42 protein-coding genes, 1 tRNA gene and 1 pseudogene (2 of these 44 running past the window's edge) are annotated in these 57,671 nt (G+C 71.6%); 26 read left to right on the plus strand and 18 right to left on the minus strand.

The genetic code is table 11. The annotated features are described in order from the left end of the window. Positions 1–1,075, minus strand: the 5' portion of a protein-coding gene (locus tag ACFT2C_RS02660; protein ID WP_377205444.1) for a LacI family DNA-binding transcriptional regulator. The gene continues 53 nt to the left of window position 1, outside the view; the window shows 1,075 of its 1,128 coding nt (coding positions 1–1,075); it begins with the start codon at positions 1,073–1,075; the stop codon falls past the left edge of the window. Positions 1,076–1,241: 166 nt separating this feature from the next. On the opposite strand from ACFT2C_RS02660, the gene ACFT2C_RS02665 reads away from it, so the two are divergent. From ACFT2C_RS02665 to ACFT2C_RS02685, 5 genes are all read left to right on the plus strand, one after another. After that, entirely contained in the window at positions 1,242–3,455 is a 2,214-nt protein-coding gene (locus ACFT2C_RS02665) for a beta-galactosidase (RefSeq protein ID WP_377205445.1), read from the plus strand. After that, positions 3,452–4,405, plus strand: a complete 954-nt coding sequence (locus ACFT2C_RS02670; protein WP_377205446.1) for a carbohydrate ABC transporter permease — start codon at positions 3,452–3,454, stop codon at positions 4,403–4,405. The genes ACFT2C_RS02665 and ACFT2C_RS02670 overlap by 4 nt, the downstream gene beginning before the upstream one ends. Continuing rightward, entirely contained in the window at positions 4,405–5,349 is a 945-nt protein-coding gene (locus tag ACFT2C_RS02675) for a carbohydrate ABC transporter permease (protein ID WP_377205447.1), read from the plus strand. The genes ACFT2C_RS02670 and ACFT2C_RS02675 overlap by 1 nt, the downstream gene beginning before the upstream one ends. Before the next feature lie 136 nt (positions 5,350–5,485). Further along, the gene (locus tag ACFT2C_RS02680) at positions 5,486–6,838 is read left to right on the plus strand and encodes an ABC transporter substrate-binding protein (RefSeq protein WP_377205448.1); all 1,353 of its coding nucleotides are present in this window, start codon (positions 5,486–5,488) and stop codon (positions 6,836–6,838) included. Positions 6,839–6,960: 122 nt separating this feature from the next. After that, the gene (locus ACFT2C_RS02685; RefSeq protein ID WP_377205449.1) at positions 6,961–9,201 is read left to right on the plus strand and encodes an RICIN domain-containing protein; all 2,241 of its coding nucleotides are present in this window, start codon (positions 6,961–6,963) and stop codon (positions 9,199–9,201) included. Positions 9,202–9,297: 96 nt separating this feature from the next. Here ACFT2C_RS02685 and ACFT2C_RS02690 read toward each other — a convergent pair whose 3' ends face one another. The 5 genes from ACFT2C_RS02690 to ACFT2C_RS02710 form a co-directional block, all read right to left on the minus strand. Continuing rightward, complete coding sequence (locus ACFT2C_RS02690) at positions 9,298–11,376, minus strand: TIM-barrel domain-containing protein (protein ID WP_377205450.1); 2,079 nt, start codon at positions 11,374–11,376, stop codon at positions 9,298–9,300. A gap of 37 nt (positions 11,377–11,413) precedes the next feature. Further along, positions 11,414–12,397 carry a LacI family DNA-binding transcriptional regulator gene (locus ACFT2C_RS02695; RefSeq protein ID WP_377205451.1) on the minus strand — a complete coding sequence of 328 codons (984 nt, stop codon included), beginning with the start codon at positions 12,395–12,397 and terminating at the stop codon, positions 11,414–11,416. Between the two features lie 15 nt (positions 12,398–12,412). Further along, the gene (locus ACFT2C_RS02700) at positions 12,413–14,848 is read right to left on the minus strand and encodes a glycoside hydrolase N-terminal domain-containing protein (protein WP_377205452.1); all 2,436 of its coding nucleotides are present in this window, start codon (positions 14,846–14,848) and stop codon (positions 12,413–12,415) included. 91 nt (positions 14,849–14,939) lie between these two features. After that, positions 14,940–17,006, minus strand: a complete 2,067-nt coding sequence (locus ACFT2C_RS02705; protein WP_377205453.1) for a glycoside hydrolase family 36 protein — start codon at positions 17,004–17,006, stop codon at positions 14,940–14,942. 128 nt (positions 17,007–17,134) lie between these two features. Next, positions 17,135–19,042 carry a LamG-like jellyroll fold domain-containing protein gene (locus ACFT2C_RS02710; RefSeq protein WP_377205454.1) on the minus strand — a complete coding sequence of 636 codons (1,908 nt, stop codon included), beginning with the start codon at positions 19,040–19,042 and terminating at the stop codon, positions 17,135–17,137. A gap of 227 nt (positions 19,043–19,269) precedes the next feature. Between ACFT2C_RS02710 and ACFT2C_RS02715 the strand changes: the two genes are divergently transcribed. Beyond that, complete coding sequence (locus ACFT2C_RS02715) at positions 19,270–20,211, plus strand: patatin-like phospholipase family protein (RefSeq protein ID WP_377205455.1); 942 nt, start codon at positions 19,270–19,272, stop codon at positions 20,209–20,211. Between the two features lie 34 nt (positions 20,212–20,245). Here ACFT2C_RS02715 and ACFT2C_RS02720 read toward each other — a convergent pair whose 3' ends face one another. After that, positions 20,246–23,548 carry a family 78 glycoside hydrolase catalytic domain gene (locus ACFT2C_RS02720; protein ID WP_377205456.1) on the minus strand — a complete coding sequence of 1,101 codons (3,303 nt, stop codon included), beginning with the start codon at positions 23,546–23,548 and terminating at the stop codon, positions 20,246–20,248. Positions 23,549–24,268: 720 nt separating this feature from the next. Between ACFT2C_RS02720 and ACFT2C_RS02725 the strand changes: the two genes are divergently transcribed. The 3 genes from ACFT2C_RS02725 (at position 24,269) to ACFT2C_RS02735 (ending at position 27,871) form a co-directional block, all read left to right on the plus strand. Next, entirely contained in the window at positions 24,269–25,597 is a 1,329-nt protein-coding gene (locus ACFT2C_RS02725; RefSeq protein WP_377205457.1) for a hypothetical protein, read from the plus strand. A 62-nt stretch (positions 25,598–25,659) separates the two neighbouring features. Continuing rightward, entirely contained in the window at positions 25,660–27,252 is a 1,593-nt protein-coding gene (locus tag ACFT2C_RS02730) for an FAD-binding protein (protein ID WP_377205458.1), read from the plus strand. A 97-nt stretch (positions 27,253–27,349) separates the two neighbouring features. After that, positions 27,350–27,871, plus strand: coding sequence for a gamma carbonic anhydrase family protein (locus ACFT2C_RS02735; RefSeq protein ID WP_377205459.1), 522 nt, complete (start codon positions 27,350–27,352; stop codon positions 27,869–27,871). A gap of 41 nt (positions 27,872–27,912) precedes the next feature. On the opposite strand, the gene ACFT2C_RS02740 is transcribed toward ACFT2C_RS02735, so the two are convergent. Further along, a complete protein-coding gene (locus tag ACFT2C_RS02740) occupies positions 27,913–28,794 on the minus strand; it encodes a universal stress protein (protein WP_377205460.1) in 882 nt (293 codons plus the stop codon). Between ACFT2C_RS02740 and ACFT2C_RS02745 the strand changes: the two genes are divergently transcribed. Next, positions 28,793–30,646: a GAF domain-containing protein gene (locus ACFT2C_RS02745; RefSeq protein WP_377205461.1), complete on the plus strand. Its 1,854-nt coding sequence runs from the start codon at positions 28,793–28,795 to the stop codon at positions 30,644–30,646. The two genes, ACFT2C_RS02740 and ACFT2C_RS02745, sit on opposite strands and share 2 nt — an antisense overlap. 9 nt (positions 30,647–30,655) lie before the next feature. Here ACFT2C_RS02745 and ACFT2C_RS02750 read toward each other — a convergent pair whose 3' ends face one another. Beyond that, positions 30,656–31,327: a response regulator gene (locus ACFT2C_RS02750; RefSeq protein WP_377205462.1), complete on the minus strand. Its 672-nt coding sequence runs from the start codon at positions 31,325–31,327 to the stop codon at positions 30,656–30,658. A gap of 65 nt (positions 31,328–31,392) precedes the next feature. Continuing rightward, a complete protein-coding gene (locus ACFT2C_RS02755; RefSeq protein ID WP_377205463.1) occupies positions 31,393–31,959 on the minus strand; it encodes a hypothetical protein in 567 nt (188 codons plus the stop codon). Positions 31,960–32,185: 226 nt separating this feature from the next. Between ACFT2C_RS02755 and adhP the strand changes: the two genes are divergently transcribed. Further along, the gene (adhP, locus tag ACFT2C_RS02760; RefSeq protein ID WP_377205464.1) at positions 32,186–33,196 is read left to right on the plus strand and encodes an alcohol dehydrogenase AdhP; all 1,011 of its coding nucleotides are present in this window, start codon (positions 32,186–32,188) and stop codon (positions 33,194–33,196) included. 198 nt (positions 33,197–33,394) lie between these two features. Beyond that, complete coding sequence (locus ACFT2C_RS02765) at positions 33,395–34,219, plus strand: alpha/beta fold hydrolase (protein WP_377205465.1); 825 nt, start codon at positions 33,395–33,397, stop codon at positions 34,217–34,219. Here the strand turns inward: ACFT2C_RS02765 and ACFT2C_RS02770 are convergent. Continuing rightward, a complete protein-coding gene (locus tag ACFT2C_RS02770) occupies positions 34,206–35,201 on the minus strand; it encodes a hypothetical protein (RefSeq protein ID WP_377205466.1) in 996 nt (331 codons plus the stop codon). The two genes, ACFT2C_RS02765 and ACFT2C_RS02770, sit on opposite strands and share 14 nt — an antisense overlap. A 113-nt stretch (positions 35,202–35,314) precedes the next feature. Here ACFT2C_RS02770 and ACFT2C_RS02775 point away from each other — a divergent pair, with 113 nt between their 5' ends. Continuing rightward, a complete protein-coding gene (locus ACFT2C_RS02775) occupies positions 35,315–35,929 on the plus strand; it encodes a TetR/AcrR family transcriptional regulator C-terminal domain-containing protein (protein ID WP_377205467.1) in 615 nt (204 codons plus the stop codon). A 10-nt stretch (positions 35,930–35,939) separates the two neighbouring features. On the opposite strand, the gene ACFT2C_RS02780 is transcribed toward ACFT2C_RS02775, so the two are convergent. Both ACFT2C_RS02780 and ACFT2C_RS02785 read right to left on the minus strand, forming a co-directional pair. Beyond that, positions 35,940–36,665, minus strand: coding sequence for a hypothetical protein (locus ACFT2C_RS02780; RefSeq protein WP_377205468.1), 726 nt, complete (start codon positions 36,663–36,665; stop codon positions 35,940–35,942). A gap of 154 nt (positions 36,666–36,819) precedes the next feature. Then, positions 36,820–36,893: transfer RNA gene (locus ACFT2C_RS02785), tRNA-Pro, on the minus strand. A 197-nt stretch (positions 36,894–37,090) separates the two neighbouring features. On the opposite strand from ACFT2C_RS02785, the gene ACFT2C_RS02790 reads away from it, so the two are divergent. After that, positions 37,091–38,845, plus strand: coding sequence for an acyltransferase (locus tag ACFT2C_RS02790; protein WP_377205469.1), 1,755 nt, complete (start codon positions 37,091–37,093; stop codon positions 38,843–38,845). Between the two features lie 3 nt (positions 38,846–38,848). Here the strand turns inward: ACFT2C_RS02790 and ACFT2C_RS02795 are convergent, their stop codons facing one another. Then, entirely contained in the window at positions 38,849–39,859 is a 1,011-nt protein-coding gene (locus ACFT2C_RS02795; RefSeq protein WP_377205470.1) for a LacI family DNA-binding transcriptional regulator, read from the minus strand. Between the two features lie 136 nt (positions 39,860–39,995). On the opposite strand from ACFT2C_RS02795, the gene ACFT2C_RS02800 reads away from it, so the two are divergent. Then, a complete protein-coding gene (locus tag ACFT2C_RS02800; protein ID WP_377205471.1) occupies positions 39,996–40,703 on the plus strand; it encodes a ThuA domain-containing protein in 708 nt (235 codons plus the stop codon). After that, complete coding sequence (locus tag ACFT2C_RS02805) at positions 40,688–41,818, plus strand: Gfo/Idh/MocA family protein (RefSeq protein ID WP_377205472.1); 1,131 nt, start codon at positions 40,688–40,690, stop codon at positions 41,816–41,818. The genes ACFT2C_RS02800 and ACFT2C_RS02805 overlap by 16 nt, the downstream gene beginning before the upstream one ends. Before the next feature lie 53 nt (positions 41,819–41,871). Here ACFT2C_RS02805 and ACFT2C_RS02810 read toward each other — a convergent pair whose 3' ends face one another. Further along, complete coding sequence (locus tag ACFT2C_RS02810) at positions 41,872–42,555, minus strand: SDR family NAD(P)-dependent oxidoreductase (RefSeq protein ID WP_377205473.1); 684 nt, start codon at positions 42,553–42,555, stop codon at positions 41,872–41,874. A 102-nt stretch (positions 42,556–42,657) separates the two neighbouring features. Here ACFT2C_RS02810 and ACFT2C_RS02815 point away from each other — a divergent pair, with 102 nt between their 5' ends. Together ACFT2C_RS02815 and ACFT2C_RS02820 are read left to right on the plus strand one after the other, a co-directional pair. Next, a complete protein-coding gene (locus ACFT2C_RS02815; protein WP_377205474.1) occupies positions 42,658–43,503 on the plus strand; it encodes a helix-turn-helix transcriptional regulator in 846 nt (281 codons plus the stop codon). Between the two features lie 349 nt (positions 43,504–43,852). Then, positions 43,853–45,346 carry an HNH endonuclease gene (locus tag ACFT2C_RS02820; protein WP_377205527.1) on the plus strand — a complete coding sequence of 498 codons (1,494 nt, stop codon included), beginning with the start codon at positions 43,853–43,855 and terminating at the stop codon, positions 45,344–45,346. Positions 45,347–45,406: 60 nt separating this feature from the next. Here ACFT2C_RS02820 and ACFT2C_RS02825 read toward each other — a convergent pair whose 3' ends face one another. Further along, positions 45,407–46,564 carry an endonuclease gene (locus ACFT2C_RS02825; RefSeq protein ID WP_377205475.1) on the minus strand — a complete coding sequence of 386 codons (1,158 nt, stop codon included), beginning with the start codon at positions 46,562–46,564 and terminating at the stop codon, positions 45,407–45,409. Between the two features lie 123 nt (positions 46,565–46,687). On the opposite strand from ACFT2C_RS02825, the gene ACFT2C_RS02830 reads away from it, so the two are divergent. After that, on the plus strand, positions 46,688–47,626 hold the full coding sequence (locus tag ACFT2C_RS02830; RefSeq protein ID WP_377205476.1) for a Ppx/GppA family phosphatase: 939 nt from the start codon (positions 46,688–46,690) through the stop codon (positions 47,624–47,626). Positions 47,627–47,651: 25 nt separating this feature from the next. On the opposite strand, the gene ACFT2C_RS02835 is transcribed toward ACFT2C_RS02830, so the two are convergent. After that, positions 47,652–48,761: a transaldolase family protein gene (locus ACFT2C_RS02835; RefSeq protein WP_377205477.1), complete on the minus strand. Its 1,110-nt coding sequence runs from the start codon at positions 48,759–48,761 to the stop codon at positions 47,652–47,654. 166 nt (positions 48,762–48,927) lie between these two features. After that, entirely contained in the window at positions 48,928–49,665 is a 738-nt protein-coding gene (locus ACFT2C_RS02840; RefSeq protein WP_377205478.1) for a GntR family transcriptional regulator, read from the minus strand. 177 nt (positions 49,666–49,842) lie between these two features. Here ACFT2C_RS02840 and iolC point away from each other — a divergent pair. The 7 genes and pseudogenes from iolC to ACFT2C_RS02875 all read left to right on the plus strand — a co-directional run. Continuing rightward, positions 49,843–50,799: pseudogene (gene iolC / locus ACFT2C_RS02845) on the plus strand (5-dehydro-2-deoxygluconokinase); the annotation flags it as partial. 246 nt (positions 50,800–51,045) lie between these two features. Then, entirely contained in the window at positions 51,046–51,759 is a 714-nt protein-coding gene (locus tag ACFT2C_RS02850) for a deoxyribose-phosphate aldolase (protein ID WP_377205528.1), read from the plus strand. Beyond that, a complete protein-coding gene (gene iolB, locus ACFT2C_RS02855; RefSeq protein ID WP_377205479.1) occupies positions 51,756–52,688 on the plus strand; it encodes a 5-deoxy-glucuronate isomerase in 933 nt (310 codons plus the stop codon). Before ACFT2C_RS02850 ends, iolB begins: the two co-directional genes overlap by 4 nt. Continuing rightward, a complete protein-coding gene (iolD, locus tag ACFT2C_RS02860) occupies positions 52,685–54,613 on the plus strand; it encodes a 3D-(3,5/4)-trihydroxycyclohexane-1,2-dione acylhydrolase (decyclizing) (RefSeq protein WP_377205480.1) in 1,929 nt (642 codons plus the stop codon). Before iolB ends, iolD begins: the two co-directional genes overlap by 4 nt. Positions 54,614–54,648: 35 nt before the next feature. After that, positions 54,649–56,151 carry a CoA-acylating methylmalonate-semialdehyde dehydrogenase gene (locus ACFT2C_RS02865; RefSeq protein ID WP_377205481.1) on the plus strand — a complete coding sequence of 501 codons (1,503 nt, stop codon included), beginning with the start codon at positions 54,649–54,651 and terminating at the stop codon, positions 56,149–56,151. Positions 56,152–56,188: 37 nt separating this feature from the next. Further along, complete coding sequence (iolG, locus tag ACFT2C_RS02870) at positions 56,189–57,208, plus strand: inositol 2-dehydrogenase (protein WP_377205482.1); 1,020 nt, start codon at positions 56,189–56,191, stop codon at positions 57,206–57,208. Positions 57,209–57,239: 31 nt separating this feature from the next. Further along, positions 57,240–57,671 carry the 5' end (the start) of a TIM barrel protein gene (locus tag ACFT2C_RS02875; RefSeq protein ID WP_377205483.1) on the plus strand. The gene runs 495 nt beyond the window's last position, so 432 of the gene's 927 nt are visible here — the first part of the coding sequence; the start codon lies at positions 57,240–57,242; the stop codon falls past the right edge of the window.

Here is a 57,671-nt window from a genome sequence, read left to right on the forward strand (position 1 = left end):
CGTCGTCGTCCGCGGGCTCCTGCTGGGCGATCCGCGCCAGCAGGTGCTCGACGGCGCGGCGTCCCTGGGCGACGAAATCGACCCGGAGGGTTGTGAGCGGGGGAGAGAAGAAGGCTGCGTCGGGGATGTCGTCGATGCCGGTGACGCTGATGTCCTCGGGGACCCGCAGGTCCCGTTCTCTGAGGGCGAGCAGGGCGCCGAGCGCCATCTGGTCGTTGGCGGCGACGACGGCGGTGAAGCCGAGGCTCGACGGCAGCGCCGAGACCACCTCGTAGCCCGAGCGCGCGGACCAGTCGCCGTGCACGACGCCGTCCGACACCAGGCCGTGGGCCGCGACGGCGGTCTCGAAGGCGAGGGCACGGTTGCGCGCCGCCGACCAGGCGGTCGGGCCGGCGAGGTGCAGGAGGCGGTGGTGGCCGAGGTCCGCCAGGTGGTCGATGAGGGCGGGGAAGCCGACGCTGGTGAGCTGTGACGGGTGGTCGGTCGCGAACTCGTCCTGCTCGCCGGCGAGGAACGCGGGGACCCGGAAGTTGGCGGCGCCGAACGCCTGCGCCATGTGATCCGTCGAGGCGAGGGCCAGCACGCCCGCGAGGTCGTGCTGCGTGACCGTCTGCAGAGCCTGGTCGATCTCCTCGGGGTCGCCCATGTCGAGGCTCAGGATGTCGAGCACGTAGCCGGCGTCGCGGGCCGCCTGGGCCGCACCCTGGATGATCTTGCTCGGGCCGAACTGGTCGAGCTCGTGGGTCAGTGCGCCGATCCGCATCGACCGGCCGGTGGTCAGCGACCGGGCGGTCAGGTTCGGGCGGTACTCGAGGGCCGTGAGCGCCTCGGCGACGCGTTCGCGCGTCGCCGGCCGGATGCCCTCGTAACCCTGCAGGTACCGGTGCACGGTCTGGTGCGAGACCCGGGCCAGCGCCGCGACGTCGCGGATCGTGGCGGGCCGGCCGAGCTCCTGGGCCGACGCGGCGACGGACCCGGCGACGGCTTCGACATCCGGTGTGACCTCGGGCGACGCGTCTTCCCGGGGCGCGTCCTGCGCCTCACCGGTATCCAGCGGTGCGGTGCCGGGGGGCATGCGGTCTCCTTCGTGCGGTGAATCCGGGTCGTCCCCACGGTAGGGCGCCATCGGAGGCATTCAGCGTATGTGACCGGTAACAAGTTGGTCTCGGAGTATTGTGACCGGTCACATTCGGCGCTAGCGTCACTCGCGTTCCAGCGCACGACAACGGAGTAGCTGCCTCATGGACCCGAACGACCCTGACCTGAACGACGCCGGCCACGCCGACCCGCCCCGCCACGTGCTCTTCGGCGTGGCGTACTACCCGGAGTACCACCGCCCGGAGCAGGACCGCCTGCACGAGGACCTCGACCTGATGGTGGCGGCGGGCATCAATGTCATCCGCGTGGGGGAGTCGGTCTGGTCGACGTGGGAGCCCCGCGACGGCGAGCTCGACCTCGAGTGGCTCGCACCCGTGCTCGACGCGGCGGGGGACCGGGGGATCGACGTCATCCTCGGCACGCCCACCTACGCCGTGCCGCCGTGGTTGCAGACCGCGTACCCGGAGATCGCCGCCGAGCAGCGCACGGGTGAGCCGATCCCGTGGGGCGCCCGCCAGGAGGTCGACTACTCGCACCCCGCGTTCCGCTTCCACGCCGAGCGCGTGATCCGCGCGATCCTGGCCCGCTACGCCTCGCACCCCGCGGTGATCGGGTACCAGGTCGACAACGAGCCCGGGCTGGAGCTGATTCACAACCACGGCACGTTCACGCGGTTCGTGCGGCGGCTGAGGCAGCAGTACGGCGACGTCGAGACCCTCAACCGGGAGTGGGGGCTGACCTACTGGTCGCACCGCCTGGACGGCTGGGACGAGCTGTGGCGGCCCGACGGCAACACCTTTCCCCAGTACGACCTGGCCTGGCGCCGCTACCAGGCGGACGTCACCGAGGAGTTCATCGCCTGGCAGGCGGACATCGTGGGCGAGTACCGCCGTCCCGGGCAGTTCGTCACCACGTGCCTGCAGTACCCGCGCCGCGCGCTCGACGACGAGCGGCTCGGGCGCCACCTGGACGTCGCGGCCGGCAACCCGTACTACGGCATGCAGGACCACCTGGAGGCCGGCACCGAGCTCGCCCAGCCGAACTACTGGAACACCACCGGCGTGGCCGGGCTCCTGCGGCAGGCCGACCGCATGTACTCCTCGCGTCAGGCGCGCTACCTCGTCACCGAGACCAATGCGCAGGCCATCGACGCGTCGCACGCCAACCACCCGCCCTACCCGGGCCAGCTCCGGCAGGCCGCGTACGCGTTCATATCCCGCGGCGCGGCGATGATCGAGTACTGGCACTGGCACACGCTGCCGTACGGCGCCGAGACCTACTGGGGCGGCGTGCTGCCGCACAGCCTCCGGCCGGGCCGGGTCTACGCGGAGATCGCTCAGATCGGCACCGAGCTCGCCCACCTCGGCACCACCCTGGAGGGGTACGTGCCGGACGCCGACGTCGCAATCCTCTGGTCGAACCCCAGCCGCTTCGCGATGCAGTTCATGCCGCCGCTGGCCTCCAGCGGGAAGGGGGACGGGCAGGGCGACGACGAGTCCTACGAGCAGATCGTCGACGCCTTCTACCGCGGGGTGACCGGCGCCGGGCGGCAGGCGCGCATCCTGCACGTGCCCCAGGCGCACGACCTCGGCGCCGCGGAGCTGGCTCGCCGCTTCCCCGTCCTCGTCGCCGCCGGGTTGTACGTCACGGCCGACGACGACCTGACACTGCTGCGCGAGTACGCCGCCGCCGGTGGCCACCTGATCCTCGGGCCGCGCACCGCCTATGCCGACGAGGAGGCGCGCGCCCGCGTCGCCGTCGCGCCCGACGGCCTGCACGCCGCCGCCGGCGCCTGGTACGAGGAGTTCTCCAACCTCGACGCCGACGTCCAGGTCGTGGCCACGGACGGCAGCCCGCTCGTCCTCGACTCGGACGCCACCGCCCAGCGCTGGGCCGACGGCCTGATCCCCGACGGCGCCCAGGCCCTGGCCACGTACAAGCACCCGCGGTTCGGCGACTTCCCCGCGGTCGTCACCCATCCGTACGACGGCGGACGGGTCACCACCGTCGGCACGGTCCCGTCGCGCGCACTGGCGGCCGCCGTCGTGCGCTGGGCCGCTCCCCGGGGAGTCGGCGACCTGCTCGCCGGCGACCACGGGCCGGCCGTCACTGTCTCCTCCGGCACCCTGCCCGACGGGCGGCGCGCCTGGTTCGTCTTCAACTGGGGCTGGGGCGAGCAGAACCTCGTCCTCGCGGCCGACGTCCGGGACGCCGCCGCCGACACCACCCACGCCGCCGGCTCGCACCTCGCCCTCGGGCCGTGGGGCTGCCGAACGCTGATCACACCCGAGCACCCAGCACCCGAGAACACAGCACCCGAGAACACAGCACCCGAGAACAGCGAGGCCGGCCGATGACGACCACCACGCCCTACACCGCCCGCACCAGCGGGCCCAGCGCCCCGGGCGCGAGTGCGCGGGCCCCGATCACGATCCGCCGTCGGGCGAAGGACTGGCGCGGCTGGCTGTTCACCGGGCCGTTCGCGTTCGTGTTCGTCTTCGTGTTCATCACGCCGCTGCTGTACGCGCTGTGGCTGAGCCTTTTCCAGAACCAGCTCGTGGGCGGCAACCCGTTCGTGGGTCTCGCCAACTACGTCACCGCCTTGAAGGACCCGAGCTTCTGGGACGGCTTCGGGCGCGTCTTCGGGTTCCTGCTGATCCAGGTCCCGGTCATGCTGCTGCTCGCCATGGTCGCCGCCCTGGCGATCGACAGCGCGCGCCTGTACGCCACCGGCCTGTTCCGCGTGGTGATCTTCCTGCCCTACGCCGTCCCGGCGGTCGTGGCGGTCCTGATGTGGGGCTTCCTGTACAGCGACAACTTCGGCCTGACGGCGAGCATCAACGACTGGCTCGGCTCCGCGGTGCTCCAGCCGTTCGCGCGCCGGTGGGTCACCGCCTCGATCGGCAACATCGTCACCTGGGAGTACGTCGGCTACAACATGGTCATCTTCTACTCGGCCCTCAGGACGATCCCCACCGAGCTGTACGAGGCGGCCGAGATCGACGGCGCACGGGGCTGGCAGGTCGTGCGGGCCATCAAGCTGCCCGCCATCCGCGGGGCCATCGTGATCGCGACCATCTTCTCGATCATCGGCAGCTTCCAGCTCTTCAACGAGCCGAACGTCCTCCAGCCGCTCGCGAACAACGTCATCACCAGCAACTTCACGCCCAACATGTACGCGTACAACCTGTCGTTCGCCGGGCAGCAGTACAACTACTCGGCCACCGTCGCGATCATCATGGGCGTGATCACCGCGGTGATCGCCTACGTGGTGCAGATGCGCGGTTCCCGGAAGGAGGACCGCTGATGTCCACCGGTCTGCGCACCATCCACGTCGACGCTCGTACCAGCAGCGCTCGCCCGGGCAAGACCCGCAACGGCACAGCCCGCCGGCCCTTCTCGGTGACGCGCCCGCGCAAGTCGCTCGCGATGACGCTCCTGATGGTGCTGTTCCTCGTCTACGCGCTCGTGCCGATCATCTGGCTCCTGGTCAACGCGACCAAGACCCAGCCCGACCTGTTCTCGAGCTTCGGCCTCTCGTTCGGGCACTCCTTCGCCCTGTGGGACAACATCGTCGCCACCCTCACCCACGACGACGGCATCTTCGTGCGCTGGCTCGGCAACACCCTGCTCTACGTCGTCGTCGGCGCGGGCGGTGCGACGTTCCTCGCGACCCTGGCCGGCTACGGCCTGGCCAAGTTCCGGTTCCCCGGCCGCGGCGCGTACTTCGCCGTCGTCCTCGGTGCCGTCGCCGTGCCCGGGACCGCGCTGGCCGTGCCCACCTTCCTTCTGTTCAGCCAGATCGGACTGACCAACACCCCCTGGTCGATCATCATCCCGTCGCTGATCAGCCCGTTCGGGCTCTACCTCATCTGGGTCTACACGATCGACTCCGTCCCCACGGAGCTCCTGGAGGCCGCCCGGCTCGACGGCGCGGGGGAGCTGCGGACCTTCTTCACCATCTCGATCCGTCTGCTGGCCCCCGGCATCGTCACGGTCGCGCTGTTCTCCGTCGTCGCGACCTGGAACAACTACTTCCTGCCGCTGATCATGCTCACCGACCCGGACTGGTACCCGCTGACCGTCGGGCTCAACCAGTGGAGCGCGCAGGCGGCGGGCGTCGCGGCCGAGCCGATCTTCAACCTCGTCGTCACCGGCTCCCTCATCACCATCGTGCCGATCGTCGTCATCTTCCTGCTCCTGCAGCGCTTCTGGCAGTCCGGCCTCAGCGCCGGGAGCGTCAAGCAGTGACCTCCTGACACCCCCGCCCACCACCCTCGCCCGCCCCGCCATCCGCCACCCCGACCTACCCACCCCAGACCCACCCACCCCAGACCCACCCACCAGACCCCCCAGACCCACAGCACAAAGACGTGAAGGAACGACCATGACCAGATCAGTCCGTACCACCCGCACCAAGGCCGTGGCGGCGCTCGCCGCCGTGGCACTGAGCGCCATGACCCTCGCCGGCTGCGGCTCCGCCGACGACGCGAGCGGCGGCGCCCCGGCCGGCTCGGCCGCCGACCTCGACGCGGCCCTCAAGGAAGGGGGCGAGCTCACCTACTGGACGTGGACCCCCTCGGGCGAGGCCCAGGCCGACGCCTTCATGAAGGAGTACCCGAACGTCACCGTCGACGTCGTCAACGCGGGCACCGCGACCGACGAGTACACCAAGCTGCAGAACGCGATCAAGGCCGGCTCCGGCGCGCCCGACGTCGCGCAGATCGAGTACTACGCCCTGCAGCAGTTCGTGCTCTCGGACAGCCTGCTCGACCTGTCGGGATACGGCCTCGGGGACCTGGAGGACCAGTACACGGCCTCGACCTGGTCCGCCGTGACCTCCGGCGAGGCGCTCTACGGGCTGCCGCAGGACTCCGGCCCGATGGTCCTCCTGTACAACAAGGAGATCTTCGACGAGCACGGCATCGACGTCCCCACGACCTGGGACGAGTACATCGCCGCCGCCAAGAAGCTGCACGACGCCGACCCCAAGGCGTACATCACCAACGACGCCGGCGACCCCGGCTTCGCGCAGCCGCTGATCTGGCAGGCCGGCGGCCGGCCCTACGTGACCGACGGCACCGACGTGACGGTGAACCTGCAGGACGAGGGCACCAAGCTCTGGGCCGACACCTGGAACCAGCTGCTCGAGCCCGGCCTGCTCGCCGACATCCCCACCTGGAGCGACGACTGGTGGAAGGCCCTGGGCGACGGCACCATCGCGACCATCGTCACCGGCGCGTGGATGCCCGGCATCCTGGAGGGCTCGGTGCCCGACGGCGCCGGGAAGTGGCGCGTCGCACCCCTGCCCAGCTACGACGGCTCCGCGACCACCGCCGAGAACGGCGGCAGCGCCCAGTCGGTGATCAAGCAGTCGAAGAACCCCGCGCTCGCCGCGGCGTTCACGCGGTGGCTGAACAGCTCCGAGGACAGCGTCGACATCTTCCTGGAGCAGGGCGGCTTCCCCTCGACGACGGCGCAGCTCAGCTCCCCGGAATTCCTGGGCGAGGCGCCCAAGTACTTCGGCGGCCAGAAGATCAACCAGGTCCTCGTCGAGGCGTCGAAGAACGTCGCACCGGGCTGGCAGTACCTGCCGTTCCAGGTCTACGCCAACAGCGTCTTCCCCGACACCGTCGGCGCGGCCTACACGGACAAGAGCGACCTGAACGCCGGCCTGCAGGCCTGGCAGGACCAGATCGTCACCTACGGCAGCTCGCAGGGCTTCGGCGTCAACAAGTGACGCCGGGCGCCGCGGGGCCGACGACGACGTCGGCCCCGTGGCGGTGCAAGCCGTGACGCCGAAGCGGCGTCACGAGATTTCCCGTGCCCCGCACGGGTCGATGACATCCCCAAGGAGGGGGCATGACGTCTAGATCCAAGCTCGTCCTGACCGCATTTCTGGCGGTGCTCGTGACCGTCCTGGTACCGACCGCCATCGCGCAGGCCTACCGCCCGACCGGCGGCATCGTGTACCAGCTCACCGACGCCGACCAGTGCCTCAAGGGTCGCGGCAACTGCGCCGTCTACCCGAAGTCCACGGAGCTGCCGAGCGGCCGCCTGGTCGCGGGGTTCGAGAAGGCGACGGTCAACCCGGTCAGCGGCGGCGCGACCGGCGAGACCCTCCCGGTCTACAAGAGCGACGACGACGGCACCACGTGGCAGGCCCTCTCCGAGGTCCGGCCGCCGGCGGAGCTCTCGAGCGACCCCGCCTACGCCAAGTACACGAGCAACTGGGGCAGCCCGTACTTCTACGTGCTGCCGCAGAACGTGGGCAACCTGGCGGCGGGCACGCTGCTGCTGGCGAGCGTCGTCACGGGGGAGGACTACTACTACACCGAGCACATGGCGGCCGACCCGGGCTGGACGCCGTCGAACGACGGCGACCGCAAGGACATGGCGCTCGCCCTGTTCTCGTCCGCCGACCAGGGCGTGACGTGGAAGGTCGTCAACGTCATCGCGACCGGCGGCTGGCAGGGCGGCAGCGCCGGGGCGATCGGCACGAACGTCGCCGCGGCCAACACCTACCGGCAGGTCGACCCCGTCTGGGAGCCGTTCCTCATCGTGCGCGACGGGAAGCTGGTCACCTACTACTCGGACGAGAACGACTACCTCGGCTACAACAGCACGACGGGCGTCGCGACGCTGGACCCGGCGAACGACACGGCCACCGACTCGAACGGCCAGATCCTCGCCCACCGCACCTGGGACGGCACGAGCGCGGCGTGGAGCGCCCCGGTCGTGGACGTCGCGGGCAAGACGGTCAACGTCGGCGGGAAGTCGCTGATCGGCGGCGGCCGGCCCGGCATGACGACCATCGCCCCGACGTCGGACGGCAAGTGGCTGCTCACGTTCGAGTACTGGGGCGGTGGGACGAACACCCGGTTCAAGACCGCCACCGACCCTTTGCGGTTCTTCGCCGACGGCGACGTCGACGGGACCGGGGTCGACACCCTCGGCGTCAGCAGCGGCTCGCGCAGGCTCGCCACGGGCGGCAGCCCGGTGCTGATCCCGCTGCCCGGCGGCCGGATCGCCTACAACGCGAGCGGCAGCGGCAACGTCTGGGTCAACCGCACCGGGTCGAGCACCGGCCAGTGGACCGAGTACCAGACGACCGTCGGCTCCGGCTACAGCCGGAACCTGCAGTACGTCACGCGGACCGGGCGGGTGGTCATTCTCCAGGGCACGTGGGGCGGCGCCACGAGCAACGCGATCATCCGGTACGGCGAGGTGGACCTCGGCCGCTCGGCTGGCGCGTACTACCGGCTCGTCAACCGGAAGACCGGCCAGGTGATCGGCACGGGCAACCACAGCAACGACGCCAACATCGGCAACGGCGACGTGCCCGACGTCGTCCTGGAGACGGCCGGTTCGGCGTCGGACGGCGACACGCAGTACTGGCACGTCGTCACGAAGGGCGGCGGGGCGGTGACCCTGCTCAACAAGTCCGGCGGGCGGGCGGCGGGCATCTGGACGGGGACGCCGTCCGCAGGCCAGAAGATCGGCCAGTGGGTGGACAACACCGAGTCCGGGCTCTGGAACGTCGTCACGACGAGCGACGGGTACACCCGGCTGCAGGCCGCCGCGAACACCGGCCTGTACCTGACCGGCGCGACGGCCGGGGCGCAGCTCACGCTCCAGGCTGCGGCGACGGACGGCTCGCAGGACTGGACCCTGGTCGAGCAGGAGCCCGAACGCCTCGTCAACGGCAACAGCGGCAAGTGCCTCGACGTGAGTGGGTTCTCGACAGCCGACGGCGGCAAGGTCCAGCAGTGGACGTGCACCGGCGGGACCAACCAGCAGTGGCAGGTCCAGGCGGTCGCCGGCGGCTACGTCCAGATCGCGAACCTCAACAGCGACAGGTGCCTCGACGTGAGCGCGAGCTCGACCGCCAACGGCGGGACCGTCCAGCAGTGGGCCTGCCACGGCGGGACCAACCAGCAGTGGCAGGTGCAGGCGGTCGCCGGCGGGAACGTCCAGGTCGTCAACCGCAACAGCGGCAAGTGCCTCGACGTCGACGCGTTCTCGACCGCCAACGGCGCGAAGGTCCAGCAGTGGACGTGCAACGGCGGGACCAACCAGGCGTGGCAGCGCGTCACGTCGTGACGGGCTGACACTGCTCGCGCACGGAGCGGTAACGGAGAGTAGACGGTGTCTACTCTCCGTTACCTCACCGTCGGGTCACAGCGTCGGGGCACACCGTCAGGGCACGAGGAACCCGCGGAGCTCGGGCAGGGCGCCGTCCCGGGTGAACACGGGGACCAGGTGCCGCGGGGCGGCGGCCTCGATCCACTGGCCGCCGGCGTGCACGGCGCCCGTGTGCAGGTCGGTCCAGCTCGCGCCCGCGGGCAGGTACACGGGCCGCGACGTCGCGCCGGGCTCGGTGACCGGCGCGACCAGCACGTCCGGCCCGTGCATGAACTGGTCGCCCACGTCCCACGCCTGCGGGTCTCCGGGGAAGTCGTGGAAGAGGCCCCGCATCACGGGCTGCCCGTCGTCGTGCGCGGAGCGCATCACCGCACGGGTGTAGCCGCGCAGGCGCTCCCGAAGATGGACGTAGCGCGCGAGGATCTCGTAGTTCTCCTCGCCGAAGCTCCACAGCTCGTTCCCGGAGCCGGACGCCATCCGGGTCGTGCCGTCGGCCGCGATGACCGGCACCTGCGGGACGCGGTCGCCGTGCAGGCGCATCACCGGCATGAACGCGCCCATCTGGAACCAGCGGACGAGGAGCTCCTGGAACGCGGGGTCGTCGGTGCGCCCGCCGCCGAAGCCGCCGATGTCCGTGGTGAACCACGGCACGCCGGCCGCGCCCATGTGGATACCCGCGGTGATCTGCCGGCGCATCGCCGTCCACGACGAGTGGATGTCGCCCGACCAGACGAGCGCCCCGTAGCGCTGGCTGCCCGCCCATGCGCAGCGCACCAGGTTGACGACGTCGGTCTCGCCGTCGCCCCGCTGGCCGTCGAAGAGCGCGCGGGAGAACGTCTGCGGGTAGAGGTTGCTGACCTCGACCGCCTGGCCGGCGTGGTAGCGGTAGGCGCCGAAGTCGTACAGCCCGAACTCGGGCTCGGCCTCGTCCAGCCAGAAGGTGCGGATGCCGTGCCGGCCGTACCCGGCCCGGAGCTTGTCCCACAGGTACTCCCGCGCCCGGGGGTTGGTCGTGTCGACGAACCGGCTCGGCCCCTGGAACCACATCTGGACGTCGATGCCCTGGTTGCTCTGCACCAGCAGACCCAGGCGGGACATCTCGTCGAAGTTCTCCGACTCGAGCGAGACCTGGGGCCACACGCTGACCATGAGCTCGACGCCCATCGTCCGCAGCTCGTCGACCATCCCGCTCGGGTCGGGCCAGAACTCCTCGTCGAACCGGAAGTCGCCCATCTTCGGCCAGTGGAAGAAGTCCGCGACGATGACGTCCAGCGGCAGGCCGCGCCGGTGGTGCTCCCGCGCGACCTCGAGGAGCTCGTCCTGGGAGGTGTAGCGCAGCTTGCACTGCCAGAAGCCGAGCCCGCGCTCGGGCATCATCGGGGCGTGCCCGGTCGCGTCGGCGTACGCCCGGGTGATCTGCGCCGGCGTCTCGCCCGCCGTGACCCAGTAGTCGATCTGGCGGGCGGACTCGGCCGACCACTCGGTGCCGTTGCGAGCGAAGGTCGCCCGCCCGACGGACGGCGAGTGCCACAGCATCCCGTAGCCCGCGCTGGAGACGACGAACGGCACGCTGGCCTGCGAGTTGCGGTGCGCCAGCTCGAGCGAGCACCCCTTGAGGTCGATGTGGTCCTGCTGGTACAGGCCCATCCCGACGAGCTTTTCGTCGGCCGGGCTCTCCAGGAACAGCGCGGCCCTCCCGCCGCCCGCGGCGGCCGCGTCGTACTGGCGGGCGTTCAGGGCGAGCGCGCCGCCGGAGTCGCGCTCGGACAGCAGCTCGCGGCCCCCGGCGTCCTGGAAGGCGACGCGACACCCGAAGCGGCGCTGTCCACCCTGCCAGTGGTAGTGGTCGTACGCGGTCACGACGACGCGCAGCCCCCCGTTGACCAGGGTGGCGACGTCGCCGTCGACCTCGACGCGTGCGTGCTTCGCCTCCGGTGCTGGGAGCAGCGCCCAGTCGGCGTCCACGACCTCGCCCAGCGCCGACCGGACGCGCGCGCTGTCCGGTCCCCACGGCTCGACGACGAGCACTTCTCCGCCGCCCCGCCACGTCAACGTCGTCCCGTCCACCTGCCAGGGGGCGGTTGCGGGGGCCTCCGGGCCGGAGGCCGCGGGCGGTGTGGTGGTCGTGGTCATGCATCGCTTCTTTCGTTCGGTGGTGAAAAGGCCGGGTTCAGCCGGCCGAGGCGCGCCAGAGGAGCTGGGTACCGACGGTCCGATGGATCGGGGCGACCGTGGCGAAGTCGGCCTCGGCCAGGATCTCGGCGATGTCCAGCGCTTTCGACGCGATGCCCTGCCGGTCGATGGAGATGGTCGTGAGCGGCGGGTTGACGGCCTCGCCCACGGCGAGGCCGTCGACGCCGATGATGCGGACGCGGCCGGGGACGTCGACGCCGAGGACGTGCGCGCTCTGCACCGCGCCGAGGGCCATGAGGTCGTTGAACATCAGGACGGCGTCGGCGTCCGGGTGCCTGCGGAGGAGCTCCGCGAACGCGTGGGCGCCCCCGGAGATCGTGTCCTCGTCGGCGACGACGACGCCGGCCAGCTGGTCACCCACCGCACGCTCGAACCACTGTCTCCGGGGCGTGGGCTCATAGGCCCCGAGCGACTGCAGCGAGTACCCCGCGTCCACCATGGCGAACCGGCGTGCCCCGCGCTCGCGCAGCGCACCGACCGCCTCCCCGATCCCCGGCTCGAGGTCGACGTGGACCGAGTGGACGCCGGGCAGGGTGCTCACGGTCTCGAGGTTCACCACCGGGAGGCCACCGCAGGCCTCGCGGAGCTCCGCCTCCGGTGCGTGGAAGTGCCCGACCACCACGTCGACCTGGGCGCAGAGCTTGTCCAGGGCATCCGGGCCCACACCGTCGTCGGCCGACATCAGCAGCTGCCAGCCGCGCTCGGCGGCCCCCGACAGCAGGTCCGCGGCGATGTCGGTGTAGTACGGGTTGCGGAACGACGAGACCACGAGGCCCAGCGCGTTCGTCTTCGTCCGGGTCACCAGGTTGCGGGCGAACCGGCTCGGGCGATACCCGAGCCGGTCGGCGGCGTCGAGCACGCGCCGCCGCGTCGGCGCGCTGATGTCGTTCATGTCGTTCATCGCTCGCGTCACCGTCTGGCGGGACACCCCGGCCTCCGCGGCGACGTCGAGGATGGTCACGCGTTTGCCCACCGGTCAGCCCTGCTCGATCTCATAGGTCCGCCCCGCCGTGGACTTCCAGGCCCAGCGCGCGCGGCCCTGAGGTGCGGGTCCGGTGGGCTGCGGCTCGATCGCCGCCCCCGTGTCGTCGACGACGGTCGGCCGAGGTCCCGCGGCCCACTCGACCACGAGCTCGCCGTCGACGGCGGTCCGGATCCGGGCGTGCCGCAGGGTTCCCGACTCCCACGCGAGGTCGACGGTCCGGTCTCCGCGCGCACGCAGGCCCCGGACGCTGCCGCTGCGCCACGACGGCGGCAGCGTCGGCAGCAGCGAGACCGCGCCGTCGTGGCTCTGCACCAGCAGCTCGGCCAGCCCGGCCGTGCCGCCCAGGTTCCCGTCGATCTGGAAGATGGCGCCCTCGCCGAGCGGGTGCAGGTCGAGCAGCGACGCCGAGCTGAGCTCGTCGACGAGGACGCCGACCGACCGCTCGGCGAGCTCCGGGTCGCGCAGCCGTGCGGCCAGGCAGAGCACCCACGCCTGGCTCCAGCCCGTGTGCCCGCTGCCGTTCTCGAGGCGGTAGGCCAATGCGCGCCGGACGGCCTCGTACTCGGCGGGCGTGGCCGTCTCCGTGATCCGTGTGCCGGGGTACGCGCCGTACAGGTGCGAGAGGTGCCGATGCTCGGGCTCGCTGGGCAGCAGCGGCAGCGCCCACTCGCGCAGGCGTCCGGCGTCGTCGACCGTGGGGAGCCGGAGGCGGGAGAGAGCCGCGCGGCAGCGGCCGGCCAGCTCGTCGTCGGCGTCGGCGACGTCGAGGCGCTCGGCGAGCCGGACGTACCGGTCGAGCGCCTGCGCCGCGAGCTCCTGGTCGATCGTGGACCCGGCGGTGACGGTGCCGCGCTCGCCGTCCTGCTCGCCGCCGTCCCCTCCGGCAAGGAAGGGATGCTCCGGGGACGTCGACGGGCTCACGACGAGCAGGCCCTCGGCGTCCTCGACGAGCTGGTCGAGCGCGAACTCGACGACGGCCCGGGTCACGGGCAGCGCCACGGTCCGGGCGAACTCGTCGGACCAGCTGTACTCGAGCCGGTCGCCGACGTGCGCGGCGATCCAGGCCAGGCCGAACTGCCAGTTGGACCACTGCGGCTCGCCGTCCACGGGCGCTGTGAACCGCCAGATGTCCGTGTTGTGGTGGGTCGTTGCTCCGGCGGCGCCGTAGATCGCCTGGGCGGTGGCGCGGCCGGCCTCGGCGAGGTCGCGGGCGAGGTCGAAGAGCGGCTCGTGCAGATCGGGCAGCGCCGCCTGTTCGGCGGCCCAGTAGTTCATCTCGACGTTGATGTTGGTCGTGTAGTTGGAGCTCCATCCGGGCTGGACGTCGAGGTTCCAGATGCCCTGCAGGTTCGCCGCCTGCGTCCCGGGCCGGCTGCTGGAGATGAGCAGGTACCGGCCGAGGTCGAAGTACCGCTGCGCGGCGGTCGCCCGGGGGTCGTCCGACGCGGACAGGTCGAGCCGGACCCTGCCGAACAGCTCGGTGTAGTCCTCGAGGTGGCGTCGCCGCAGGTCGGCGGCCTCCTGGGCCAGTGCGGCACGGACGCGCGCGGTCGCCTCCCGGGCGAGGGCCGGGAGGTCGGCGCTCGGCCGCTGGCCCGCGCCGCGGAAGCCGCTCGCCGCAGAGGCGACGAGCCTCCGGTCGCCCGTGACGGCGGCGACGACCGCCCAGCCCGTGCCGGCGTCGACCAGGCCGTCGTCGTCGGGCGCGGCCTCGTCGTAGACGACGGCGTCGGCGGCCGCCTCGCCGTAGTTCGGCAGCGCACGGCTCGAGGCGCGTCCGACGGCCACGAGCCATGGGACGCCGTCCTCCGTGGACACGGTGACGTCGACGGGGTGGGGCGAGTCGAAGCCGAGCGCTGGTTCGAGCACAGCGCCGGGCGAGGCCTGGGTGCCGTGGGCCTCGGCGACGAGCACGCCGTCCGGGGCGCTGACGTACGTCTCCATCGACCCTGATCCGGTCTCCACCCGGGCGGTGGCCGAGGCCAGGTCGAGCTGCCGCCGGTAGGTGCGTGGCTCGTCGGCGTCTGGCTCGTCGGTGTCTGCCTCGCCGTCCGGCCCCCACCGCCAGGTCAGCCGCCCGAGCGGCTGGTACGACTCGGTCCAGCCCGGGGCCTGGAGCTCCCGGGACAGCTTGTCGGCTCTCCCGTGATCGCCGGCCGCGACGGCCGCGCGCAGCTCGTCGAGGGTCCCGGGGCGCACCTCGCTCCGCGGCGCTCTGCCGGGGCCGCCGGACCAGACGGTGTCGAGGTTCAGGTCGAATGTCTCGACGCCTGGTCGTCCGTAGACCGTCGCTCCGAGCGAGCCGTTGCCGAGCAGGAACGCGTCGGGGAACCCTGCGGCGGGCCGCTCCAGGCTGATCGCCTGGTCGACACTGCTCGCCTGGTCAATACTGCTGGCCTGGTCACCGGGCTGGATGCGATGTGACACGTGCTCTCCTTCAAGTCCTGGTTGTGGGCGTGACCGTTGCGACTACGTGCCCGTTTGAGGCGCAACGGTCACGCCCACAACAAAGGTTGGGTTACTCGACCTCGAAGATCCGGGCGGCGGGGCCGGCGGGGATCTCGACTACCGGCGCGCCGCTGGCGTCCGTGCGGACCGTCCACTCCGGCAGGGCGACCGGGTAGACCTGCTTGACGGCCCGCCCGCGCAGCCCGGGCAGCGTGATCGCCGCAGCCGGCGCAGTGGCGGCGCCGCGCGACCACAGCGCCAGCAGCGACTCGGGGCCGGCGTCGAGCTGGAGCGCGATCACGTCGTCGTCCCAGCCCGGCAGGCCCAGCGGCCACACCGGGTGCGATGCGGCGATGCGGTGGCGCCAGTCCTTGTGGAGCGCGACGGCTTCGCGCACCAGCGCGAACCGCTCGGCGCCGAGCCCGCCCAGGAACCCGGAGAGGTAGAGCCGCCCCATGACGCCCGCCGTCATCGCGAACGCCGTCTCCTCGATGCTCATGGACTCGGCCGGGTAGGCCCAGTTCCCGGCCTGCTCCGGCAGGACGCTCGCGGGCGCGGCGGCGGCGATCGGCGCGTACCGGCGGAAGTCCTGCTGGTCGCTGGTGGACTGCAGGTGCGCCACGGACAGCAGGTTGTAGTCCATGCGCATCCCGCCCGAGGAACAGCTCTCGAACAGGACTCCCGGGTGCCGCGCCTGGGCGTCGCTCAGCCAGCCGCGGTACGCCCGGGTGTGCCCCAGGAGCCCGGCCCCGGGGCCTTCGGCGCCGACGTCGGTGCCGACACCCGAGTTCACGTTGTAGTCGAGCTTGAAGAACTCGATCCCGAGCTCGGCCACGAGCCGGTCCACGGTCTCGTCCAGGTGGGTGCGGGCCGCCGGATGCCGGAAGTCGAGCTGGAAGTGCCCGGTCTCGCTGACCCGCCGTCCGAACCGCCGGAAGAACGCCTCCTCGGGGAGCTGCTGCCCCAGCTTCGCCGTGGCGCCGACCGCCTCGGGCTCGAGCCAGATCCCCGGGCGCATCCCCGCGGCGCGGATGGCGTCGATGACCGAGATCAGTCCGCCGGTGAAGAGCCCGGGGGCCTCGTGCCAGTCGCCCGCGCTCGTCCACCAGTTGCCGTCGCCGAACCAGCCGGCGTCGACGCAGTAGTACTCCGCACCCGCTTCCGCGGCCGCCTCGATGAGCGGCAGCTCCTTCTCGGTCGACGGGCCGGCCATGAGCGTGTTCATGAAGTCGTTGTAGACGACGGGAAGCCGCGCATCGACCGGGCGCAGATCGCGGATGGCGCGCCGGTAGTCCGTGAGCGCCGCGAAGGCCGCGTCCCGTCCGCCGTCGGCGACGGCGAACCCCGCGGGCACCGTCGTGAACTCGCCGCCGGGGGCCAGGCGCTCCGCGAACTGGTGGTACAGGTCGGTCGGGCCGTGGACGCCGACGGTGACCGTGCCCTCGGTCTGCGTCACCTCCCAGTGCCAGCCCGCGCTGGTCTCGACCTGCCAGGCGAGCGAGGGCCCGTCGTCGGTCGCGAGGACCCCGGTCGGCAGGACCGTGCCGCTGGAGAAGGACCCGTGGCTGGTCACGGCGAAGTTCCCGCGTGGGTGTCGGCCGTGGAACGCCGGGCTGACGTCCGGCAGCAGCTCCGACAGCGGGCGCTGGTGCCAGCGCCCTTCGGCGAGCCACTCGCTCTCGCCCCAGAGCACGTCTTGCGCCCCCTCCGTGACGGCCACCAGCCCGGAGCTCACGGAGAGGAGGACGACGTCGTCGTCGGCGCCGTTGCGGACGGTGTGCCGGACCTGGATTCCCGGTCCTGCCGCCCGGAAGACGCTGGTCACCTCGAGGCGGGTCTCGGGGTCGTGCTGGCGGATCCGCAGCTCGTCGCCGACCGCCTCGTGGCCGGTGTAGCGCAGCCGCAGCCCGGCCCCCCACAGCAGGAGGCTCTGGTTGTGGCGGGCCCGCTGCTCCCCGGCGGTGGTGACGTCGACGATAGGCGACGGCGCCGCCACGGACGCAGCGTCCGGGCCGGTCGCCCAGTGGACGAGCCGGACGGGGTGCTCGTCGCCGTGGTCGAACCGCAGATGCAGCCCGGGGCGAGTCCACTCGAAGGCGGGTTCGCGGTCGCGGTGCCGCGGGTCGGTCGATGCCACTGTCCACTCCTCGTTGAGCCGGCACGCAGGGCCGAAAGCGTGAACCTTCACGCTACCGGCCGTGCCGCGCGCGGACAACCAGCCGCGCGCGGACGCCCAGCCGTGCACGGAGAACCAGGCCGCCGGCCTTAGCTCCCGGCCAGGAGGAACTGGTCTGGCCGCAGGGCGCGGGAGACGATCCGGGTGTCGCCGATCCAGCCGTAGAAGCCCTGTTCGTACTGCTCGGCGTACTGGGTGCCGCCGATGGCGAACGGCTTGCCGAGCGTGGAGATGCCGCGCGACTCCTCGGCGGCGTTGCGCACGATCTTCGAGCCGTCGACGTACGTCACCGTGTGCCGGCCGTCGTTGACCATCGCGACGTGCGTCCAGCGGCCGACCGGGAGCGCGTGGCTCCACGACGTGGGGTCGGCGTCGACCGGCACGGGGTAGACGACGAACTGCAGGAACCGCTCGCCCGACAGGTTCAGGCTGCACGTCGGCTCGTCGGGGTCGCCGCTCTGCTTGCCGGCGTCGCCGGATCGGCCCTCCCAGCTGAGGATGCCCATCCAGGAGTGGTCGCCTTCGAACGGCTCGGGCAGCTTGAGGAACGTCTCGATCGTGTAGCCGGACTCGAAGGTCGCGCTGTTGATCGGCGAGTCTGGGCCGGTCCGTAGCACCGCGCCGCGGTCGGGCTGCTTGCCGCCGCCGAAGCGGAGGCTCGCGTGGGCCGGCTGGGCGTCGTGGTGCTCGGCCGACCAGGTCAGCGCCTTCCGGCCGCTGCCGTGCAGCAGCTCGGAGGTGAGGTCGTTGCCGTTGCCGGTGAGGTCGCGGGCGACCGTGCCCGGCGCAACCGCGGCGCCGTCGGCTCCCGCCGTGGCGAGCCCTGCCCCGTCGAACCCTGCTCCGTCGAACCCTGCCCCGTCGAACCGCCAGTACGCCACCGTGCCCTCCGGCATGACGGCCGACGGCGGACGCGGCGCCGGCAGCAGCGGCGGCGCGAACGCGGCGAAGCGCTCGTCGAAGTCGATCTCGACCGTGAACCGGTCGACGTCGCCGCTGAGCTCGACGTGCTCCGCCTCCAGCGGCGTGGGGTCGTCCTTCGCCAGCAGCCAGGGCGAGAACGTCTCGACGTCGATCACGCCGCGGGCCAGGTCGAACCCGTAGTACCGGACCATGCCCGCGCCGCCGTAGTAGCGGTCCTGGTAGTTCGTGATGTGCAGGTGCACGGGGTTGCCGGCGTCGTTGGCCATCGTCGTGCGGCCGGACGGCCAGTAGTGCCCGCCGAGCGCGAGGAAGATCTGGTCGTTGCCCCGGATCAGTCGGTCCCAGAGGCGCTGCCCGTTGTCGGAGAGCTGGGCCTGGCCGTCGTCCTCGGCCCAGACGAGATCGTGAGTGGTCAGGATCGCCGGCAGCGTGGCGTGCCGGTCCAGCACCCCCTGGGCCCAGGCGAGCCCGGCGTCGGAGGCGCGCCAGTCCAGCGCCAGGACCAGCCAGTCCCGCTCGCCGCCGCGGACCACGTGGTAGCTGTTGTAGCCGTCGGGGGAGGAGCCGCCGTAGGTCTCCATCCCGGAGAACCGCTGCGGCCCGAAGGTGCGCAGGTAGGGCGTGTCGCCCCGCTGGTCGTCGCCCCGGACGTCGTGGTTGCCGGCCAGCACGCTGAACGGCAGTCCGCCGGCGTCGTCGAACACGCTGCTCGCCGTGCTCATCTCGGTCTCCGTACCGTGCTCGGTCACGTCGCCGAGCTGGGTCATGAAGACGATGTTGTCCTGCCCGTGATCGCCCACGAGGTGGCGCAGCGTCGCGCGCACCGGTTCGGCGTCGGAGCCGCCCTCGTCCAGGAGGTACTGGGTGTCGGGCAGGACGGCGATGGTGAACCGCTGGGCGGCCGGGTCCGGTTGGCCGTCGCTCGACGTGGCGGACGCGGTTGTGGCGGACGCCGGTGCGGCCGACGCCGGCGTGGCGGACGCCAAAGTCGTGCCGGCGGCGGAGGCTGCTGAGATGAGGGGGACGGCCGCGGCTGCCTGGAGCAGGGCACGGCGGGAGAGCTTGTTTTCCACGCCTCGATCGTGGCCGGGAAGACTGGCGCAGGGGTGACGCGGAGCCGAACGTTGCCTGACCATCGGTCGCCGGCGTGCTAGGTTCATGGCGATCGTGACCCGTCCTGAGGAGGTGAGACCCATGAACGCAGTGTCCGTAATGGGTGCTTCCCCGGAGTGTACGGTCCGGCGACCGAGCTAATCGCGACCGGGAGCGCCCGCCAGGCAATTCGCGAAGGGCGACTCCCATGAGCTCCACACCTTTTTTCACCCGGCACCTGACCGCGACGACGGTCGAGCCCCCAGCGGGCGCGCGAGCGCTCGTGCTCGGCGGCGGCGGATCGACCGGCAACGCGTGGCTGATCGGCGTCGTCGCCGGCCTGTTCGACGCCGGGCTGGACGTGACCGGCGCCGACCTGATCATCGGGACGTCGGCCGGATCGACGGCCGCGGCCCAGATCACCGGCGCGAGCCCGGCCCGGCTCCTCGCCGACATCATGTCGGCCGTGCTCCCGCAGCGGAGCGGCCCGTCCGGTCCCGGCGGCGGACGCGGCCCCGTGGTGTCGGCGGCCGACCGGATGCGCAGGACGAGCGAGATCATCGCCGCAGCCCAGGACCCGGCCGACATGCGCCGCAGGATGGGCGCGGCGGCGCTCGAATCGGACGCGGGGTCGGACGGCTCCGCGCAGGCGCGGTGGCGGGACGTCGTCGCCGCCCGGCTGCCGAGCCCGCAGTGGCCGCGGCAGCGCGTGCTCATCACGGCGGTCGACGCCGAGACCGGCGAACCGGTCGTGTTCGACCGGCACAGCGGCGTCGACCTGGTGGACGCGATCGCCGCGAGCTGCGCCAACGGCTTCCCCTACGGGATCGGCGGCAGCCGGTACATCGACGGCGGCTACCGACGGTCCAGCGAGAATGCCGACCTGGCCGCCGGGTACGAACGGGTGCTCGTCCTGTCACCGCTCGGCGGCAGGACCCTGCATCCGCCGGAGTGGAACATGCAGCTCGCGGCGCAGGCCGACGAGCTGCGCGCGGGCGGCAGCAGGGTCGAGACGATCCTGCCGGACGACGGCGCCGAGCACCTGTTCGGCGCCAACGCGATGGACCTGTCGCTGCGCGCGCCCGCCGCCCGGGCCGGTCACGACCAGGGCGCCGCCCTCGCCGGGCAGCTCGCCGAGCTCTGGCGCTGACGGCCGCGGCCGCCCGCCCTGTGCGGGCGGCCGCTCACCGCTCCGCGACGAACGTGTACCGGCCGGACCCGACCCGTACCACGACCACGCCGTCCTCGGCCGACACCTCGGTGACGCCCTCCGCGTGCCGCAGCGGGCGCCCCTGCTCGGTGACGCTCTCGGGATCACGAGCGGGGACGCGCACCGTCGCCGTCGACCCGACGGGGACGGTCACGGTGAGCCTGAGCCCGCCGTCCGAGCGCCGCCACTCGCTGGCGACCGTGCCGTACGGCGTTCGCGTGGCTGCCCGTGCGTGGTCCAGGTGCTCGGTGACCGCCGGGGCGATCGTGATGTCCCGGTACCCGGTCTCGGCCGACGCCTGGATGCCGGCGACGTGCTGGTAGAACCAGTCGTCCACGGTGCCGAGGAAGTAGTGCCCGCGGGAGCGCGCCTCCAGTGACCAGTGCTCCCACATCGAGGTGGCACCGTTCTCGATCATGTAGCCCCAGCTCGGGTAGCCGGTCTGCACGGCGAGCTCGTAGGCGACGTCGGCATGCCCGTGCTGGGTCAGCACCGGCAGCAGCCACTTGGTGCCGAGCACCCCCGTGTTGAGCTTGGTGCCCTTGGCGCGCACGTCGGCCACGATGCTGTCGACGACCCGCTGCGTGGTGGCGGCGTCGGGCACGAGGCCGAAGGCCACGGCGAGCACGTTGTGCGTCTGCCGGTACCCGCGGTCCCCGTCGCCGCGGTAGTGCCCGGCGTCGACGTCGAGGAAGGTGTTGTTGAACGCGGCCTTGATCGTGGCGGCGTTCCGGGAGAAGTGCTCGACGTCGGCGGCCTTGCCGAGGAAACCGGCGCTGCGCCGCATGTAGGTGGTCATGGAGTACAGGAACGCGGTGGCCGAGACCCGCAGGTCCTCGGGCGCGTTGCCGCCCCCCGGGCTCGCCTCGGGGCTGACCCAGTCGCCGAGCCGCGCGTCGGGGACGATGCCGCCCTGGGACCGGTCGAACTCCAGGTCGACGTACGCCTTCATGCCGTCGTAGCACTCGGCCAGCACCCGCCGGTCGCCGCCGTACTGGTAGAGCCACCAGGGGATCATCACGTAGGCCGCGTGCCACGGCGGGCACACGCCCCACTCGCCCCAGTCGCCCGAGCTGGGCGCGATGACGAGCGGGCGGCCCTGGGCGTCCCGCGTCTCGTGCACGTCGCGCAGCCACTTGGCGAACAGCTCGTGCACGTCGAGGTTCAGCAGGAACATCTCGGCGCCGAGGGCGGCGTCACCGGTCCAGCCGTTCTTCTCGAACATGGGCGTGTCGGTCGGGATGCCGTGGATGTTGTTCTTGATTGTGTCCACGACCGCGCGGTGGGTGCGGTTCATGATCTCGCTGGAGCTGTCGAACGTCCCGGTCTCCGCGGCGGCAGTGTGCACGACCTGGGCGGTGAAGGCCGACAGGGGAGGCGGTCCGTCCTGCGGCCACCCGGTGACCTCGATGTACTGGAAGCCCTTGTAGGAGAAGCGCGGCTCCCACGTCTCCGGCGCCGCGCCCGCCACCGAGTCCGCCACCGAGTCCGCCTCTGAGGCCCCGGCCAGGGTGAAGCGGTCGGTCTGGAAGCCGGCCTGGAACCCGCCGTTGTTGCTCAGGTTCACGCGTCCGCCGGCGGTGAGCTTCTCGCCGTGGGCGGCCCGGACCGTCGCCCCGGCCGGTCCGGTCACGGTGTAACGTACCCATCCCGCGATGACCCGGGGGAACTTCACGACGTAGACGCCCGGCTCCGGCTCGGTGACCTCGACGGCGGGCAGCGACTCGGTCACCTTGATCGGCTGCTGGCGCTGGTTGACCAGTACCCCGCGCGGGCCGGTGGCCACGGACGCGGCCGCCCACCCGCCGTCGTCGAACCCGGCCGTGTCCCAGCCGGGCAGGGCCCTACGCGCGTCGTGCGCCTCGCCGCCGTAGAGGTCGTCGAACACCGTGGGCCCGTCGTGGATCCGCCAGGTCGCGTCCGTGACCACGCGCTCGACGGCGCCGCCGACGTACTCCAGGTGCAGCACCGCACGCACCACGGGGTCGTCGTGCCACGGCGGCGACTCCCATCGCCACACGTTGCCCCCGGTCATCCCGTAGAAGCCGCGGCCCAGCTCGATGCCGAGCGCGTTGCGGCCCTGCCGCAGCCGCTGCGTCAGGTCGACCGCGGTGTACTGGACGGTGTCGTCGTAGTCGGTGAATCCCGGCGACAGCACGTGGCCGCCCGCCGGGCCGCCGTTCAGCGACACATTCGCGTACCCGCCCGCGGCCAGGTAGAGCGTGGCGCGCTCCAGGCGCGGCCCGACGTCGAGCTCCTTGCGGAGCAGCGGCGCCGGCAACGGGTCGCGCGTCGGGGGCCGGACCCCGCTGCCCCACGGCCCGGCGCCGTAGGCCGCGATCTCGGCGGCCTGGTCCCAGGCCGAGTCGTCGAGGTCCGGGCGTGCGAAGTCCGCCGGGAACTGGGTGGCGGCCTTCCAGGCGCTCCCCGTCGCGAGGGTGGTCGTCGTCCCGTCCGAGTACGTCAGGCGCACGACGGCGAGCACCGCCCCCGGGCTGACGGCGTCGTTCGTCCCCCGCACGGCGACGACGGTCGTGCCGCCCGCGACGTCGACGTCGTAGAAGCGGGCGGACTGCCACCCGTTCTCGACGGGCTCGGTCGAGCCGGCCTCAGCGCCGTCCACCCAGAGCGTGAAGGAGTCGTCGGCCGTGATCAGGACCTCGGCCCTCGTGGCGGAGGGGCCGTCCGGGGCCGCCTGGGTGAGCCGGAACGCGCGGTCCTGATCGGGCAGCTCGCCCTCCGCGGCCCAGATCCACGCGGCGCCGTCGAAGGTCAGATCGGTGACCTGGTCCGGGCGGCGCTCGTTGCCGATCCACGCGGCGCCGGCCCAGTCCTTCTCGCCGTAGAGGCCCGTGCGGAAGCCCGACGTCGTCGTGCCGCTCCCGCGCGTGGTCGCCACGTCCACCCGCCAGGTGTAGTCGGTCGCGGTGCGCAGCGGCGGCCCGGCGTACTCGACGTTCGCCGACTCGCGGGACGGCACGACGCCGCTGTCCCACACCTCGCGCGGAAGCGGACCGCTGGTGCTGACCCGCAGCCGGTACGACACCTGGTGGACGCCACGCCGGTCCGACTCGATGGTCCACGAGAACCGGGGGCGGTCGACGTCGATCCCGAGCGGACCGGTCTTCTTCTCGACGAGCGGTTCGGTGAGCCGCACCCCGCTGCCGACCCGTCCGGGCTCGCCCGCCGCGGCGGCAGTGGGCAGGACGGCGGGCAGAGCCGCGGCGGTCGAGGCGACGCCGGCGGTCTTGAGGAACAGTCTGCGGTCCAGTGTCATGACGCCTCCTGGCGTGTCCGATCGTCGTCGATCGTCCGGTTGAGAAGGGAGCTTCATTGCAACGTTTCAACCACGCGCCGTCAGTGTAGGGGTGAAAGGGTTCCGGTGGCCAGGCCGACGACCCTGAAGTCCTGAGAGGACTGTCGGCAGGACATATCCGCGACTCATGGCGGCGTAGTTCGTCGTGCCGGTCCCGAGACCGTTGATCAAGACCGCTGCACTCCGCCTTGCGCCCACGGTGCGACGTGAGATTCTTAATCCTGAGCCGAATGCGTAGCAAGCTTCAATGTCCAGAATCGTCAACGCAACGAGTCCGTGCGAGTGCTCTTTCGCCTCACCTGCTGACCGGAGCATCAACTCGGCAATCATCGTAGGCGGGCGCTTCATCTCAGCCGACGCGAGACGTGATAGCTGTCGCGAAGTCCACCACACAGAGTCGCCCGTCGGCTACCTTCGGCCTGCCGCAGAGTCACCACGATGCGATTATTGCGACAGGGAATTCTCCGACGCGGCGGGAAGCCGTTGAGGTCGCATGAGTGACCAGGCGATTCGGTGATTTTCCGCCGCTGCTACCGGCACCATGTCACGCGAAAACTTGATGAATGGACACCATTCCTGTTGGCGCGAAGGAATAGATCTATATTGTCGACCTCAGCGTGCGCGATCACCGAATATGTACCCGCCAGGTGACCAATATGTGAAAACTGAAAGGAAACACGCATGAACGACTCCTCGGTTGGCCCCCCTCTCGCCGGCACGTCCTACATGGAACTCTTCTACGCCGAGATCGAGCGCATCGGTCGACATATTCGAGACACCCAGATCACTGGAATCTGTGAGGCGATGAAGGTCGCTTACGAATGCCAGGCCTCCGGCGGCCGGATCTTCTCGCACGTCCTGGTGGGACATTTTGCTATGTTCGCGGCAAGCCCTGGCATTCCCGGTCAACCCTCGGTGCTGCCACAGCGTGCCGACCGGAACATCTCAGCGGATTACAACCAGATGAAGCCGGGTGACTTCTTGCTCACGAACGGCGCATCGATCATCAATCCCGACAAGGGAACCATTCCCGATGTCGGCCCGGACGAAGCTCGCGCCAGAGGCACATACACCGTTGGCATTACCTGCAGTTATGCCCGCTTCTACAAGACCCCTGTCGGGGCCTTCTTGCCGGTCAAGATGAGCACCTCGCTCGAGCAGATTTGCGACCGTGTGCTCGACAGCGGCTGTACCTGGAGTTGCGGCGTGATCTCGACTCCCGCAATTCCCGAGTTCAAGATCATCTCTTCTAGCGGTCTCTCGCAATTTCTGGTCTACTGGGCCTGCACGGCCGCTTTGTGCAGGCAGATCAGTTCCGAGGGATCCGATAACGGAGCCGGCGCGGCCCGTGAATACCTCGACAATGCCCTGAGGAGCTTTGAACGTATCCGCGAGCACGAATTCGAGCTGATCGATCGCGTGGCGCGTGCCTGGACCGACCGCATCCTGCTCTTCGCAGGGGCCGCAGATCGCCCGCGCCTTCTCGTGTACGGGCATCCACAGGCTGGAATGCCCTACGAAGGCACTCAGAACATGTTTGTCAATGAGGCCTACGAGACGGCCGCCGGCAGCATGATCATGCAGCCCTATGACCTGTACAAAACGCAGCTCAAGGCCAACGACATCGTGCTCATATGCGCGATCAGCGCCAACAACAGCGACGAGATCCAGGTCGCTCAGTATGCCAAGCAGATCGGCGCGATGGTCGTCGCCTTTGGCCCCTTCGACGGAAATGGAGGTGTCGACTCCCTCAGCGACTACGTGGACGTCGCAATCAACACGCACAGCCGCGACGGCGCGGGCGTCCTCGACATCCCGGGATTTGACGAACCGGTGTGTCCGATCAGCGGGCTTTCGGGGAATCTGGTGCTCTGGCTGCTGACTGCTCAATGGACTTATCACATGGTCGAACGCAACCAGACGCCCAACTACTGGCAAAACTACTGGGAGGTCGGGGCGAACGAATACGACGATCAGGCTCAGGCGAGCTTTCTGGAGCGTGGCTATTGAAAGCTTGCGCGGCAGCGGTTCGCAACCACGATCCGTCCTTTCTCGATTATGGAGTCCGCAACATGTCTACTTCGTCTGCGAGCATCGGTTCACGTCCCGTCGTGCTAAGCGACCGACAAGGCTTCGACCGGCGCTGGTTCGCCTCGAAGCTGGAAGCGGTTTATGCCCCCAAGAACGATACCGAGGCGGTCACACAGATCACCGACGCCATCTCCCGTTACGGGCGTGACGTCAAGGTCGTGTCCGGGCGCCACTGCTACGAGAACTTCATATACAACGAGACGACCAAGGCCATCGTCGACATGTCCTCGATGAACCGTGTCGGCTGGGATGAACGGCGCGCCGCCTTCTTCGTCGAGGCAGGTTGTGAGAACTGGTCCGTTTACCGGGCCCTGCTGAACGGTTTCAACAAGACACTTCCCGCAGGAAGTTGTTACTCGGTCGGTGCCGGGGGCCACATCACGGGCGGTGGATACGGACTCTTGTCGCGACTGCACGGTTTGACCGTTGACCATCTCAGCGCGGTCGACATCGTGACCTGGAACGCGTCGTCGAACAGTGCTGAGCTGCACCACGTGTCAGCGACGAGCGCCTCGAAGGACGAACAGGACCTCTTCTGGGCCCTGCGGGGGGCCGGATGCGGCAATTTCGGTGTCATCCTGCGCTACTACTTCGATGAGCTGCCCGAGGCCCCGGAGTTCGCCTCGATCTACACCCTCTCCTGGGACTGGACATCGATCGACAGAGATTCCTTCGCAGACTTGCTTGCCGGCTACGCAGAGTTCGTGAGTGACATGCCCGAGACGGAGTTCAGCCTGCTGAAGCTGACGCATGTATCGTCCGGGCAGCTCGGCATGATCGTCCAAGCCGTTTCCCCCGAAGGGACCACTCTCCTCGACCACCGGAGCGAGGTCGAGCGACGGTACGCGGAAGCGCGGACGCGCTTCGGGGCGATCGTCGACCATACGCCGTTGCGAAACCCGCTCGGCGGCCATCCAGGTTGGACGACGGCCTTCATAGGCAACGAGAGCGTGCAACACGTTACCTACCTCGAAGCGCTGCAGACTCTGAACGGTTCGGGGCCGAACCAGTTCGGCAAGTACAAGTCCGCGTACATGAACAAGGCCTTCCCGCCGAATCAGGTTGCTGCGATCTACCGTTGGCTCAAGACGACCCCGAAAGGGGTTTCCGAGTCGGATATGAGCCAGAGTCTCTTGCAGGTCGACAGTTACGGGGGTGCCATCAATCGGGTTGCTCCCGGTACGACCGCGGTTCCCCAACGCGACGCGATCATGAAGCTGCAGTATCAGACCTACTGGCTCAATGCCTCGCGTCCTGGCGAGGGAAGCCAGGCTCCCTACGACGCCCAAGCCGACGCCCATCTGGGATGGATCAACGAGTTCTACCGAGAGGTCTACGCCCCGTATGGCGGGACTCCCGACCCGGCCAATGATCCGAGCGGAGCGGTCGCAGGCGCTTACTACAACTACCCGGACAGCGTTCTCGGCACACATGCCAAGGGCAACGTTGATGACGCGCTGTGGCTCTACTTCCTCGACAACTTCCGCAACAACCAACGGAACCTCGTTGCCGTAAAGCGCCGCTGGGATCCGGAGAACATCTTCCATCACGCGCAGTCGATTCCAGTGGAGTGAAGTGATCTCACCTACCTCGAGTTCTACCGACAGGCCCTGTGAATAGCGCTCGCTCTCAGACGCCCGGCGGGCGCCGCGTCTTTCTATGCTTCGAGACATGCCTGAGATCAGCTTCCGTGGCAAGTCCCCCCGAGTGTCACCGTCCGCCTGGCTCGCCCCCACCGCGACCGTCATCGGATCGGTGCAGGTCTCGGATCGCGCGAGCGTCTTCTGGGGTGCTGTCCTGCGCGGCGACGGCGACGACATCGTCGTCGGCCTGGACACAAACCTCCAGGAGATGGTCGTGATCCACGCGGACCCCGGGCTGCCGGTGTCGGTCGGAGCACGGGTGAGCGTGGGGCACGCCGCCGTCCTGCACGGCTGCACGATCGAGGACGACGTGCTCATCGGGATGTCCGCGACAGTGCTCAACGGCGCCGTCGTCGGAGCGGGGTCCCTGGTGGCCGCTGGCACCGTGGTCCGGGAGAACATGGTCGTGCCGCCGGGATCCCTCGTCGCGGGCGTTCCCGCCGTCGTGCGGCGGGAGCTCTCCCCGGACGAGCATGAGGCGATCGCCCGGAACGCGGACCACTACGTGCGGCTCGCCGGTGAGTACGGGAGCCTGTTCGGCCCCGGGTGAGGTGGGGCCGAACAGGCGTCGGTGCCTCCTGGTCGCCCCCGTCAGAAGTTCGGGCGATCGTGCGTGTGCACCACCAGGACGGGGCACGGCGCGGAGCGCAGCACGGCGTCGGGCACACTGTGCAGCATCCGGCCCATGACGGGCTCGTGCCGCTGTCCGCCCACGACGACGAGGTCGTCCGCGGACAGGTCACGGAGCAGCGCGACCACCGGATCCCCACGCTGGATCACTATCGTGCAGGGGACCTGCGGATACTTCTCCGACCAGCGGCCCACGTGGTCGGCGAGGTCGGACGTCGCGGCCTCGCGCCACGAGGCCGCGACGGGGTCCAGCTCGGGCGGCGTCGTCGAGAACGGGCTCGTCCCCGCCACGTGCATCACCTCGAGCGGGCAACCGCGTGCGGACGCCTCGGCGAACGCGGCGGCCAGCGCGTCGGGCTCGTTGTCCCGGCCCACCCCGACCCGTACGCGGCGCGGGTCGCCGGTCGTCGCGCCGGCCGGCACGACCGCCACCGCACCGGGGGCGGACGCCGCCAGCGCGGACGACGTGGATCCGAGGAGCAGCCGGTCGAGCGTGCCGAGGCCGCGGCGCCCCACCACCACGAGGTCGCAGGACCCGGAGCGTTCGCTCAGCACGTGCGCCGCGCTGCCCGGCACGACTATCTGCTCGACGTCGCGATGGCCCGGGCGGCGCGGCCCGACCCGCTCGTAGGCCACCCGGGCGGCGCGGTGCGCCTCGTCCCGGATCTCCCCGATGATGTCGCCGATCCCGGGGTCCGGCGTGATCGGCAGGGCGTAGGTCGCCACGACCGTGAGACGCGCGTCGTGCAGGTCGGCGGCGCGGGCCGCCCAGTCCACGGCGGCCAGGCTCTCGTCGGAACCGTCGACCCCGACGACGATGCCCCGGTACCAGGTGATGCTCATGATCGTCCTCCTCGCTCTGTACCAGGACACCAGCCGGCCGGCCGGCCCGGCAGAGACCGGCGACCCGGGGGAGCGGGACCTAGGTCCCGCGCCGGGGTGGCGGGCGGGTGGGTGGACCGCGGGCAGACGCCGATCCGCGCTACCGTGGCCCCGGGAGGTACCGATGGTGCCGATGGAGCCGACGGACACTCCGTGGGATGCTCCGCGCGACCGCACTGACCTGCTGCTCGACGCGGTCATCACGGTCAGCCGCGGTCTGGACCTGGAGACGGTGCTGCACCGCATCGTCGAGACCGCCGTCGAGCTGGTCGACGCCCGGTACGGCGCGCTGGGCGTGCTGGGGGCCGACGGCCGGATCGCCCGGTTCCTCACGGTCGGCCTGTCGGCGGACCAGATCGCCGCGATCGGCCCGTACCCCACGGGGCACGGCGTGCTGGGGGAGCTGATCCGCGATCCCGTGCCGCTCCGGCTGCACGACCTGTCCGCACACCCTGCCTCGGTCGGCTTTCCCGCGCACCACCCGCCGATGCACAGCTTCGTCGGGATGCCGCTGCGGGTGCACGGCGCGCCGTTCGGCAACCTCTATCTCACGGACAAGCACGGCGGCGGCGACTTCACCGCCGAGGACGAGCGGGTGCTGGAGGCCCTCGCCGCCGCGGCGAGCGTGGCGGTCGAGAACGCCCGCCTGTACGACGTCGCGCGGCTGCGCGAGCGGTGGGCGCGGGCGAACGACCGGATCTCGCGCCAGGTCCTGGCAGGCTCCTCGCCGGGCGACGTGCTGACGCTCGTCGGCAGCGAGGCGCGGGAGGTGGCCGACGCCGACGTGACGGCCATCGCGGTCCCGGACCCCGACTCGGGGCGCCTGGTGCTGCAGTCGGCGTGCGGGCTGGACGCGGAGGCGCAGGTGGGGGCGGTGCTCGCCGCCGAGGGCACGTTCACCGCACACACCTTCCGTACGGGCGTGCCGATGGTCACCGACGACGCGACGGCGGACGAGCGGGCGAGCCTCTCGCTGGACGTGGCCGGCCCGCTGGGCCCGCTCGCGGTGTGGCCGCTCGGCGAGCACGGCAGCGCCCGTGGCGTCCTGGCCGCGGCGCGGGTCCGGGGACGCGAGCCGTTCTCGTCGGTCGTGGTCGAGGCGCTCGGCGCGTTCGCCGGCCAGGCCGCCGTCGCGCTGGAGCTGGCGGAGGTCCGGGCCGACGCCGAGCGCGTAGCCCTCCTGCGCGACCGGGAACGCATCGCCCGCGACCTGCACGACCTGGCCATCCAGCGGCTCTACGCGACCGGGTTGTCGCTCCAGCGCATGGCCCGGCGCGCGGACCCGGAGGTGGCGGAGCAGCTCAGCGCGGCGGTCGACGAGGTGGACGAGACCATCGCCCTGGTCCGCACCACGATCTACCGCCTCCAGTCGGGCGACCGGGAGGGCGGGGCACATGCCCGCCGGGTGGGCCTGCGCTCGCGCGTCATCACGGAGGTCGACGCCGCGGCGGCGTCGCTCGGGTTCGCGGTGCGCCTGCGGTTCGAGGGAGCCGTCGACACCCTCGTGCCGCCCGACGTCGCCGAGCACGTGGTCGCCGTCCTGCGCGAGGCGCTCTCCAACGTGGCCCGGCACGCGTCGGCCTCCCGGGCGGACGTGCGGCTGGGCGTGGCCGACGACGTGGTGCTCACGGTCAGCGACGACGGCGTCGGGGTCCCGCCGGGCGCCCCGCGTAGCGGCCTGCGCAACCTCGCCCGGCGCGCGGACGAGCTGGGCGGGTCCCTCGTCGTCGAGCCCGTCGACCCGGACGCTGCCCGGGCCGGGACGCGGCTGGTGTGGCGGGTGCCGCTGCCGGCGGACGTGCTGCCGGCCTGACGGGGCTCGTCAGGGCTGGGTCCCGGGGTGGCGGCGTTCCTCCTGCTCCAGGCGGTCGGCCAGGACGGCGGCCTGGGCCCGCCGCTCGAGGCCGAGCTTGGCGAAGATGCTGGAGACGTAGTTCTTGACGGTCTTCTCGGCGAGGAACAGCTCGGCGCCGATCTGCCGGTTGGTCAGGCCGTGCCCGATGAGCGCGAGGATCCGGCGCTCCTGCTGGGTGAGCGCGGCGAGCGGGCCGGGCTCGTGGTGGGCGTCGGCCCGCAGCCGCTCCATCACGCGGGCCGCGGCGCGCGGGTCCAGCATCGACCCGCCGGCCGCGACGGTCAGGACGGCCTCCACGAGGTCGGTGCCGCGGACCTGCTTGAGCACGTAGCCGGCGGCGCCCGCGAGGATCGCGTCGTAGAGCGCCTCGTCGTCCGCGAACGAGGTGAGCATGAGGCAGGCGAGGTCCGGCATCTTGGAGCGGAGCTCGCGGCAGACGGTGACGCCGTCGCCGTCGGGCAGCCGCACGTCGAGCACCACCACGTCGGGGGCGAGCGCGGGGACGCGGGCCAGGGCCTCGCGGGCGGTGCCCGCCTCGCCCACGACGCGCACCCCCGGCTCGGACTCCAGCAGGTCGGCGACGCCGCGGCGCACCACCTCGTGGTCGTCCACCAGGAACACGCGCACGTCGACGCCCATACGCCCCACCGTAACGGCAGTGCCCGCCCCGGTCGCCACCGGGACGGGCACTGCTGGATCGAGCGTCATCGCAGGACGGGGAACCGTCGCACCAGGGGCAGCCGTGCCCACCAGCTGCCGAGGCCGATCGTGTCGCCCGCCAGGAAGGCGGCCAGCCCGACGAGCAGGACGGCGTTGACCAGGTGGTAGTCCACGAAGGGGTTGTTGTCCAGGGGCAGCGATGCCATCCACATGAGCAGCATGAGCAGCGCGCCGGCGCCTGCGGCGATCCGCATCCCGATGCCGAGGGCGAGGGCCGCACCGATCCCGAGCAGGCTCAGCATGAACAGCCAGTCGATGACGGCGCTGCCCGCCATCGAGCCGAAGAACCCGGCGAACGGACCTTCGACGCCGCCGAGGAAGCCCTCGGTCGGGGAGCCGCCATTGATCCAGGCGCCGTCGGACGGCGTTCCCATGCCCCAGCCGAAGAGCTTGTCGCCGAACGCCCAGAGGAGCTCGACTGCCAGCAGCAGCCGGACGCCGGCGAAGGAGTACCGGGCGACGGCCTCGCCCGAGACGTGTGTGGCGACGCCGGCGTGCTCGTGCGCGTACGGTCCGTGCGCCGACGATGCGGGATGGCTGATCGAGCTCATGATGTCCTCCTGCGAGATGCGCCGGAACCGTTCCGGCGCCTGACTCCACAGTCCCCCGGCCAGGGGACCGGGGGCAGGGCCACGTGCCTCTTGTCGCCGGGACCTTGGTCCCGTGCCCTGCGGGGCGGGCGGCCCTGCTCCTGGCCGGCCCCCGGGAGCGATGGTGGAACCGCCACCGCAGCACGCGGTCGGCGATCCGTACGCCACTCATCCGGATGGAGCTGTCATGAGAGCCGCAGTCGTCACCGACTTCACCGCCCCGCTGCAGGTCAAGGACGTGCCGATCCCCGAGCCCGGGCCCGGCGAGGTGCTGGTCCGGATCGAGGCCAGCGGGCTGTGCCACACCGACATCCACGCCGCGCGCGGCGACTGGCCGGTCAAGCCGACCCTGCCGTTCATCCCGGGCCACGAGGGCGTCGGCCACGTCGAGAAGCTCGGCTCCGGCGTGACCAGCCGCGCCGTCGGCGAGCGCGTCGCGATCGCCTGGCTCGGCAGTGCGTGTGGCGAGTGCCGCTACTGCATCGCCGGCTGGGAGACTCTGTGCGAGCACCAGCAGAACTCCGGCTACTCGGTGAACGGCGCGTTCGCCGAGTACGCGGTGGTGCGGGCAGGGTTCGCCGTGCCCGTCCCCGACGGCGTGTCGTCACTCGACGCCGCTCCGCTGAGCTGTGCGGGCGTCACCACCTACAAGGCGATCAAGGTCGCGCGCGTGGCGCCGGCGGAGACCGTGGCGGTCTTCGGCATCGGCGGGCTCGGCCACCTCGCGCTGCAGTACGCCCGGATCGCCGGCGCGTTCGTGATCGCCGTCGACGTCGAGGACCACAAGCTGGACCTGGCCACCCGGCTCGGCGCGGACCACGTGGTCAACGCTTCCCGCGAGGACCCGGCCGAGGCCATCCAGCGGCTCGGCGGCGCCGACGTCGCGGTGGCGCTGGCCGCGTCGTCGGCCTCGTTCGAGCAGGCCTTCCGCTCGCTGCGCCGCGGCGGCCGGCTGGTCTGCGTCGCGCTGCCCGCCGCGGGCACGATCACGCTGCCGATCTTCGACACGGTGCTGAAGGGGATCTCGGTGATCGGGTCCATCGTCGGCACCCGCAACGACCTCGCGGACGTGTTCGCGCTGCACGCGGCGGGCCGCACTGAGGTCGTGGCGGTCGAGCGCAAGCTCGATGACGTCAACGAGTCCATCGCGGAGGTGCTGGCCGGCCAGGTGCCCGCCCGCATCGTCTTCGAGCTCTGACTCGCCCGACGCCGGGTCGGGACCGGCCCCAGACCGGGCCCGGCCCGGCGTCGTGCGTCAGCGCCCGGGTGAACTGGTGATCCTGGCCTGCGGCCGGAGCCCCGACGTCGGATCCTGGGAGGCATCGCGGGCCGGTGCCGGCCCGCCGGAGCCCACCTCGTCGAAGGGGCTCCTCGCACAGCGGACGGAGACGGAAGCATGCCGAAGGTAGTCACCCATGAAGGTATCGAGATCTTCTACAAGGACTGGGGGAGCGGGCAGCCGATCGTGTTCAGCCACGGCTGGCCGCTGTCGGCGGACGACTGGGACACGCAGATGCTGTTCTTCGTTCAGCAGGGCTACCGGGTCATCGCCCACGACCGCCGCGGCCACGGCCGATCGACCCAGGTCAGCGATGGTCACGACATGGACCACTACGCCGACGACCTGGCCGCGGTGACCGCGCACCTCGACCTGCGCGACGCCGTGCACGTGGGGCATTCCACCGGTGGCGGCGAGGTCGTGCACTACATCGCCCGGCACGGCGAGTCCCGGGTGGCGAAGGCCGCGATCATCTCGGCGGTGCCCCCGCTGATGCTGCAGACCGAGGCCAACCCCGGCGGCCTGCCGAAGAGCGTGTTCGACGACCTGCGGGCCCAGCTCGCGGCGAACCGCTCGGAGTTCTACACGGCGCTGGCCTCGGGCCCGTTCTACGGGTTCAACCGGCCCGGCGTCGAGATGCGCGAGCCCCTGGTGCGCAACTGGTGGCGCCAGGGCATGACGGGCGGCGCCAAGGCGCACTACGACGGCATCAAGGCGTTCTCCGAGACAGACTTCACCGAGGACCTGCGCAAGATCACGGTGCCGGTGCTGGTCATGCACGGCGACGACGACCAGATCGTCCCGTACGCCGACTCGGCGCCGCTGTCGGCCAAGCTGCTGCAGAACGGCACGCTGAACACGTACCCGGGCTTCCCGCACGGCATGCCGACGACGAACGCCGACGTCATCAACGCCGACCTGCTGGAGTTCATCGAGTCGTAGCCGTCACCTTGTCGCGCAGCCGGCGGTCGAGCACCAGCATGGCGAGGCCGGTGAGGATGATGATCGCGATGAGGCCGAGCCGGTCGACGGTCGTGTGCGCCATGATGACCAGGCCGCCGATGCTGTGCGCGATCAGCGCTCCGGCGATCAGCGCGAGCGTATGGCGTTCGGTCCAGGCCGTCGACCGGCTCAGCCGCCCGATGGTGATGACGGCCAGGGCGGCAAGCGCCGCCGCGGCGACCATCGGGACGAGCACGGTGGCCCCGTGGGTGAAGGCGGGCTGGCGGGCCCCGAACATGGGGAACGTGAGCGCGAACAGCAGCAGTGTGCCCAGCCCCGCGCCGGCGAACAGCCAGGTTCGGGACGGCGCCGTGTTCCCGGCGGTGCGTGACCGGGCGGGCGGCATGATCGCAAGGGCGATGATCCCGAGGAGGACGACGGCGGCGACGTAACCGATCAGCAACGGCAGCGGTACCTGATAGCCCGGGTCCTCGCTGGGTGGAACGCTCACCCGGAGGACCCCCACGCCGAGCGCGGCGACGACTCCGGCGACGGTCAGGCCCGGGCGGCCGAGGTACGGGACCCCGCGGTGCGCCGGGAAGAGCAGGTCGGTCAGCGCGATCGGGATCAGCAGCGTGAAGACCGCGTGGTAGATCGTGTTGGCCTCCCAGTAGGGGAGGTTGAACCCGAACACGCGCAGTCCCCAGTCGGCGGCGTCGTAGAGGTGCGGGCTGGTGAGGGCCTGCAGGCCGATCCCGTCCTCGATCAGCTCATAAGCGACGGCGAGCAGGAGGATGCTCGGCCATCCGCGCCCGCGCCGGACGACGAGCTCGCGGATGAACAGGACGCCGGCGCCGTAGATGGGGACCCACAGAATGACGAGCCACGCCATCCTGATCGGCGTGGACCCGAGCGCGAGCTCCGCGATCAACGGTGTCAGCGCGATCAGGGTGAACGCGGCCGGACGATTCCGAGATGTCACTCTGGCGCTCCATGCTGCCTCGCTGTCCACCGGTCCTCCAACTGGTCTCGGCACGTGTTCGACGGGAAGGTTATCACCGATAAGCATCGGCGTTCGCGGGGTAGGGTCTCGCCATGCCTCAACCCAGGCGGACGGACCGTGCCGCGATCGTGTCCGCGGCGCTCGAGGTGCTCGACGAGCACGGTCTCGACGGCCTCTCCCTGCGCGCGATCGCGGCGCGTCTCGGGGTGCGGCAACCGGCCCTGTACCACCACGTCGACAGCAAGGCTGACCTGCTCGCCGCGGTGGCGGACGAGGTCCTCGACCGCTGGCACACCGATCGCGTCCCCGTGAAGGACGAGCGCTGGCAGGACTTCCTGGCGCGCAATGCCTGGAGCCTGCGTCGGGCGATGCTGTCCGTTCGCGACGGCGCGCGCCTGATCGCGTCCGCCGGCCCGCGCAGCCCGAGCACCGAGAACGCGATCGCGCAGACCAGCCTGCTCGAACGCAGTGGTTTCACCGGCGCGGACGCCGTACTCGCGTTCATCGCCGTGTCCAGGTACACCATCGGCGCGGCCCTCGAACAGCAGACGGCGCGCGACGGCACGGACATCGTCATCCCCGCAGAACCGGGCGACGAAGCCGCCGCCCACCTCGCGCTGCTCGCGAGCGAGGTCGCGGCGCTCGGTCCCGAGCACGAGTTCGAGGTCGGCCTCACCGCGCTGATCCGGGGCCTTGACCAGCTGTGACACCTGGTCTTCAGATGACGGAGGTCTGGCGATATTGTCCGTACGCATTGAGGTGTATCGCATGGAGACCGCCAACGACGGCAACCGGGATGAGGTAGTAATTGAGGTCTCCGTCGATGATGAAGAAGTCATCGATCTCGTCAGGGCCGTATGTCCGGCGTCCACCCCGTGTGGTTGAGAGATAGACCTTCCAGCTGTCGCCTGCGCGAGTCCTCGTCGTCTTCACCTGCACACGGCGGATTCCCGAAACCGTGCAGACGAGTAGGTCATATCTGCTGGGCTCAAGTTGCCACGACACATCGTTGCCGCACAACATGTACCACGCTGCCGCGAGGGTAGGTCCTGCATGGTCATGATGGTCGAGCTTCGGTGTCAACGCACCGGTGTCTGAGGTTCGTGTGGTCGCCAGGAGATGCGTCGTATCCGCACCGATCCGCGCGGCATGCCCCTTGACCAAGGCGAGGCCGGCGTCGCTCTCAACGTCCAGGCACGCGGTTACTGCGGTCCATGAGTCCGCTTCAGCAATTGCTGCGCGGATCTCTGTGTCGGTCCAACGGCGCTGCCCGACAAAGTGTGTGTAGTCCAGACCGAGACGATCTGCCTCGGCACGAACAGATCTCATGGCTCCGGAGGATGATGCGACGAGTTTCAACTCGCGCAGCACTCCTCGCCAGCTCTTTGAAGCGGCGACAGCAGCGACGAGACACTCGTCGGTATAGGTTCGCGCGCGGGCCATGTCGCAACCGTATGGTGAGCCTCTGACACTCCGAGATTCGATCAAGGATTGCCAGCCCACAGGGCGCCCACCCGGACCAACCCGCACATAAAAAACAGCCGGACCTACGATTTCGTAGGTCCGGCTGTCCGCGATGTCCTGCAACATCACACGGTCGGGCTGACAGGATTTGAACCTGCGACCCCCTGACCCCCAGTCAGGTGCGCTACCAAGCTGCGCTACAGCCCGCGGTGTTTCGAGCATGCTCGACACTACCGGTTTCGGCCCCTTGGGGCCGACGGAAATACTACCCCACCTCCGGCCCTGCGCCCGACCAGGTGATGCCGGACTGCCACACACATCGTGGATCACAGCCCAGACCACAGACCCCGTCACATCGCGAACCAGGACGTACCCGCGGAGACCGCGTGGATAGTCTTGCCGACGTGCACCCCTCAGCGGCCGACGGCGTCCGACGCATCGATTTCCTTCCCTGGGAGTACGACCCCACGTCGCCGGAGGCCGAGGCCCAGGCCGCGCGGCAGCAGGAGCTGGTCGCCGCGGGCGCGCAGATCGGCGACGGCGTCTTCATCGCCCCGAACGCGGCGGTCTTCTGCGACCGCCTCACGATCGGCGACCGCTCCTACGTCGCCGCGCTCGCCTACGTCACCGGCGACCTGACCATCGGCGCGGACTGCTCGATCAACCCCTACGCCGTCGTCCGCGGGGAGATCCGGATGGGCGATGGCGTCCGGATCGGCGCGCACAGCTCGATCCTCGGCTTCAACCACCGCATGTCCGTCGACCTGCCGATCCACCAGCAGGGCACCTGGAGCAAGGGCATCACGCTCGGCGACGACGTGTGGATCGGCTCGAACGCCACGATCCTCGACGGCGTCACGGTCGGCGACCACGTCATCATCGGGGCGAGCGCCGTCGTCACCAAGGACGTGCCCGACTGGGCGGTCGTCGCCGGCAATCCCGCGCGCGTCATCCGCGACCGCCGGACAGAGACGCAAGACAGCCCTGACGTCGACGAGCCCCGCGGTCCCCGTGGCGCCGGCGAGTCCCGCACCGCGGACCTCGCCACCGACCTCCAGTCCTTCGCCCAGCGGGCGCGCGACCAGGCCGGCGACCTGCTGGCCCGCTGCTTCGAGGACGGCCGGTTCGTCGATCGTCCGTCGGCCCTTGCGGGCCCGCTCGAGCCGGCGGTCCGGCCGTGGGCGGACGCCGTCGAGGTCGCCGACCTGCTGCTCGACGCCGCACCGCCCGGGTTCGAGGCCGCGGACCTGATCCGGCGGCTCGCCGCCCGCCAGGACCCGGCGACGGGGCTCATCCCGGCGGGCGACCTCTCGGATCGCGGCTTGGAGCGCGCGCCGACGTCGGACGAGCCACTGCTGCCCACGGACGGCAGCGCCAGCTATCACATCCTCAGTGTCGGGTACGCGGTCCGGCTGCTCGGCGGGCGGCTGCCGCACCCCGTGCGGGCGGTCCGCGTGCTGAGCGACCGCGACGTCGTCCGAGCGCTCGACGCGCGCGACTGGGGCGCGGGGGCCTGGGGGAGCGGCGCCGCCGTCGACGCGCTCGCCACCGCGTGCGCCCTGAACATCGCCGACTTCTCCGCGGAGCTCGACGACGGCGGGACCGGCCCGCTCTACGGGCTCCTGGGCTGGCTGTCCGCCCGGGCGAACCCCGCCACGGGAATGTGGGGCGCGCCGCAGCCCGCGCGGCGCTGGCTGCAGGCGGTGAACGGCTTCTACCGGCTGACCCGCGGCTCGTACGCGCAGCTCGGCCTGCCGCTGCCCTACCCCGAGGCGGCCATCGACACCGTCCTGGAGCACGCGGCCGATCCCCACCTCGCGACCCCCGAGGGCTACACCGCCTGCAACGTCCTCGACATCGTCCATCCGCTCTGGCTCGCGGCCCAGCAGACCGGGCATCGCCGCGCCGAAGGCGCGGCGTGGGCCCAGGCCCAGCTGCGGCGGGCGCTGCGCAGCTGGTCGGACGGCGCGGGGTTCGCCTTCGCTCCCGCGAGCGATGGCGCCGACGCCGTGGCCGGGCTCCAGGGCACCGAGATGTGGCTCAGCATCGTCTGGCTCCTGGCGGACTACCTCGGCCTCGCGGACGCGCTCGGCTACCGGCCGCGGGGCGTGCACAACCCGGACCCGCTGGTCCGGCTCGCTCCGGTCGACGAGCGCTGACGCTCAGGCGCGGGCGGCCGTGGACCCGCGGACGACGAGCCTCGTGGCGAGCTCCTCGCGCGGCGCGACGTGCGGCGGGTCGTTGCTGATGCGGAGCAGCATCCGGAACGCCGCCGAGCCCATCTCGGCGATGGGCTGGTGCACGGTGGTCAGCGCGGGGCTCAGCCACTGCGCCTCCGGCAGGTCGTCGAAGCCGACCACGCTGACGTCGTCGGGGATCCGCAGGCCCAGCGCGGCGGCGGCGTCGTACACGCCGAGCGCGATGGTGTCGGAGCAGGCGAAGACCGCCGTCGGGGCGGTGTCCCGGAGCAGCGCCGTCGCCTGCTCGGCGGAGCGGGCGCGCCGCCAGTCGGTGTGCACGACCCGCACGTCGGGAAGGTCGAGGCCCGCCTGCGTGACGGCGGAGCGGAACCCGTCGATGCGGGCCTGGCTGTAGAGGTGCGTGCGGTGCCCGGCGAGCACCGCGAGCCGCCGGTGGCCGAGCGCGAGAAGGTGCTCGGCGGCGGCGCGGCCGCCGGCCCAGTTCGCGGCGCCGACGCTGGCGACCGTGCTCGGCGGCTGGCTCAAGGGGTCCAGCAGCACTATCGGCACCCGGGCCGCGGCGAGCGTCGCGAGCTGTTCGCCCGTCGTGTCGACGAGCGCGAGGACGGCGCCCCGCAGCCTCCGCGCGAGCAGCCGGGTGAGCCAGGCGTCGTCGGGCGGCCGGGCCACCGAGACGACGATGTCGATGCCGGCCTCCTCAGCGGCGTGCTCCACACCGCTGAGGGCGCGGTTCGCCCAGGTGCCCTCGACGCCGCTCAGCACGAGGTCGACGAACGGCGACCGCCCCCCGCGCGACGGCGCGTCGCGGCCGGAGCGCCCGCGGTACCCGAGCTCCGTGACGATGCGCATGACCCGGGTGCGGGTCTCGGACGAGACGTCCGACCGGCCGCTCAGCACCTTCGAGACCGTGGGCACCGTCGTGCCGGCGGCCTTCGCCACGTCCGCGAGGGTCGTGCGCCGTTGGCTCTGCATGCGGCGAGCGTAGGGGTGGCGGCAAAAGTTGCGCAACTATCTGGGGCTTGATCCGGCAAAAGTCCTCGTGTATCAAAGGGTGCGGCCCCAATGACCTGTCCACTTGTTGCGCAAAGTTTGGAGCGAAGAGCACCACATGACGACTTCGAAGACGAAGCACGCGCTGATCGTGCGCGGGGGCTGGACCGGGCATGAGCCCGTCGAGACCACCGACTCGTTCCGCCCGTTCCTGGCCGAGCAGGGATACGACGTACGGGTCGAGGAGACGACGGCGGTGTACGCCGACGCGGACTACCTGGCCGGCGTCGACGTCATCGTGCAGACCAACACGATGAACTCCATCGAGGGCGACGAGCTCCGCGGCCTGATCGCGGCCGTCGCGGGCGGCACGGGCCTGGCCGGGTGGCACGGCGGCATCGCCGACTCCTACCGGAACAGCTCGGACTACCTCCAGCTCATCGGCGGCCAGTTCGCGGCCCACCCGCCCAAGGCCCGGCCCGGCGACCTGGCGGGCGAGGCGAGCGACAACTTCGTGCGCTACGCGGTCAACATCGTGCCTGAGCAGGCCGACCATCCCATCGTCGCCGGGATCTCCGACTTCGAGCTGACGACCGAGCAGTACTGGGTGCTCTCGGACGACTACAACGACGTGCTCGCGACCACGACGCTGCCCGCCCGGGAGTTCGACCCGTGGCACCGGCCGGTCACGAGCCCGGCCGTCTGGACCCGCCGGTGGGGCCAGGGCCGCATCTTCGTCTCGACGCCGGGGCACGACCTCGCCGTCGTCGACGACCCGAACGTCCGGACCATCATCGAGAGGGGCATCCTGTGGGCCAGCCGCTGAGAGTCGGGATCGTCGGAGTCGGGGCGATCTCCGGCCAGTACCTGAGCACGTTCGCCCACCTCGACGCCGCGCGCTCCGACACCGCGCGCTCCGACACCGCGCGCCCCGGCACCGTGCAGCTCGTCGCGGTCGCCGACGTCGACGCGGCCCGCGCGGCGTCGGTCGCAGCGGAGCAGGGCGTGCGCGCCCTGACCGTCGACGAGCTGACGACGGACCCCGACGTCGACCTCGTCCTCAACCTCACGATCCCGGCCGCCCACGCGGAGATCGCGCTCAAGGCCATCGCCGCGGGCAAGGCCGTGTACGGCGAGAAGCCCCTCGCGGCCACGCTCGAGGAGGCACGCGTGGTGGTCGACGCAGCCCGCGCGGCCGGGGTGGCGCTGGGCTGCGCGCCGGACACCGTGCTCGGCACGGGCGTGCAGACTGCCCGCAAGGCCATCGACGACGGCGCGATCGGCGAGCCGATCGCCGCGACCGCGACGATGATGACGCCCGGCCACGAGCGCTGGCACCCCAACCCCGACTTCTACTATCAGCCGGGCGGCGGCCCGCTGCTCGACATGGGGCCGTACTACGTCACCACGCTGGTCACGCTGCTGGGCCCGGTCGTGTCGGTGGTCGGCGCCGCGAGCCACACCCGGGCCACCAGGGAGATCGGGTCCGGGCCGCGCGCGGGGACGGTCATCCCGGTCGACGTCGACACGCACGTGACGGGCGTGCTCCGGCACGCCTCGGGTGCGCTGTCGACCCTGGTGATGAGCTTCGACTCGGTGGCCACCCGGGCCTCGCAGATCGAGGTCCACGGCCAGACGGGGTCGCTCATCGTCCCCGACCCGAACGGGTTCGACGGCGACGTGCGGCTGCACGAGCTCGGCGGCGGCTGGCGGACCCTGCCACCCAGCGCGGGCTACCGGGACGCCGGGCGGGGCTTCGGCGTCGCCGACCTCGCGGCCGCGCCGCCGGGTGTGCCGGCCCGCGCGAACGGCGACGTCGCGTACCACGTGCTCGACATCATGACGTCGCTGCTCGCGGCAGCCGACACGGGGACGACGGTCGCCGTCGAGAGCACGTGCGAGCGGCCGGCGGCGGTTCCGCTGTCGGACGGGCCGCACTGAGCACGTGTCAGACCTACAGGTCACTCAGGTGACCTGTAGGTCTGACACGTCGGCTACCAGCCCAGCTCGGCGTCGTCCTCCTGGAACGTGCCCGTCGGGCCGTCGGCGCCGATGACCGCCATCCGGACGATGTTCCGCGCGCTCACCTCGACCGGGCGGCCGTGCGGGTTCTCCTGCCCGCCGAGCTCGGTCGCCGTGTACCCGGGCTCGACGGCGTTGAACCGCACCTCGGGCACGGCCCGCGCGTACTGCACCGTGAGCATCGAGACCGCAGCCTTGCTCGCGCCGTAGACGATCGCGGAGACCTGGGACGCCGGGCGGTCGGGCGAGTGGTTGGCCCAGAACGAGCCGAGCGCGCTGGAGACGTTGACGACCACCGGGTTCGCGGACCTGCGCAGCAGCGGCAGCGCCGCCTCCGTGACCCGGACGACGCCCACCGCGTTCGTGTCGAACACCGCCAGGGCGTCCGGGCCGTTCAGCGCGAGCATCGCGATGCCGGCGTTGTTGACGAGGACGTCGAGCCCGCCGTCGGCCTCGATCCGGGCGAAGGCCGCGGCGACCGACGCGTCGTCGGTGACGTCGAGCTGCACGAACCGGGCGCCGAGTTCCTCGGCGACCGCCCGCCCCCTGGCCTCGTCGCGGGCACCGACGTAGACGGTGTGCCCGGCGGCGACGAGCTGGCAGGCCGCTTCCTTGCCGAGGCCCCTGGTGGCCCCGGTGATCAGTGTTGTTGTCATGCCTCGACCTTCCGGCGTCCGCGGGCGGACAGGCAGCCGTCCGGTTGTCGTAGGACTGCCAGGGCCACGACAACCACGTCGGCCACGCCTCACACTGGGAGCGTGAATTCCTGGGAGTTCGGCCGGATGGTGCGGCGCGGCCGTGACCGGGTCGCGCCCGAGACCGTCGGCCTGCCCCGGGGCAGGCGACGCCGCGCGGCAGGGCTCCGCCGCGAGGAGCTCGCCGGGCTCGCCGGCATCTCCGCCGACTACCTCACCCGGCTCGAACAGGGTCGGGCGACGTCGCCGTCGGCCCAGGTCGTCGAGTCGCTCGCCCGCGCGCTGCGCCTGCCCGACGCCGAACGCGACCTCCTCTACCGGCTCGCCGGCCATGCCGCCCCCGGGCTCGACGTCGTCCCCACGCGTATCCCGCCCAGCGTGCAGCGGCTGCTCGGCCGGCTGGCGAACACGCCCGTCGCCGTCTACGACGCCACCCAGACCCTCATCGTCGCCAACGCCCCCTATGACGCCCTCATGGGCGCCACGTCGACCTGGCGCGGGATCGAGCGCAACGCCCTGTGGCGCCACCTCGTCGGCCCGGGCAGCCGGGTCGTCCACACCCCCGAGGAACAGGCCGACCTGGAGGCGCGGCTCGTCGCCGAACTGCGCCTGACCGCCGCCCGGTACCCCGCCGACCGGACCGTCACGCGGCTCGTCACAGAGCTTGCCGGGCAGAGCCCGCGCTTCGGCGCGCTCTGGGACGCGGACGCCCCCGAACCGCCCTGGGACACCTCGCGGCACAAGACCGTCGACCACCCCGCCGTCGGCCGGATCAGGCTCGACTGCGACGTGCTCGTCGTCGCCGCCGACGACCTGCGCATCATGGTCTACACCGCCGAGCCCGGCACCGAGGACGCCGAACGGCTGGCGCTCGCGGTCGTCCTCGGCACGCAGGAGCTCGTCGACTGACTCGGCCGTGCGCCGCCGTCCGTCGCGGACGACGGCCCGGGTCGCCCGAGTCGCCGGTGCGGGCGTCGCCCCCGCCGTTCTCCAGGTCGCCGGCGCACAGCATGCTCTCCTGGTCGGTCGCACCGTCGGCGTTCGCCGTCGGTTCTGCTTATGGCAGATGGGGCCGTTCCGTCGAGCGGATCGAACGTGCGTGCTATAGATTGATGGCATGGAACTTACGGGTGGTGCAGCGAGAGCGCGTGACGAGCGCGGCTCTTCTGTGCGCCCCGGAGGCGATGACGCGGACACCGCCTCGCCGCCGGTCGTCGGTGCGGCGGATGTCCGTGCGGTGCGTGAGCTGCTGGCGGCCATGATCTTGCCAGGCGGTACTGACACGGCTTCCTCTGTGTCGAGGCGGGTGCAGGTGGAGTGGGTGGACCTGCTGGGTGAGCTGGAGGCGGTGAAGAACACCGTGACCGCGGTGCAGGGTCGGTTGGCGGTGGCGTTGGAGGAGGCAACGAAGGCCGACGAGGCCCGGCAGGGGATCAGTGCGGTGCGGCGGGGTCGTGGTGTGCCGAGTCAGGTCGGTGCGGCGATGCAGGCCAGCCCGCACGCGGGTTCGGTGTTCCTGGGCACGGCCCGGGCGTGGGTCACCGGGATGCCGCACACGTTTGACGCCCTGCGTACCGGGGTGCTCTCGGCGTGGCGGGCGACGCTCCTGGTGCGCGAGACGTCGCACCTGTCGGCGGAGGATCGGGCCCGGATCGATGAGGAGATCTGCGGGCCGGCCGGGCGAGCGGCGTTGGTCCGGTTGGGGACCAAGCGGTTGGTCGCGCGGGTCAGGGAGCTCGCCGGCAAGCTGGACGTGCACGCGTGTGTGAAGCGGAACGCGAAGGCCGTGTCGGAACGGTGTGTCTCGGTGCGTCCGGCCCCGGACCTGATGGTGTACCTGACGGCGCTGGTCCCGATGCAGCAGGGCGTGCAGGCCTACGCGCAGCTGAAGGCGCACGCGGACGCCACGAAGGCGGCGGGTGATGAGCGGGGTGCCGGGCAGATCATGGCCGACACCTTGATCGAACGGGTCACCGGCAGGGAGCCGGGCAAGGCCGATGAGGTCCCGGTCACGATCAATCTGCTGGTCTCGGACCAGACGCTGCTCGCCGGTGGTGACGAGCCTGCCGTGGCGTTGGAGGGTGCTCCCGCCGGTGCAGGCACGGTTCCGGGTCCGGTGGTTCGGAACCTGGTGGCGCACGGGCTCGACGCGGACGCGGCGTGGCTGCGTGCGGTCTATGTGGACCCGCGTGGTCGGTTGCTGGCGACGACGTCGACGTCTCGGTTCCACCCGCAGGGCCTGGCCCGGTTGCTGCAAGCCAGAGAGCAGGGGATCTGTGGTTCGTCGTGGTGCGACGCCCCGATCCGCCACCTCGACCATGTGGTCCCGCACGCTGAGGGTGGTGCGACCAGCCTGGTCAACGGGCAAGGGCTGTGTGTCAGGTGTAATCACGCGAAGCAGGCACCCGGATGGTCGCAGCAGGTCACCGAGGTCGAGGGCCGGCACGCGGTGCAGACGACCATGCCCACCGGGCACACGTCGGTGTCCGTCGCGCCCACACCACCGGTGCCGGTTCGCGATGCCGTCCCGGGGTGGACCCCCGCCGTCGGTATGAGCGGACCAGGCAAGGGACGGATCCCACGCAGCCGGTACTCGATCGGCTGTCACACCGGTCGTGACCGGGGCGCGATCGCCTACCGGCCACCCCGGAACACCGGCCCTGGGCGGCGACCACCTCGGCACGCCCGCCCGGCCGACCTCTCCTGGGCACATGCGACCGAGGCCCATCCACCCGGGACACATACCCGCTGACCCGGCGACCGCCGCGAGCCGACCCTCGCGGCGGCCCTCGGCATGCCCGGGGACCCCGGATCACCAGATCTGTTCTGCCCACTCCGGGTGGTCGATGAACGGGTTCCGGTTGCCCTGCCAGTCGGTGTAGATGATCTCGTTGCGCCGGCGCTCGGTCGCCGAGACCGGGTCGGCCGCGTGCCAGGCGAGGAGCACCGAGACCTTCCCGTGCAGGGGCACCGATCCGTTCGATGTCGAGTCGTTCAGCTCGAGGTTGGGCCAGCCGTCGTCGCCCTCGTACCGCACTGCCATGTAGAAGAGCATCCGCGCGACGTCGCCCTTGACGTTGTCGGCGGGCTCGAACGAGTCGGCGTCGGAGAAGCAGTCCGGGCACTGGTAGACGGCCGACCCGCCGTTGTCGAAGTCCTTGTTGCCCCGGGTGGAGTTGACGGTCACGTCGGCGGGCCGCAGGTGATGCAGGTCCGTGCCGGGGCCGGTCGCGGTGCCGAAGTCGCCGTGGCTCTGGGCCCAGGTGTGCTCACGGTTCCAGTCGTCGGGATCGCCGCCGTTGCTGGTCTTCGGGATCGACGTGCCCGAGTAGAGCTCGATGACGTTGTTCGGGTTGTTCGGGTCCTCGTCGGTCTCGCGCAGCGCCGTCCACACGGTCGAGTAGCTCACCCCGGTGTGGTTGTCGATGATGCCGTGCAGGGCAGAACGCAGCGCGGTCCCGGTCTTGCCGGCCGCGGCGTCGTAGTAGCCGGCGGGCTCGTTGCCGCCGTCGTCCCCGCCCCCGGACCCCACGACCGCGAACGCGGTGCCGTCCCGAAGGCCGGCGTGGCTGAAGTAGGCCGACAGGGTGCCGGTGACGTCGAGCTGCCGACCCATCAGGCCTGGGTTGGACGCGAGGCCGTAGCCGGAGCGGAAGGCGGTGGGGATCTGGACGTAGAGCATCCGTGCGGTGCTGGTCTCGCCCGGGGTGTCGGCGAGGGCCAGCGCGTAGTCGTTGGGGAAGCCGCTGGTCACCACGGTGCTGGTTGCGGTCGGCTGCCCGACGACGTACCCGCGCACGGTGGCGACCGAGCCGTTCTGGGTGGCGGTCGCCTGTGCGACGCTGAGGGGGGTGGCCGCATGGCCGGGCGCCGAGGCGCCCACCTGGGCCAGGGTCAGGGCAAGGAGCGCCACGGCGAGGGTGAAGGCCAGGAGGGCGGGCCGCACTGGGCGCCCGAGCAGCTGCTGCATGACCGGACCGTAGGCCGACCAGGTAGAGCAGCTATAACGAATGGGTAAATTCTGCGCAAATAGGGCAGGCGCGATCTCGCAGGCTTGGACCACGCCGCGCCCGACCGGAGTAGCGTCTGCGCCATGCGTCTAGGCGTTCTCGACATCGGTTCCAACACGGGGCACCTGCTCGTCGTCGATGCCCATGGTGGCGCGGCGCCGCTGCCCGCCTCGTCCTACAAGCAGCCGCTGCGCCTCGCGGAGCACCTGGACGACGACGGCGCCGTCCGCCAGGCCGGGATCGACGCCCTCGTGGAGTTCACCGCGCAGGCCCTGCGCGTCGCGGAGGAGCGCGGCTGCGCCGAGACGCTCGCCTTCGCGACGTCCGCGGTGCGCGACGCCGTGAACTCCGAGACGGTGCTGAAGACCGTGCTCGAGCGCACCGGGGTACGGCTCGAGGTGCTCAGCGGCGAGGACGAGGCCCGGCTGACGTTCCTGGCGGTGCGCCGGTGGTTCGGCTGGTCGGCCGGCCGGCTGGCCGTGTTCGACATCGGCGGCGGCTCCCTGGAGATCGCCGGCGGTTCCGACGAGGCGCCCGCCGCCGCGTGGTCGCTCCCGCTCGGGGCGGCGCGGCTCGCCCGCGCGCACTTCGGTGAGGTGCCCGACGCCGGGGCGCTCCGCGCCCTGCGCCGGGACCTGCGCGCCGACATCGCGCGCAACGCGGGGAACCTGCTGCGCGGCGGCCGGCCCGACCGTGCGGCCGCGACGTCCAAGACGTTCCGGTCCCTCGCGCGGATCTGCGGGGCCGCCCCCGCGGGCGACGGGCCGCTCGTCCGCCGGGTGCTGCAGCTCGAGACGCTGCGCGAGCGCGTCGACGAGCTGACCACCATGAACCCGGACGCCCTGGCCGGGCTGCCAGGCGTCTCGCCGAGCCGGGCGCACCAGATCGTGCCGGGCGCGCTCGTTGCGGAGGCGTGCATGGACGTCTTCGACCTGGCCGAGCTGGAGATCTGCCCCTGGGCCCTGCGCGAGGGTGTGATCCTCCAGCGCCTCGACCAGATGCCCCACATCGGCGTCGGCTGACGAGCCCGCGCCACACTGCGGCTGCTCAGGGAGCAGGGACCAGGACGTCCCGCACGAGCGCGTCGAGCTGCGCGTCGGCGTCGAGGAACTGGCGCAGCGTGCGCCGCGACGGGCCGAACCCCTCGAACTCGTCGGGCCGGAGCCCGTCGGCCTCGTGGGCGGCCCTGAAGTCGGGCAGCGTGCGCGTGAGGGTGTCGAGGATCTCCGGGTCGACGGGGGAGTCGATGCGGGACGGCAGGGAGAGGCCGTTGCGGTTGATCGACTCCTGCCACTCGAACGGAGGGGAGATCACGAGGTCGCCGCCCACCAGCTCCGACAGGTGCAGGTGGGTGCGGAACGCCGCCGACAGGACGCGGGTGCGGTAGCCGCGCTCCGTGAAGATCCGGTAGGCGTTCTTGAGCGCTGCTACCCCCGCCCAGTCGAGGACGCCCGGCGGCAGGAGGAGGCCCTTGCGCGCGGCGACGATCTTGAGCCAGTCGTCGAGCCGGCCGCCCATGATGGTGGCGACGGCGCCCATCGCCTCGACCGGCAGGCCCGCACGCTCGCGGCGGTCGAGACCGCGCTCGACGGCTTCGGCGACCGCCACCGCCTGGGCGACGGTGAACGAGACCGTCGCGTTCACGCTCACCCCACGGAACGTCGCTTCCTCGATCGCCTCGACGCCCACCCTCGTCGCGGGGATCTTCACGATGATGTTCGGCGCCAGGGTGGCGAAGTGCTCGGCCTGGCGCACCAGGGCGGCGGCGTCCCGGTGCAGGCGCGGGTCGGTCTGGACCGACAGCCGCCCGTTCCGGCCGGCCGATGCCTCGAAGGCGGGCAGCAGCAGGCGGGCGGCGTCGACGCTGAGCTCCTCGACCACTGCCCAGCCGAGCTCGGACTCGGTGGCGGTGGGCCGCTCGTCGGCGAGGGTGCGCAGCCGGGCCGTCCAGCGGGGCAGGTCGGCCTGGATCGCGGTGAGCGCGATCACCGGGTTGCAGGTCGCGCCGACGGCGCCCCAGGAGATGGCGTGGCCGAGCTGCTCGGGGTCCGCCGAGTCGTTCCACAGGGCTGTCCGCGGGTGCTCGCGCGTCATGCGTGCCAGCGGGACCTCGCTGCCGGCGCCGTCAGTCGGGGCGGTGTCGAGCGTCTGGGTCACGGGATCCTCCGGGATGCATGGGCCGACGGTGCTTGTCCGCACCCGGTTTCCCGCAGCGTCGCGGGGTTCGGCGTGCCCCATTCGATCCCGGGTCAAGGCGACCTGTCAACCGAATGTCAGGACAAAGGTCGCCCGACTTGTCCACCGGTTCCCGCGGGACGCCAGGTCAGCTCGCGAACAGCATGGTGTCGAACATGTACCGGGAGGCGCGGTAGATGTGCTGGCCGAACTCGATGCCCTTGCCGTTGTCGTCGTACGCCGTGCGCTCCATGGTCAGCAGCGCCGCACGCGGCTTCTCGCCGAGCATCCGGGCCTCGGCCGCCGTCGCCGTGCGGGCGCCGATGCGCTGCCGCGCAACCTTGGGCTTGGCGCCCCGCGAGCGCAGCAGGTCGTACAGCCCGTTCGTCGCGAGGTCCTCGGCGCTGGGAGCTATGTCCGGCGGCAGGTAGTTGGTGAGCACCGCGAGCGGCTCGCCGTCGGCCATGCGGAGGCGGCGGATCATGACCACCTCGCTGCCCTCCGGCACCTCGAGCGCCTCCGCGACGTCGGCGGTCGCGAGAACGACTCGATGCTCGAGCACCGTGGTGCTGGGCTCGCGGCCGGATTTCGACAGATCGTCGTGCAGGCTCGTCAGCTCGACGGGCCGGCGAACCCGCGCCGGGGCGACGTGCGTCCCGACCCCCCGCTGGCGCACCAGACGGCCCCGCTCGACCAGGTCCTGGAGCGCCTGGCGTGCGGTGGGGCGCGAGATGCCGAGGCGTGCGGCCAGTGCCACCTCGTTCTCGAGGAACTCGCCAGGCTGCATCCGCCCGTCCTCGATCGCTGCGTCGATAGCGATGGCGACCTGGTGATACAGGGGCACCGGGCTCGACCGGTCGAGGTCGATGCGCAGCGGCTGGGACACGGAGGGCCTCCTTGCGGTCATCATGTTCGTGACGGATTCTAGCCGTCACCGGTGCTCAAGTCGGGATGTTCAAATGTCAGGACAAAGGATTGACAGGAGGGCGGGTCGGGTAGCAGGGTCGAGCTACCTGCCGCACGGGTGGTGGGCGCGGATCCGCGACGTTGGGGATGAGGCGGAATGACAGCAGGCGACGAAGCCCGGGCACCGGACGTGCTCGCCATCGGTCGCATCGGGGTCGACGTCTACCCGCTGCAGAGCGGCGTCGGGCTGGAGGACGTGCAGTCGTTCGGCAAGTACCTCGGGGGCAGCCCGACGAACGTCGCCGTGGCCGCAGCCCGCCTCGGCCACACCGCCGCCGTCGTCACGGGCGTCGGGGAGGACCCCTTCGGCCGGTACGCGCGCCGCGAGCTGCGCAGGTTCGGGGTGGACGACCGGTACGTCGTGGTGGTGCCAGAGCTGCACACCCCTGTCACGTTCTGCGAGATCTTCCCGCCGGACGACTTCCCGCTCTGGTTCTACCGGTCGCCGTCGGCCCCCGACCTGCAGCTCACACCGGCGGACGTCGATGCCGACGCCGTCCGGTCGGCCCGCCTGCTCTGGCTTACCGGCACCGGGCTGAGCCAGGAGCCCAGCCGGTCCGCGCACCACGCCGCGCTGGCCGCGCGCGGCCGTTCCGGCCACACGGTGCTCGACCTGGACTACCGCCCCATGTTCTGGGCCGGCGTCGAGGCGGCGCGCGAGCAGCTCCGCGCGGTGCTGCCGCGCGTGACGATAGCCGTGGGCAACCGCGAGGAGTGCTTCGTCGCCGTCGGCGAGCAGGACCCCGACCGGGCCGCCGACGCGCTGCTGGCCGCGGGCGTGCGGCTGGCTGTGGTCAAGCAGGGCCCGCGCGGGGTCCTGGCCAAGACCCGCGACGAGCGGGTGGTGGTGCCACCGGTCGCCGTCGACGTCGTCAACGGGCTCGGTGCCGGCGACGGGTTCGGCGGGTCGCTGTGCCACGGGCTGCTGCAGGGCTGGTCGCTCGAGCGGACGCTGCGGTTCGCCAACGCCGCCGGCGCGATCGTCGCCGCCCGGCTGGAGTGCTCGACGGCGATGCCGACGGTGGCAGAGGTCGAGCACCTGCTGGCCACGGGCGAGGTCCCGGAACAAGCGACCCGGACCCCCGTCGAGATCCGCGAGCGCGCGGCCGGGCCGTCGAGCACTGGGCCGTCGAGCACCGCGCCGACGGTCGCGACCGTCGACGACGTCGTGGAGCTGCGGCTACGCGACCCGCAGGCGCTGCGTGAGCGACTCCTGGCCCGGCCGCGTCACCCGGGCCTGGCCCACGGCGAGCGGTTCCTCGTCATCGCCGCCGACCACCCGGCACGCGGCGCCGTAGCGGTGGGGGACGACCCCATGGCGATGGCCGACCGGCGCGATCTCCTGCGCCGCACCGCCGTAGCCCTGGGCCGGCCGGGCGTCGGGGGCTTTCTCGGCACCGCCGACCTGGTCGAGGAGCTCGCCGCGCTCGGGGCGCTGGACGGCAAGCTCGTCTTCGGGTCCATGAACCGGGGCGGACTGGCCGGCTCGGCGTTCGAGATGGACGACCGGTTCACCGGCTACGACGCCCGCGGCATCGCCGAGGCAGGCCTGGACGGCGGCAAGATGCTGCTGCGGATCGACCCGCGGGACCCCGCGTCCGTCGTCACGCTGGAGGCGTGCGCCCGCGCCGTCGACGAGCTCGCCGACCGGGACCTCGTGGCCATGGTCGAGCCGTTCATCTCCCGGCGCGTGGACGGGCGGGTGCGCAACGACCTGACGCCCGACGCCGTCATGCGCTCGATCGCCATCGCGTCCGGGCTGGGCCGCACGTCCGCCTACACCTGGCTCAAGCTGCCCGTCGTGGCGGACATGGAGCGGGTCCTGTCGGCGTCGACCCTGCCCGCGCTCATCCTCGGCGGAGAGGTCACCGGCGACCAGGACGCCGCCATGGCAGGCTGGGCGAAGGCCCTCGCCCTGCCGACCGTGCGCGGCCTGGTCATCGGCAGGTCCCTGCTGTATCCGCCGGGCGGCGACGTCGCGGCGGCCGTCGACGAGGCGGTGGTGCTGCTGTGAACGACCTGGTGCTCCGAGCGGGCGTCCCCGACGCGCGCGCCGGCGGCCCCGTCGCCGAGGTCACGCCCGAGCGGGCCGGCTGGGGCTACAGCGGCCTGCTCGTCCACGAGATCGCCCCGGGCGGGCGCCTCGACGTGGAGCTGGCCGCCGACGAGGCCGTCGTCGTGCCGCTGCGCGGGAGCCTGCGCATCGACGTGACCGACCCGGGCGGACAGCGGCACGACCTGCGGCTGGCGGGGCGTCCGGGCGTCTTCGCCGGGCCCGCGGACACGGCGTACCTGCCGGTCGGCTCGACCGTGACGCTGCGGCCCGACGGCGTGGACGGCGCGGACGCCAGGGTCGCCGTCGCCACCGCGCGCGCCGGCCGGGTGCTGCCGGTGCAGGTGCTGCGGGCGCGCCAGGTGCCGGTCGACCTGCGCGGCGCGGGCCGGGCCAGCCGGCAGGTGCACAACTACACCATCGGCAGCGGCGTCGAGGTGGACCGCATCCTGGTGTGCGAGGTGCTCACCCCGGGCGGCAACTGGTCCTCCTACCCGCCCCACAAGCACGACGCGCACAGCGACACACCGGGCCACGAGGAGCGGGAGCTCGAGGAGATCTACTACTTCGAGGTCGCCGACGGCCCGGCCGGCCCGGGCCTGGCGTACCACCGCGTGTACGGCACGGCGGACCGGCCGATCGACGTCGCGGCCGAGGTGCGTACCGGGGACACGGTGCTGGTCCCGCACGGCTACCACGGGCCGTCCGCCGCGGCCCCCGGCTACGACCTGTACTACCTCAACGTCATGGCGGGCCCGGCCGACGACGGCACCTGGCTGTCCGTCGACGACCCCGCCCACCACTGGGTGCGCGAGACGTGGGAGACGGAGCCCGTCGACCCGCGCCTCCCGCTCGGCCCGACCACGGATCTGACCGAGGAGTCCACGTGAGCACCAACACCCCGAGCACCACCGTCCGCCTCACCGTGGGCCAGGCCCTGGTCCGCTTCCTCGCCCACCAGCACACCGAGCGCGACGGCGTGACCCAGCGGCTGTTCGCCGGAGCGTTCGGCATCTTCGGGCACGGCAACGTCGCCGGGTTCGGGCAGGGGCTCCTGCAGGCGCACGTCGAGGCCGCCGACGCCGGGGTGCCCCCGGGCGAGACGGGGCCCGACGAGCTGCCCTACCTGCTGGCCCGCAACGAACAGGGCATGGTGCACGCCGCCGTCGGGTATGCCCGCACCAAGGAGCGCCTGCAGACCTTCGCGTGCACCGCCTCGATCGGCCCCGGCTCGACCAATATGGTCACCGGCGCGGCGCTCGCGACCATCGACCGGATCCCCGTGCTCCTGCTGCCCTCGGACGTCTTCGCGAACCGGGTCCCGGACCCCGTGCTGCAGCAGCTCGAGCACCCCGGCGGGCCGGACGTCACGGTCAACGACGCGTTCCGCCCGGTGTCGCGGTACTTCGACCGGATCTGGCGCCCCGAGCAGCTCCTGGCGAGCGCCCCGGCGGCCATGCGCGTGCTCACCGACCCGGCCGAGACGGGGGCCGTCACGATCTGCCTCCCGCAGGACGTGCAGGCGGAGGCCTTCGACTGGCCGGCCGAGTTCTTCCGCGACCGCGTGTGGCACGTCGCCCGCCCGGTGCCGGAGCCCGCCGCGCTGGCGCGCGCCGCCGAGGTGATCCGCTCAGCGCGGCGGCCGCTCGTGGTCGCGGGCGGCGGCGTCGTCTACTCCGGGGCGAGCGAGGCGCTCCGCGCCTTCGCCACCGCCACGGGCATCCCTGTCGCCGACACGCAGGCCGGCAAGGGGGCGATCCCCTGGGACCACCCGCTGGCCGTCGGGGGAGTGGGCGCAACGGGCAACGACGCCGCCAACGCGCTGGCGGCTACCGCCGACGTCGTCATCGGCGTCGGCACCCGCTACACGGACTTCACGACGGCGAGCCGCACGGCGTTCCGCGAACCCGGCGTGCGGTTCGTCAACCTCAACGTCGCCGCCTTCGACGCCGCCAAGCACTCCGCGGAGATGGTCGTCGCCGACGCCCGCGAGGGGCTCGCCGCGCTCATCGGGGCCCTGGCGGGCCACCGCACCGACGAGGAGTACCGGGCGGAGGTGAGGCGGCGGGTGGCCGACTGGCAGGCGGTCACCGACCGCTGCTACCACCTGGGGCACGGCCCGCTGCCCGCCCAGACCGAGATCTTCGGTGCGCTCAACGAGCTGATGAGCGACGAGGACATCCTCATCAACGCCGCCGGCTCGATGCCCGGCGACCTGCAGGCGCTGTGGCGGGCCCGGACGCCGTCGCAGTACCACCTGGAGTACGGGTACTCCTGCATGGGCTACGAGATCCCGGCGGCGATGGGCGCGAAGCTGGCGGCGCCCGACCGGGAGGTCGTGGCGATCGTCGGCGACGGCACCTACCAGATGCTGCCCCAGGAGCTGGCGACCATCGTGTCCGAGCGGATCAAGGTGATCGTGGTGCTGCTCCAGAACCATGGGTTCGCCTCGATCGGGGCCCTGTCGGAGTCCCGCGGGTCGCAGCGGTTCGGCACCCGCTACCAGATGCGCAACCCCGAGACCGGCCTGCTCGACGGCGACGACGTGCCGCTCGACCTGGTGCGCAATGCCGAGAGCTTCGGCGTCGACGTCCTTGTGGCCAAGAGCGTCGACGACTTCCGCGCGGCCTACCGCACCGCCGCCGCGTCCGACCGCGCGACCCTCATCCACGTCGAGACGGACCTCTACGGCCCGAACCCACCGGGCTCGAGCTGGTGGGACGTCCCCGTGAGCGAGGTCTCCACCCTGCCCAGCACCCGGTCCGCGCGCGCCGAGTACGACACGGCCCGCGCGGCACAACGGCACTACCTCTGACCGTCCACCGATCCCCAGCACGAGCGAGGTCTGACATGTCCCTGATCACCCACTGGATCGACGGCAAGCCCGTCGAGTCCTCGGGCGAGCGCACCCAGCCCGTCTTCAACCCCGCCACCGGCCAGGAGATCGCGCGCCTCGGTCTCGGCACCGCCGCCGACGTCGACCGTGCGGTCGCCTCGGCCGCTGAGGCCTTCGAGTCCTGGTCGGGGTACTCGCTCGGCAGGCGCACCGCCGTGCTGTTCAGGTTCCGCGAGCTGCTCGCCGAGCACACCGACGAGCTGGCGCGGCTGGTCAGCCGGGAGCACGGCAAGGTCGTGTCCGACGCCGCAGGGGAGGTCGGCCGCGGCCTGGAGGTCGTGGAGTTCGCCTGCGGCCTGCCGCAGCTCCTCAAGGGGGAGTACTCGAACCAGGCCGCCTCCGACGTCGACGTGTTCTCGTTCCGCGAGCCGCTCGGGGTGGTGGCCGGCATCACGCCGTTCAACTTCCCCGTCATGGTGCCGCTGTGGATGAGCCCGGTCGCGATCGCCACCGGCAACGCGTTCGTGCTCAAGCCGTCCGAGCGCGACCCGTCGGCATCGCTCTTCCTGGCCGACCTGTGGCAGCGGGCGGGCCTGCCCGACGGCGTGTTCAACGTGGTCCAGGGCGACAAGGAGGTCGTGGACGCGATCCTGCACCACGACGACGTCGCGGCCGTCTCGTTCGTCGGCTCGACGCCGATCGCGCGGTACATCCACGCCACGGCCTCGGCCGAGGGCAAGCGGGTGCAGGCACTCGGCGGCGCGAAGAACCACGGCGTCGTCCTGGCCGACGCCGACCTCGACGACGCCGTCGACCACCTGACCGCGGCGGCCTTCGGCGCGGCCGGCGAGCGCTGCATGGCGATCTCCGTGGCGGTCGTGGAGGACTCGGTGGCCGACGCGTTCGTCGAGAAGCTCGCGGCCAAGGCCCGCGCGGTCAAGGTCACGGCCGGCGACCAGCCGGGCGCGGACATGGGCCCGGTCATCACCGCCGCGGCCAAGGAGCGCATCGAAGGACTCATCGGCTCCGCGGAGCGCGACGGCGCCGAGCTCGTGGTCGACGGCCGCGGCCACACCGTTCCGGGTTACGAGGGCGGCTTCTTCGTCGGCCCGACGGTGATCGACAGGGTCGCCCCGGAGCACGAGGTCTACCGCGTCGAGGTGTTCGGGCCGGTCATCGACGTCGTGCGGGTATCCGGCCTGACCGAGGCGATCGATGTGATCAACGCGAACCCCTACGGCAACGGCACGGCGGTCTTCACGGGTTCGGGCGAGGCCGCCCGGACCTTCCAGCGCGGCGTGAAGGTCGGGATGATCGGCGTCAACGTGCCCATCCCCGTCCCCGTCGCCTGGCACTCCTTCGGCGGATGGAAGGACTCCCTGTTCGGCGAGAGCCACATCTACGGCCCCGAGGGCGTCCGCTTCTACACCCGCGGCAAGGTCGTCACCCAGCGCTGGCCGCACCGCGCCCAGCGCGCCGACGCCTCGTTCCACTTCTCGGGCGACTCGAAGAAGTAGCTCGAGAAGTAGCTCGAAGAAGCAAAGGGAGAAGACCATGCGCATAGCCCTCATCGGAGCCGGCCGGATCGGCGCCGTCCACGCCCGTTCGATCGCCGCGTCACCCGACGCCGAGCTCACGCTCGTCGCCGACCCGGTCGACGGCGCCGCCGAGCGACTCGCCTCGGCGTACGGCGCCGCGGCGACCACCGAGGTCGGGGACGTGTTCGCCGACGACGCCGTGGACGCCGTCGTCATCGCGTCACCGACCGCCCACCACGTCGAGCAGATCGTCGCGGCCGTCGAGGCCGGCAAGGCGGTGCTGGCCGAGAAGCCCGTGGACCTCGACCTCGCGCGCGCCGACCGGTGCCTGGCCCAGGTAGGGGACCGGGCGGACCGCGTCATGCTGGGGTTCAACCGCCGGTTCGACGCGGCCTTCGCGGAGATCCACAGCCGGGTGGGCGCCGGGGAGATCGGGAACGTCGAACAGCTCACGATCATCAGCCGCGACCCCGCGCCCGCGCCCGTCGCGTACCTCGCGTCCTCAGGCGGGATCTTCCGCGACATGACGATCCACGACCTCGACATGGCGCGGTTCTTCCTCGGCGACATCGTCGCCGTCCAGGCGGTGCCGCAGCGCCTGGACCCGGCCTTCGCGCAGATCGACGACTTCGACGCCGCCGTCGTCACCCTCACCGCCGCCTCCGGCGCCGTGGCGACCATCATCAACAGCCGGCACTGCGCGGCCGGCTACGACCAGCGCCTGGAGGCGTTCGGGCCCCTCGGGGCGCTGCGGGCCGAGAACCACACGGCGACGTCGGTGGTGCTCGACGCCGCGGGGGTCTCGGGCGGCCGCGGCCCGTACCTGGACTTCTTCCTCGAACGGTATGCCGACGCGTACACGAGGGAGCTGGCCGCATTCGTCGCCGCCGCGCGCGACGGCGCCGCGCCGTCCCCGTCGCTCCTCGACGGGCGCCAGGCGCTGGCGCTCGCCGACGCCGCCACCGAGTCCGCCCGCACGGGCCGCAGCGTGGCCCCGGCGCCCGTCCCGTCGCCGGCGTCGTCGGCGGCGGCCTGACCCCCCATACCCGAGCCGAGAGAGAGTGAACATGACCAAGGCACGCAACACCGACCCCCGGTTCAGCAGGCTCACCGTCGGCGTCTGCCCCGACCAGTGGGGCGTGTGGTTCCCCGACGACGAGAAGCAGATCCCGTGGGAGAAGGCGCTGGCCGAGATGGCCGAGGCGGGCTTCGAGTACATGGAGACCGGCCCGTACGGCTACTTCCCCACGGACCCGAAGATCCTGCGCAAGGTGATGGACGACAACGGCTTCACCGTGGTCGCGGGCACCGGGTGGGGCGTCCTGCACAAGGCCGAGGCCTGGGCCGAGACCGAGCGGACGTTCCGGGCCATCGCGGAGACCCACGCGGCGGTCGGCGCGGAGTACATCGTCCACCTGCCCCCGCTGTTCCGCGACGACAAGACCTGGGAGTGGACGGACGACCGCGTGCTGACGCCGGACGCCTGGAGCCTCTACATC

The organism is Promicromonospora sp. NPDC057138 (assembly GCF_042670845.1).
Taxonomy (GTDB): Bacteria; Actinomycetota; Actinomycetes; order Actinomycetales; family Cellulomonadaceae; genus Promicromonospora.

Bases quoted from the DNA above. Each gene is read 5' to 3' on its own strand.
- ACFT2C_RS02665 (WP_377205445.1), top strand. From the start codon at position 1,242: ATGGACCCGAACGACCCTGACCTGAACGACGCCGGCCACGCCGACCCG.
- ACFT2C_RS02670 (WP_377205446.1), top strand. From the start codon at position 3,452: ATGACGACCACCACGCCCTACACCGCCCGCACCAGCGGGCCCAGCGCC.
- ACFT2C_RS02675 (WP_377205447.1), top strand. From the start codon at position 4,405: ATGTCCACCGGTCTGCGCACCATCCACGTCGACGCTCGTACCAGCAGC.
- ACFT2C_RS02680 (WP_377205448.1), top strand. From the start codon at position 5,486: ATGACCAGATCAGTCCGTACCACCCGCACCAAGGCCGTGGCGGCGCTC.
- ACFT2C_RS02685 (WP_377205449.1), top strand. From the start codon at position 6,961: ATGACGTCTAGATCCAAGCTCGTCCTGACCGCATTTCTGGCGGTGCTC.
- ACFT2C_RS02690 (WP_377205450.1), bottom strand. From the start codon at position 11,376: ATGACCACGACCACCACACCGCCCGCGGCCTCCGGCCCGGAGGCCCCC.
- ACFT2C_RS02715 (WP_377205455.1), top strand. From the start codon at position 19,270: ATGAGCTCCACACCTTTTTTCACCCGGCACCTGACCGCGACGACGGTC.
- ACFT2C_RS02720 (WP_377205456.1), bottom strand. From the start codon at position 23,548: ATGACACTGGACCGCAGACTGTTCCTCAAGACCGCCGGCGTCGCCTCG.
- ACFT2C_RS02725 (WP_377205457.1), top strand. From the start codon at position 24,269: ATGAACGACTCCTCGGTTGGCCCCCCTCTCGCCGGCACGTCCTACATG.
- ACFT2C_RS02730 (WP_377205458.1), top strand. From the start codon at position 25,660: ATGTCTACTTCGTCTGCGAGCATCGGTTCACGTCCCGTCGTGCTAAGC.
- ACFT2C_RS02735 (WP_377205459.1), top strand. From the start codon at position 27,350: ATGCCTGAGATCAGCTTCCGTGGCAAGTCCCCCCGAGTGTCACCGTCC.
- ACFT2C_RS02745 (WP_377205461.1), top strand. From the start codon at position 28,793: ATGATCGTCCTCCTCGCTCTGTACCAGGACACCAGCCGGCCGGCCGGC.
- ACFT2C_RS02740 (WP_377205460.1), bottom strand. From the start codon at position 28,794: ATGAGCATCACCTGGTACCGGGGCATCGTCGTCGGGGTCGACGGTTCC.
- ACFT2C_RS02750 (WP_377205462.1), bottom strand. From the start codon at position 31,327: ATGGGCGTCGACGTGCGCGTGTTCCTGGTGGACGACCACGAGGTGGTG.
- ACFT2C_RS02755 (WP_377205463.1), bottom strand. From the start codon at position 31,959: ATGAGCTCGATCAGCCATCCCGCATCGTCGGCGCACGGACCGTACGCG.
- adhP (WP_377205464.1), top strand. From the start codon at position 32,186: ATGAGAGCCGCAGTCGTCACCGACTTCACCGCCCCGCTGCAGGTCAAG.
- ACFT2C_RS02765 (WP_377205465.1), top strand. From the start codon at position 33,395: ATGCCGAAGGTAGTCACCCATGAAGGTATCGAGATCTTCTACAAGGAC.
- ACFT2C_RS02775 (WP_377205467.1), top strand. From the start codon at position 35,315: ATGCCTCAACCCAGGCGGACGGACCGTGCCGCGATCGTGTCCGCGGCG.
- ACFT2C_RS02780 (WP_377205468.1), bottom strand. From the start codon at position 36,665: ATGGCCCGCGCGCGAACCTATACCGACGAGTGTCTCGTCGCTGCTGTC.
- ACFT2C_RS02795 (WP_377205470.1), bottom strand. From the start codon at position 39,859: ATGCAGAGCCAACGGCGCACGACCCTCGCGGACGTGGCGAAGGCCGCC.
- ACFT2C_RS02800 (WP_377205471.1), top strand. From the start codon at position 39,996: ATGACGACTTCGAAGACGAAGCACGCGCTGATCGTGCGCGGGGGCTGG.
- ACFT2C_RS02810 (WP_377205473.1), bottom strand. From the start codon at position 42,555: ATGACAACAACACTGATCACCGGGGCCACCAGGGGCCTCGGCAAGGAA.
- ACFT2C_RS02820 (WP_377205527.1), top strand. From the start codon at position 43,853: ATGATCTTGCCAGGCGGTACTGACACGGCTTCCTCTGTGTCGAGGCGG.
- ACFT2C_RS02825 (WP_377205475.1), bottom strand. From the start codon at position 46,564: ATGCAGCAGCTGCTCGGGCGCCCAGTGCGGCCCGCCCTCCTGGCCTTC.
- ACFT2C_RS02830 (WP_377205476.1), top strand. From the start codon at position 46,688: ATGCGTCTAGGCGTTCTCGACATCGGTTCCAACACGGGGCACCTGCTC.
- ACFT2C_RS02865 (WP_377205481.1), top strand. From the start codon at position 54,649: ATGTCCCTGATCACCCACTGGATCGACGGCAAGCCCGTCGAGTCCTCG.
- iolG (WP_377205482.1), top strand. From the start codon at position 56,189: ATGCGCATAGCCCTCATCGGAGCCGGCCGGATCGGCGCCGTCCACGCC.